Here is a 57,671-nt window from a genome sequence, read left to right as displayed (position 1 = left end):
AAGATAATAATACTGACATCAACAGCCGTGAAGGGGTGAAGGTGGCACATGCCCAGAAAAACCATGCGAGACCTATTCATCGATAGGAGGGTAGCGGTAGACCCCGTCCCTCTCGCCAGCAAGAAGAAAGGGACGATAATGTACAGGGGTCTGCTCTCATCGTCAGGTGCCGATTCCGTCTACTTGTACTGTGGGTACGGCGACAACTGGGAGAACGCGCGCTTCACTCCGATGACCAGACTCGACGACTTGACATGGTCAGCGGATGTGACGATTGACGGAGACAAGACCTTCAATTTCTGTTTCAAGGACGGCGCCGACCACTGGGACAATAATTCCGGCCTCAACTGGGGTGTTGAGATCGTGTGATCCCGCGGCGCGTGATAGTCTCGGTCTGCCAGACTCAGGCTTGGAAGTGGGCCCTATCCGGCGCGGAAGGGCCCGCCGTGCATTCTCACTGATCCCCGCCAGACCCCGCAGGACCGCCGCGAACCGCGCCGAACCTCTGCGAACGCAGCCGGTTCGCTCCCGCAGCGGTGACCCCCGAAGAGGCGCATGACGACCGCCCCAAGCGAGCGCATATCAGGTATAGTATAATGGATATGATCGCCTCAGCCATTGGTCGGCGCTTTCCTCACGTGTGCCGCGGCGAGTTGGCCGGCGGCAGGAACGGCGCCCGGCACCGGTGGCGAGCGCCAAGACGATAGATCGGGGGATGAGCCTGTGTTCGGTTTGCTTCCCTTGTTGTTGCTCTTCATCCTATTTCTACCGGCTCTCGTGTTCTTGTTCTACTTCAACGTCGCGGCCATATCATTCACCAAACTGGGTCTATCGCCCGAGGGCGCCATCCTGCTCTTCGGGCTTTCGCTGCTCGGAAGCGTCGTCAACATCCCCCTGGCAAGACAGCGCACTGTGGTGGAGGATCCACTCTGGCCTTTCTCCTCGTTCTTCTTCTATTACCCTCCGCGCGTACGCCAGCAGGTCATAGCCGTCAACTTCGGGGGGGCGGTGGTGCCCACTGTGTTCGCCCTCTATCTACTGCAGCGGACGCCCCTTTTCCCAGCGGTCGTCGCCTCGGCGGTGGTGGCCTGGGCAGCCAAGTCCATTGCACGAGTGGTGCCCGGTGTGGGGATCGCCCTGCCAGCGTTCATCCCGCCGCTCGTCGCAGCGGGAGCAGCGTTGCTGTTGGCGGGGGAGTATGCCGCGCCGGTGGCGTACATAGCTGGCTCCATAGGCACTCTGGTCGGTGCGGACCTGCTCAACTTGCGGAAGATCCGCAGCCTCGGACCGCAACTGGTCAGCATCGGCGGGGCAGGCGTGTACGACGGAATCTTTCTTGTCGGAGTGGTGGCCGCGTTTCTTGCGTGAAGGTCTTGCGTGAACGCGTGATCGCGTGAGCGAATGAGGACTGGTCCTGGGCGAAGGCGAACCGCGCGGCCCAAAAGTCGCGTCGCCCATGGCCCAGCCTGTGCGTTCTCCCTTCTCGGCTTCTGGCTCCAGGTGGAACAGTCAAGAGCTCGGTTTCGGTCTCAGCGTAAGGCACGGCGCGAGTCGATGCGGACGCTATGCGACGCCGTACGGGGACATCCGAAAACCATGGAGCGGGGAAAGTACAAAAAGTGGTGGCCCCGACGGAATTCGAATCCGTGTCACCGCCTTGAGAGGGCGGTGTCCTGGGCCGCTAGACGACGGGGCCACACAACCGAAAACCTATTTGGCTGGGGAGGGAGGATTCGAACCCCCGCAAACAGATCCAGAGTCTGTCGTCCTACCACTAGACGACTCCCCAGCTTGAGTTCTTTCTTGGATGAACCGCACGAAGATAAACCGCACGAAGCTGTCGCCGGTCATCCCCACACGTGAATTCTAGCACAGCTCAGGGTGGCGCGTCAACCCCTGTTGTCAGCCATACTGTTGTCAGCCATACACGAGTTCCGTGTTACCCCCAATGTCAGTGCCGCTCCCCTGCCTCTAACCGCCATCGCCCGCCGACCGCCTGAGCGTCTAGATAGATGCTTCGCGCCTGGGCCCTTAAGCTCCGGCTGACAGCCTGGCAATGGCCGACTCCAGGCGGGAGCACGTCACGTCCTTGCCGAGCAGCTCGAGAACCTCAAACAACCCCGGACTCGCCGCGCGCCCCGTCACCGCGACGCGCACAGGATGGATCACGTCGCCGGCTTTCCGGCCCACCTCCGCCGCGTAACCTCTCAGCACCCTCTCGACCTCAGCAGCCGTGAACTCCCCGAGCGATCCCAACCTTTGTCGCACCTCGCTCAGAGTCTCGGGAACGTAGTCCTTTGCGAGAAACTTCTCGAAAGCTTCGGCCTCATAAGAGACTCCCTCAGTGAAAAAGAAGGATCCAAGAGCGACGACATCCCTCAACGTGTGCATTCTCTCCCTTAGGAGACCAACTATCCGCTCGACGCGCGCCATTTCGCGCTCGTCGGGGTCCGCGGGAATGAGCCCCGCCCTAGCTAGGTACTCCACGGCGAGTTTCGCAAGGGTCCCCACGTCGGTCGCCCTCAAGTAGTAGCCGTTCATCCACAGCAGCTTGTCAGGGTCGAAAACCGCGGGGTTCTTTGAGACCTTATCAAGGGAGAACTTCTCCACTAGCTCTTCCCTGCTGAAGATCTGCTGGGTGGCATCGTAGGCCCAGCCGAGCAGGACCAGATAGTTCACGAGCGCGTCAGGCAGGTAACCGTCCTCGCGGTACTGCTCGATGGACGTGGCGCCGTGCCTCTTGCTGAGCTTGGTCCTGTCAGGTCCGAGAATCATCGAAACGTGCGCGAACTCCGGAGGATCGAACCCAAGCGCCCTGTACATCATCAGCTGTTTCGGAGTGTTCGGAAGGTGCTCGTCACCCCGGATGACGTGGGATATCTCCATGAGAGTGTCGTCCACGACCGCAGCGAAGTTGTACGTCGGGTAGCCGTCGGACTTCATGATGACGAAGTCATCGATGAACTTGTTCTCGAACCGGACCTCCCCCCTGATGAGGTCCCTCACCACGGTGTCGCCCTCGTCCACCCTGAACCTGAGAGCTGGTTTGCGGCCCTTGGCCTCCAACGCGCGGCGCTCCTCCGGCGACAGGTTTCTGCATCGTCCGGAGTACCCCACGGACTCGCCTCTGTCCAGCATTGCCTTGCGAGCTTCCTCGAGTTCCTCGGCAGTGCAATAGCAAGGATATGCAAGTCCCTTGGAGAGCAGCTTCGCCGCGTGCTCGCGGTACGTCTCCAGCCTTTCCGACTGAAAGTAAGGCCCGTACCTGCCGCCGACGATCGGCCCTTCGTCCCAGTCCAGGCCAAGCCACTTTATGCTGTCTATGATCGCTTCCACCGACGCCTCCGTGGACCTTTCAACATCAGTATCCTCGATTCTCAGCACAAAGGTGCCCCCGTGGTGACGTGCGAAAAGCCAATTGAACAGCACCGTGCGCGCTCCTCCGACGTGCAGGTGCCCTGTGGGAGATGGAGCAAACCTCACCCTGACCCGCGCCATGACACGACCCCTCTCAGCAGCCTTTACAAGCCTTCATGCCTTGCATTATACCCCACGAGGCCAGGGTCTTCAAGGCACGGAGGAGGCGGTTGTGCACGGACCGGGCGGGGCGGGGCAAACGCGCGTGTTCGGTTGATGGGCTGGCAGGCGAAGACGCGGGCGAAACCCGCGTCTGACTCGCCCGAGAGACGAGCGGTCGCGAGGACCGAACCGCGCGAGGGTCGAACCGAAGTGGCGGGGGCAGGAGGAGAGCTTCCGCTGTGCCCGTGGCTACGTGACGAGTTCGCCGTTGTGTATCTCGTAGCTCCAGTCGCGTCCGTTGTTGTTGTCCCAGTTGCCCGCGTTGTCCCTAAAACAAAAGTGGAACCTCGAAGTCTCCTCGAGAGGCAGATCCACCCGGGCTTCGAATGTTCCGGGTTCCACCTTCGTCATGGGGACGTCCACCACGGAGTTCCACGTGCCAACGCCGTAACCCATGTGCAAGTACACCTGCTCAGCCCCTGCCTTCGCGAGCAGACCGCTATACTTGACGGACACGGATTCCCCAGCGGTGATCGGGGTGGGACTTACGTACACTCCGTCGTCGACGTGCGCTGGAGCCGTGCCTGCCGCGGAGTGGACACCCCGGCCGCTCCCAACTCCCTGGTCTCCCTGACGTGGGGTCCCCGGTCGTGCCCGCCCGGACGAACGTCGACCTGCCTGGGCTATTTCAGACGCGACTTCGACGTCCGTCCTGTTCAGTCTCTTCGTAACCCAGTCGATGATGCCCGCCATGAGCCTGCAAACCTCCTCCAAGCGGTGAATGCGGGACTTCCGCATTCATAGTCTACCTGGGCCGAGGCGCAGCTATAGATGCAAATCCCCCCTGCGAAGGCGTCGCGAGGAAAGCCAGATAGGCGCTTGGCGCGACGTCTTCGCGCGCGCACCCGCGCGCTGCCGCTGCGTCCTCGATCCACGGACCGATCGCCCGCCTAGCTCCGCTCCCGATTCTCCGCGCCCAGTCCGACGTCATCGGCCCTCTCGCAAGCACCCGTCCCGCCCCTCCCGTGGACGCCGTGATCCCGGTCAGGGTCGTCGTCTTCGCGTCCACCCTCTCTCTCACGAGGTCTGGGCCTCCTTCGCATGCCAAGGACGCTGGCGAACTCGACGTTGGCCAACCTGCGAAGCCTTCGGCGCACCCCGTCTAGGCTTCCCTCGTTGAGGAGCAAGAACGCGGCCCCGCCGACCAGCACTATGATTCCGGCCCACGCAAGGGTCGATATTGCGCGGCTGTGCTCCCCGGCCGCCCTGCGCTCCGCCTCGGTACCCGCAGTCGCTCCCTCGGGCGTTATTCCGTACAAAACAGCCGGGATGGACAGGATGAAGTTCACCATGACGCGTTCGGCTGCTTGCTGACTGTTCTCGTGCGACCCCATCTCAAAGAGCAGGGCACGAGGAGAGAGATCTTGATTGAAGGTGCCTTCCCCGTAGAAGATCCCCCTGACGAATCCCGGGAAGTTCTTGTCGGCGAAACTCTTCACTGCGAACGCGAACTGCTCGTTCGCCTTGAGGTTCGGGTTCTGCCTGCCGAGCACGATCATGACCTTGGCTCCCGGCTTGCCCGCGACAGTGGTAGCATACGCCTCGAGTGGAGCGGCGTCCCTGTGGAGGTCGAAGAGGGCGTCGGGGTTGCTGCGAAGAAGCGTCGCAGCCGTTCGCCTGGACCGTGCGTAGGCAGAGCCGTCGTGGGGCAGGTGAGACGCCCAAGATTGAACCGCTCGGAGACCGACAGTGCGTCGCAGACGGTCTCTGATCACCGCACCCACGTTGTAGACGTCCCCGTGAGGAGCCACCGAAGCGGTCCCGCTCGTCGGGATGTACGATTCATCGCTGTGCGTGTGGTATATGGCCACCACGCGCCCTGCCGGAGCTTGAGCAAGCAAGCGCGGGGTCGCAAGCGACGTCATGGAGAGCTCGCGAATCCAGGCCGCCCGAAACGCGGCCGCAGCCGCGTCCAAGTCGACCCGCTCCACGAGTCTTGCCCGAGCGATGTGGTCTTCCACGCTCACGACCCTGTACCGGCGGTTCTGGGGGTCGACGAACTCGTCGCCCACCACCACCACATGGCAGGTTTGAAGCACAACCTTCCCTGTATCTTCGTCGATCACCGTATACCAGTGCTCCGTGTCCTCTTCGCACCCCTGCGCCCGCGCGACCGATGCCGCACAAAGAACGCACGCGAACGCCAGGAGCGCAGCACAAAGCCGCCTCGGCACCATTGGCAAGCACCCCTTGAGATCGTGATTGACAACATGTTGAGATACGTAGACCACATCGAACGATGCTGCTCAGGCTACACCATGGTTAGTATGGAAGAACGAGACCAAAAAGATGAGCCCGCGGCGTCCATACGTCGCCGCAGGCCGCAGGGCGTTGCAGGCGGTACCGTCTGATGAGCGTGGGGTGCCTTTGTTCGATCGTGACCCCCGGTTTACATGGACCTAAGCCTGGCTATCCGTTCCTGGATGGGAGGGTGAGTGCTGTAGAGATAGCTCGCCCTCCCCCGGGAGTCCTTCAGAGGGTTCACTATGTACAGGTGCGCCGTCGCGCGGTTGGCTGCCTCGAGAGGCTCGGTGTCCGCGGCTATCTTCTCGAGCGCGTCGGCGAGCCCGGGCGGATACCTCGTGAGCAGCGCCCCGTCGGCGTCTGCGAGAAACTCACGCTTTCGTGAAATGGCGAATCTGATGAGCTGCGCGGCCAAGGGCGCGAGAATTGCGAGCACCAAGGCGATGACGACGATCACCGCACCGGCCTGGCCGCGTCCGCTGCGCTCGCGGCGCCTCCGGGATCCTCCCCACAAAAACGATCTCATCATCCAATCTGATAGCAATGCGGCGACTCCCACGAGAACCACGGTCACGCTGGCGAGGAGTATATCGCGGTTCCTAATGTGGGACATCTCATGCGCGACGACGCCTTCCAGTTCCTGACGGTTGAGCTTCGAGAGCAGTCCGGTGGTGACCGCAATGGCGGCATGCTCCGGGTCGCGCCCCGTCGCGAACGCGTTCATAGCCGTGTCGTCGATGACATACGTCTTCGGCGCAGGTATGCCTGCGGCTATGGCGAGCCCTTCCACAGTGTTCCAAAGGTACGGGTATTCCTCCTTCGTCACAGGTCTAGCCCCGCTCATTGCGAGCACGATCCGGTCGCTGTAGTAGTAGCTCGTGAAGCTCATGACCGTCGAGACGATGAGCGCGAAGACAAGTCCGCTCCAACCCGCGCCTGACGCTTCGCCGAACGCGTACCCCAGGACCGCGACGAGAGCGACGAAGAGACCCATCAAGAGCCGGGTCTTGTTGATATTGCTTGCTATCTGCTCGTACATGGCACCTTAGGGCTTCACCTCTCGCCTGATTAGAACTTCACCCTGACAGGCTCCCGGGCAGCCTCCTCGATCTCGAAGAAGTCCTCTGGAGAGAAACCGAACAAGCCAGCTATGAGGTTTGTTGGAAACACTTGAAGACTGTTGTTGTACCTCATCACGGTATCGTTATAGAACTGCCGTGCGTACGCGATCTTGCTCTCCGTGCCTGATAGCTCCTCCTGAAGCATCAGGAAGTTCTGGTTCGCCTTGAGCTCGGGATACGCCTCCGCGACAGCGAAGAGCGACCTCAGAGCTCCCGTGATCGCGTTCTGGGCTTCGGCCTGCTCGCCCACGGTCTTGGCGCTTGCCATTTGGGCGCGAGCTTTCGTAACCATCTCGAAAGTCTCTTTCTCGTGGGCGGCGTACCCCTTGACCGTCTCCACCAAGTTAGGAATGAGGTCGTAACGCCTGCGAAGTTGCACGTCTATCTGAGACCAAGCGTTCCGGATCCTGTTCCGAAGCACGACGAGCCTGTTGTACGAGGTTATGAAGAAGAGAACGACGACGCCGAGAATCACGAGTGCCACAAGCGCGAACACCACGTCTCACCCCCATGTGTCTTCTTGTTGCGCGACTCCTTGATTCCGTCGACGTGAACGAGTGCCGCCGCCGACATCCTTTCGGTCGTCCCATCGGGTCGCACACCGTTCCACGTCAGGCCTCCGACACTCGGTTGCATATCTCTGGACTCCATCATACGCACACCAGGGCCCGCGCCCTCTCCTCAGCTCGTGCCAAGACTTCCTTCTCATCCACGTGGGTGAGCACCCCGTCCTCCATCACCACGTTCCCGTCAATGATCACCGTACGAACGTCTGAGGACCGCGCGGAGTACACGATATGCGAGACAATGTCGTGATGAGGATGCATGTGGGGCCCGGTCGCATCCATCAAGACTATATCAGCCTTCTTGCCTGCCTCCAGAGTTCCGATGCGCGCCTCGAGCCCAATCGCCCGAGCGCTTCCGAGCGTCGCCAGGCACAACGCCTCGGGTGCGGCGAGGACCGTGGGGTCGTTCGAAGCGAGCTTGTGGAGGAACGCCGCGATCCTCGTCTCTTCGAGGAGGTCCAGGTTGTTGTTGCTCGCCGCCCCGTCCGTGCCAAGACCTACCTTGACACCGGCCTGGAGCATCCTAGGCACGGGAGCGATGCCCGACGCTATTTTCATATTGCAGCCTGGGTTGTGTGCAACGCCAACGCCTTTCTCGCTCAGAATCTCGATGTCCCGCTCGGACACGTGTACGCAGTGCGCTGCAAGCACCGGAAATTCGAACAGACCGTAGCTGTCCATGAGCTCTACTGGGGACAACCCCCCGTGCAGGGCCTTGCACTCCCGCACCTCGCCCTCGGTCTCAGACAGATGGATATGCATGCCCACCCTGAGTTCAGAAGAGGCCTCCATGACTCTCTCCAGGAAATCCTTTGGACACGTGTACGGAGCGTGGGGTCCGAGCATGGTGGTGATCCTGCCGCCGCAGGCTCCGTTCCATCGTTCGCACAGTTCTCTACCCTCGGCGAGGGCCTTGTCGGCGCCTGGAGCGCTTCCGATGAGGCCTCGAGAAAGAGACGCCCTCATCCCCGTCTTCTCCACGGCCTTCGCCGTCTCATCCATGAAGAAGTACATGTCCGCGAAGGTCGTCACGCCGGCGCGGATCATCTCGACGCACGCAAGCATGGTCCCCCAGTACACGTCCTTTGCTTCCAATCTCGCCTCCGCCGGCCATATCTTCCGGGTGAGCCACTCCATGAGCGGCATGTCGTCGGCGAACCCGCGAAACACCGTCATTGCGGCGTGCGTGTGCGCGTTTACGAGCCCGGGCAGGGCGACAAGTCCTGAGCCGTCGATGACTCTCCTCGCCCGACCGAATCCCTCGGGAGCGGGAGACGGACCGGCGTATGCGATCTCCGACCCCACCACTGCGACATCGCCTTTGGGCACCACCAGCGGGCGGCCATCACCTGGCGAGACTATCTGCACTCCGCGCACGAGGATGTCGATGCCCACGTTCGCTCCGTCAGCACTTCCTCCGTCTGCACTTTCCTCACGCCACACCCTAGGCACAGAGCATACCCCCAATTCCGCGACCGTCCGTGCGCCGCCACTTCGACCAAACCCGGCGGCGCCGTCCTCCTCGCCTGTCATCCGGCCTCGCATGTCATCCGGCGCCCTCACTTGAGCGTCGACAGCTCTCGCACCGCGCGCCCAGCTTGCGCAAGTTCCAAGACCGACAAGAGGTACCAGCCTTTCTCCTTGTATGCCAGACCGAGCAGCAGATGCGTGTACTCATTCGCCGGATCCAACGAAAGCGCAGCCCTCAGAACCTCGATGGCCCTGTCTAGCTCTCCTGTCTTGGACAGGCTCACCGCGAAATAGTGACGAGTCCACACGTTACGCGGGTCGAGCCGAACAATCTTCTCCAGGCACGCGGCGGATCTCTCGAAGTCGGAGAAGGCATAATACGCGAAGCCAACGAGGTTCAAATTGACCACGTCTTCGGGATCCCTTTCCAGTGCCTGCTCCGCCTTGGCTATGACTTCTTTGCCGAACGTCTCATATCCGGCGGTCTCAATCGCTCGGAACTCGCGCGCCGCTTCCTTGATCATCCCCTGGTTCGCGTACGCGACGGCGCGGTACAGCCGAGCCTCGAGATCGTCCGGAGGACGCTTCACGTTGGCTTCCACAATCGCGTTCCAATCGACGACGGATTCGCCCCTCGACGACGAGGACGCTGCCCCTACGCCCTCCGCTGCGCCTCCCGGACATGCGATCATCGCCAGCAGCGCTAGACGCAGCAGCGTCAAGGCCGCCCTCGACACAGGGGATCGGCTGCGGCCCATCCCATTTCGGTCTCGTCCCCTGGTCCCCATACGCTCGGCTCGCGAATCCCCCATGCCTGGTCGCTCAGCGCGCTCGGGCGAGAGCTTCCTCCATCCTATCAAGGCCTTCCGCGATCCGCTCCATTGAAGTTGCGTAAGACAGGCGTACGCAGCCATCGTTTCCGAACGCTACGCCGGGCACGACCGCCACGTGGGCGTGGCGAAGGAGCGCTTCGGCAAACGAAGTGGAGTCCGTAATCTCCACACCGCCGAGCTTGCTCCCGAAGTAGTGGGACACATCGGGGAACGCATAGAACGCTCCTTCAGGGACCGGGCACACTACACCCTGCATCCCGTTCAGCCTTCGCACCATGTAGTCCCGCCTCTTCGCGAACTCGTCGCGCATGTTCTCCACCGGGCCCTTGTCGCCCGTAAGCCCTGCAATGGCCGCCTTTTGCGAGATCGATGTGGGGTTGGAGGTCACGTGTCCCTGAATCGTCTCCATGGCGCGTATCAGCTCTCTCGGTCCGGCCGCGTACCCGATCCGCCAGCCCGTCATCGCATGAGTCTTCGACACTCCGTTCACGACTATTGTGAGGTCCTTGATCTGGGAGCCAAGCGAGGCTATGCTGACATGCTCTGCCTCGCCGTACGTGAGCCTCTCATATATCTCATCGGATATAACGGCCACACCGTGTGCCACCGCCACGTCGGCGATCTCGCCAAGCTCCTCGCGGGAGTATACCGACCCCGTGGGGTTGCAGGGGCTGTTCAGGATGATGGCACGCGTCCTTGACCCTATGGCGCGCTCTATCGCGGACGCGCTCACTTTGAACCCGCGCTCCATGTCGCCCTCGACGAAGACCGGGTCGCCGCCTGCAAGGTACACCATCTCAGGATATGAGACCCAGTACGGGCTCGGGACTATGACCTCATCGCCCTCATCGCACAGCGCAAACACCGCGTTGAATATGGAGTGCTTCGCCCCGCACGAAACGAGCACTTCTTGGGGACCGTAATCGAGCCCGTTCTCGGCCCGCAGCTTTTCGCAGATGGCCGAGCGCAGCTCAAGGATGCCGGCGGTCGGCGTGTACTTGGTGAATCCGGCCTTGATCGCTTCCACGGCTGCGTCCTTGATGTGGCCGGGCGTGTCGAAGTCAGGCTCTCCAAGGCTGAAGTTGACGATGTCCGCCCCTTGGCTGCGCATCTCACGGACGAGGGCATCCACGCCGAATGTCTTCGAAGGGCTCACTCTGGTCGTTCTACGGGCCAGCTTCACCCATGATGCCACCACGCACCCACGCCGCCTGCGCGGCGCCCCGTGGTGACGCCCCTCCTCTCTCGCTTCCGAATTCCCGTCTTTACACCTTCCTCGAAGAGCCTTCTTCCCTGCCGCCCTCCACAGCGTACCCATACCGCCCTACCCAATCCCCCAGGCGGTAGTAGTCAGGGCTAACGTACGCGAAAGGCTTCATCGCCGACACGTCGATGCGTCCCTCGGGCGTGAGCACCCCTTCGATGGCATGGACAGCTACGACCTCGCCCACGAACAGCTCGTGTGATCCGAGCACGACTTGGTGACGCACGGCACACTCCATGCTTATCGGGCACTCCGCGATGTAGTGGCACGCCACCTCCTCGCCCGCCACCGCCGTAAGACCAAGCGCGGCGAACTTGTCAACGTCACGCCCGGACACGTTCCCACAATAGTCCGTGGCACGAAGCAAGTCTTCGCCCGGGACGTTCACGCAGAAGGCACCGGTCTCCTTGATTATCCCATGAGAGTACCTGGAGAGGTTCACCGCTATGGACACCATGGGAGGAGTCCCGCAAGCGACGCCCGTCCAGGCCAAGGTGATTATGTTCGGCCGCCCGGACCGACTCGTGCAGCTCACCATGACTGCTGGTATAGGGTACAGGTAATTCCTCAACTTGGCCCGCGTCTTGCGCATGGCTTGGCATTCACCTCTTTCGACTCATGCCGATCTCACTTGTCGCACCAGAGCTTGCCTGCTTGAGCATAGTTCTCCTTCTTCATGTCCCGAAGGATGATGCTCACAGCACTCTCAGGACAGCCCACAGCCTCCACTATCGCCTTTGTAACCTTCTCTGCCAACGCCCTTTTCTGTTCGACGGTTCTCCCCTCAATCAGCTCGATCTGAACGATAGGCATGTGTGAAACCCCCTTCCTATTCATCGCGCTCCAATCAGCGCTCATCACTTTGCAGTCTGCGGTTCACGAACCTCAGAATCGGCACGCCCACGGCCAGCACCGAGATCGCCTCAGAAGCCCCGATACTGAGGACGAGCATCCAATATGGGACTTTCGTCAGAACGGTGAGATAGGCGCTTACGAGAACCGCGTTCAACACCACGGGAGCGAGGTACGCGATGGGACTATGACGGAACGCCCGTGTGATTGCCGCTGCTACAAGGGTGATGAGGCTCCCGAACACTATGTCGGGTAGACCATAAGGCCCGATGAGGTTGGTGACGAGGCATCCCACGAACAGCCCGGCAACAGCCTCGGGAAAGGCGATCGGCAGGAGCGCGAGCGCCTCTGCCAGCCTGAACTGGAGCGGTCCGAAGCTGATGGGCGCCAGCGCATACGAAACCGCTACATATGCTGCGGCAACCAAGGCGCCGCGCACGATCCCTCTGATCACCCGCGATCGCCCCTGCTGGACGTGCTGTCTCACTTCACATCGCCCCTCAGAACCCACAGCCAGGCACACAAGCGTGCCCCGTCGGGCGCGCGTCCCGTCGCGCGATGGTGGTATTATTCTCCCCCAAGAAGCCAAAGTCCTCTGCCCGTGTCGAAAAACCCTAGTAACGGGGGAAACGCGAGCCACGAAAGTCCCGACACCCTGGGAACCCGGAATCGTTGAACGACCCTCATGGAATGCGCTATCATGAGTGGGGGAGGCACTCGGTCATTTCGTGGCGCATCAGAAGAGGGGTGAGTCTCGCGGAAAGCACTCCATCTCGACGCAACGGTCTGGCGCAGAACGTTCTCCACAAGTTGGGTGCGGGAGTGGGTGTACTGCTATTAAGCACGGCGTGCGGCCGCACAATCACAGCCGCCACGTGCGTCGGAACACAAGAGCGTTGCGTCGCGCAGGAACTCGCGCGCGGCGGCAGCGTTCTAGGCACTTCCATTGACAGCATCCTTTACGCTTCCATAGAGGACCGCCTGGCCAGCCCAACGGCTGAGAGCAGTGTCAAGATGGCCTCCCCAGGCACGTTCGACGGCTCCGCGGGCGACCATGCGGGCGACATGGTCGAGGATGCATGGCACTACCTAGAGTTCCAGACACGCCTGGGTCCGAGGAACCCCGGGTCGACGGGCCACCGAGAGCTCGTAGACTTCCTCGTGTCCGAACTCGTCAAGTCCGCAGACGATGTCCAGGTCCAGCCCTTCGAAGTAGCGCACGAAGGCGCGAAGTATTCCATGACGAACGTCTCCGCGCTCTTCAAGGCGTCGGACGGCAGGGAGAGACCCTTCATCCTCCTCGGGGCGCACTTCGATACTCGACCTCGCGCGGAATGCGACCCGGTGCCAGAACTAAGATCAAGCCCGATACTGGGGGCGAACGACGGAGCCTCCGGAGTGGCCGTGCTTCTCGAGATCGCCCGTATGCTCGCATATAGAAGGCCACCCGTTCCGGTCATGTTGGCGTTCTTCGACGGCGAGGACTTCGGCGCATCGACGGATTGGATGTTTCTGGGGTCGAGGCGGTATGCCGAAACAACAAACCCGTCTGACGTGATGTGCGTGTTGCTCCTTGACATGATCGGAGACGAGGACCTCGACATCTATGTCGAGAGGTATTCGCTCTTGAGCTCACCAGATCTGGTGGACACGGTGTGGTCGGCGGCGGAACGCTTGGGACACGGGCAGACCTTCCACAGGGAGCTTGGCCTCTACATCCTCGACGACCACATCCCTTTCATTGAGAGAGGAATCCCCTCCATCGACATCATCGACTTCGACTACCCGTACTGGCATACGACCCTCGATACGGCAGACAAGTGCAGTCCCCATAGCCTGCGAATCGTGAGGGATGTTGTCCTCGAAGTCATCCTAAGGGGTGAATTCGCTGGTCCTTCCCTGCACAAGCCCGAGGGGTTCTGAGGGGAAACTAAAGCCTCATGCAAAGCTCAGGAATCCCCAATCGCTGCCAGAGCTGTTTCCAGTCCAAAGGCTCCAAAACTGGCACTATTGGGCGCTAGACAACGTTTTCGGCCGGGTATAGACTCAACTACTGAAAACACAGGCGCCCTGGGGACGCGCGCCGCGGAGGTGGTCATGGGGCCTGGGAGGCGACGCAAGGAGCCAAACAGGGTGGTAGAAAGCCCTGGTCTACCGGAGGCGGGTTGTGACCCGCTTGCGCGAAAAAGCCTGATATTGCCGACTTAAGAAATGCCGTCAAGTAGTGGGGGATGACCATGGGATTTGTGGTAGGTCTTGCCTACAACCTCAAGAAGGATTGTCCCAGGTCCGAGATATTGGTCGAAGACGCTGACGCCGAGTTTGAGGAACAGGCAACGGTAGACCGAATAGCAAAGGCCCTTCGGGCCGCGGGGCACCGCGTCGTGATGATGCCGTACGGTCCGGGGCTTCTTTCCAAGTTGCAGCGTGACCATGTCGACATCGTCTTCAACATCGCCGAAGGATGGGATGGCAGGTGTCGTGAAGCCATCGTCCCGGCGATACTGGAATCGCTCGGAATTCCGTATACCGGATCAGACCCGCTCACGCTCGCGGTGTGCCTCGACAAGGCCGTGACAAAGGCCATCGTTTCATCTTACGGAGTTCCGACGCCCAAGGCGGTCAAGATCGAATCAGCCGCGGATCTGCCCGAATACGTCGACGAGGAATTCCCTCTCTTCGTGAAACCGGCCTACGAAGGTTCCAGCAAAGGCGTGAGGCACTCGTCCAAGGTCAACACCAGAGAAGAGCTTGTGGACATGGTGAACTGGATAACCGGAACCTACCGGCAACCAGCTCTCGTGGAAGAGTTCCTTCCAGGGCGCGAGTTCACCGTGGGCATACTGGGCAATCGTCAACTCGAGACGTTCCCCATCATGGAAGTGAGACCTTCTTTGGAGATCGAACCCGAGTCGTTCGTGTACTGCTATGACACGAAGCACAACAACCTCGAGAAGTTCCTGTGTCCCGCGCCCATCTCCGACGAATTGGCGGGCAGGATCCTCGATGTGGCCATAAGGTCTTTCCGGGTGCTGGAATGCAGAGATCTCGCACGCGTCGACGTGCGACTGGATGGCGCAGGCAACCCGCACTTCCTGGAGATCAATCCGCTGCCAGGCCTTTCGACGGTGAGCCTCTTCCCGATAGTCGCGATGGCGGGCGGGGTATCCTTTGAGGACCTGGTGAGAAGGATCCTCGAGACCGCGGCGACGAGGGTGAATCTCCGGGCGCGCAAGGCGGCGCAGGAGGCCGTCACGCGGCGTTCCCGCTCCGCTCTGGCCCGGTCCTGAGAAGGCCGGCTCGAGGGTCGCCAAAGCAATGGCGGCACATCGGACGAGGACTGTCTGAGGTCCGGCGCCATCCACCGCGCCGGACCTCAGTTCCTGTCTCGGGTCGTCATAGTGCATGGCCACGAATGCACCCCGACTCCAGCAAAGCCCTGGTGCAAAGCCCTGGTGCGGTTTCCGTGCGCCTGCGCTTCGAGCCCGGACTACCTGACTACACCTCGAGGACTACACCTCGAGGAGTATCCTGTCGTCAAGCAGTCTCTCGCCACGGGTGGCGTGGAACCGCTCCAGAAGGTCGGCCACGGTCATGACCGACCTCTCCGGCCCGCCTACGTCGAGCACTATCTCGCCTTCGTGCATCATGATGGTGCGATTCCCATACGCCAGCGCGTGGCGGAGGTTGTGCGTGACCATCATCACCGTGAGCCCGTGGCGCCTCACGAGCCGGTCTGTGAGGGCAAGGATGTCCTGGGCCGTTCTCGGATCCAGGGCTGCGGCATGCTCATCGAGGAGCAAGAGCTTCGGCTCCCTTATCGTGGCCATCAAGAGGGCAAGGGCTTGGCGCTGGCCGCCTGAGAGCAACCTCACAGGATCGGAAAGCCTGTTCTCCAATCCCAGGCCAAGGAGGGAGAGATACTCCTTGAAGGATTCGCGATCCTTCTGCGTGACCCCCCTCCGAAGGCGCCTCCGCTCGCCCCTTTTCGCGGCCATCGAGAGGTTCTCCTCGATGGACATTGAGCCTGCCGTCCCCTGCATCGGATCCTGGAAGACTCGCCCTATGATGGGAGCACGTTCGTGTTCCGGAAGAACCGTGACATCCTGGCCGTCTATGACGATGGTGCCCTCGTCCACTGGGAAGACTCCCGCCACCGCGTTCAGCAGCGTGGACTTCCCCGCTCCGTTGCTGCCTATTATGGTAACGAAGTCTCCGGGGGCAAGCTCCAGAGATACGTCGCGAAGCGCCATCCTGCCGTTAGTCGTTCCTGGCAGGAACGTTTTGCGAAGGTGCGTCAACTTTACCATGAGTCAGAGCCCGCCTCCTTTCCATACCTAGGCTCGACCTGATAGCGGGCGCGGACAGAGCTATCACGACGAGGACGGCTGTCACGATCTTCAGGTCGGTCGGGGCGAAACCCATCCGGAGGGCCACGAACACGGCGAACCTGTACACCACCGACCCTGCCACCACGCTGAACGTGGCGAGGCCGATGGTCGCGGGGGCAATGACAGCCCCACCGACGATTACGGACGCAAGCCCCGCGACCACCATTCCGATTCCCATGCCGATATCAGCGAAGCCCTGGTACTGAGCGACCATAGCCCCTGAAAGTGCAACTAGCGCGTTGGACAGGCCCAGGCCTATGATCTTCATGGAGTCGGTGTTCACTCCGAGGCTACGAATCATGACCTCGTTGTCCCCGGTCGCACGCAGAGCGAGGCCGAATTCGGTACGAAGAAAGACATCCAGCACCACCTTGACCACTACCGCCGCTACCAGGAAGAGGAGCAGCGCTGCGACGGAGCCGGGAACTCCGAGGCCGTGCAAGGTCGTCAGCACGGTGGCACTGCGCAAGAGCGGGATGTTCGCTCTCCCCATTATGCGCAGATTCACCGAGTAAAGAGCGGTCATGGTGAGTATTCCGGCAAGAAGCCCAGAGATCCTCAGCTTCGTGTTGAGAACCCCTGTCGTCGTTCCCGCAACGAAGCCGAGGACCGGGGCCACCGCGGTCGCGAGGACCGGGTCGACCCCGGTGGATATCAACTTCGCAGCAACAGCCGCACCCAGCGGGAAACTCCCGTCAACGGTGAGGTCTGGGAAGTTGAGGACCCGAAACGTTATGTATACCCCAAGAGCCATCACCGCGTATACCAATCCCTGTTCCAGGGCTCCACTGAGTGCGCCAAGGGACAACACTACCGTATCACCTCATAAGCCTGTTGTATCAGAGTCTCGGGAACCGTGACGCCCATCTTCTCGGCGGCCTTGAGGTTCACGACCAGCCGCACGTCTTCCTGGTACTCGATGGGCATCTCAGAGGGTTTGGCCCCCTCTTTGAGAACTTTCACCGCCATCTTCGCGGTCTGCTTCCCTAGCGCGTAGTAGTCTATGCCGACCGTCGCAAGGGCGCCCCGCCTCACGCCGTCTTCCTCTCCCACGATGAGCGGTATCGCTCGCTCCTCCGCAACTTTGATCACGGACTCCAGCGCCGATACGACCGTGTTGTCGGTCGGCACGTAGATGGCGTCAACCCTGCCAACAAGAGACTGAGCCGCCTCATATACTCCGCTCGTTGAGCTCGCAGTCGCCTCCACGATCTCGATCCCCAGACTCGACGCAGCTTGTTTCGCCAAGTCCACCTGAACCACTGAGTTCGTCTCGCCGGCGTTGTAGACGATGCCCACCCTCTGGGCGGCCGGCACCAGCTGCTTCAGCAACTCCAGTTGCTTCGCAACCGGCGTGAGGTCCGAGGTGCCCGTGACGTTCGTGCCCGGACGGTCGATGGCCTCCACGAGCTCGGCAGCGACAGGATCCGTCACTGCGGTGATGAGTATGGGAATCTCCGTCGTCGCCTTGGCCGCGGCCTGGGCAGTCGGCGTAGCGATCGCCAAGATCATGTCCACTTTCTCGCTCACGAATTTCTGCGCTATGGATTGTGCGGTTGCCATGTCGCCCTGGGCGCTCTGGGATTCGAACTTGAGATCGTCGCCCTCCACGAGACCCTCCTCCGCAAGGCCGTCAATGAACCCTTTCTTGGCCGCGTCGAGGGCGGGATGCTCTATGATCTGCATGATTCCGATAGTCGTCACACTGGACCTCTTCTGAATGATGTTCACGACCAATAGCACGGCTGCAAGTACCACGATGACCCCAACGAGCAGGACCACTCGCGATGTGTTCGATCTCCTGGAAGCCATGTCTATCCCTCCTGTCAATCTTCTCGTCAGTATCTAGTCAATGCTAGTGCGAAGGAACGTCATCCCGAGGCCGCCACGTCGGATAGTCCGTCTCGTCCATGGCTTCCACCCTCCTCCTCGATGCCGGTCCACCCGTTCCACGCCGAGCTTTCCTTGCACACTTTGAGAACCAGCGAGGTCTGTGACCCCGATATGCCCGGCACTCTTCGCAGCTTGTGCGTGAGGAAAGCGTAAAGTTCGTTATTGGACTTGAGCACGACCTCCACCATGATGTCGTACGCGCCAGTGCAGATCGCAACGTACCTCACCTCAGGCAACTTCACGAGCTCAGCGACCACGCGTTCCGGGGAGTCGCCCTCCACGCTTATTCCGACCATGGCAACGAAGTTCATTCCCAGGCGGAACGGGTCTACCACACCCGTGATCCGGGCCACCCCCTCCTCGAGAAGGCGCGCGACGCGTTTCCTCACCGTGCCCTCCGCCACATTCAGCTTCTCGGCTATGGCCGTGAAAGGCATGCGACCGTCCCGCTGGATGCACGACAGGATCTCCTTGTCGAGCTTATCCAGCACGACAACATCGTTCACGAAAACCACCCCAATCGGCCATAATTACTACGATAATCGTGAACTTCTCCCTGCATTCACGCGCACATCATGGTTATGCCATAGCCTATTCGACGAATTATGCAATTGTCCTTCTCGTGCCGGGGAAATTCTTCGTGGGTCTACTCTTGGGCGAAGTCCGTTCGGAGCCTCACTGAGTGCTCCCGGAAAACGCGGCACGCCCTGGCGAGATCGCGCTCGGTGGGTTCAGGCACTCCATCAAGGGCGCAATCGAGGCCGAGCTGTTTCCACTTGGATACGCCCATGCGGTCGTAGGGAAGGATGTCCGCCTCCACCCTGTCGCCCAGCGACGCCACGAGCTTCGCTACGTCGCAAAGGTCGCGTTCCGAGTCGTTGACGGTCGGGATCAGGACGTACCTCACCACGATGTTCGTCCCACGCTCCGCTGCAAGGCGGAGGTTCGCGAGGATCACGTCGTTTTTAACCCCCGTGAGCCTCACGTGCTTCTCTTGATCCACCACCTTGACCGAAAAGAGCAGGAGATCTGTGCAGTCGAGCACTGACTCGAAGCATCCATGTTTGCAGTAGCCCGCCGTGTCGAGGGCGCGGTGAAGACCGTGGGCGCCGCACTGCTCGAACAAAGCCCTCACGAACCTGTGCTGCAGAAGCGGCTCGCCCCCGGAGACAGTGACCCCGCCGCCCGACGCCTCGAAGAAAGGCTTGTAATCGAGGATCTCCCTCATGACGTCGTCCACCGTCACTTCGCGGCCGAGACGCAGCCAGGTGTCGGGATTGTGGCAGAACACGCACCTCATGGCACAGCCCTGCATGAACAGGACGAACCGTATCCCGCCATCGTCCACGGTGCCCATGGTCTCGACGGAGTGGACGTACCCGGTAACGGCTCGTGCGTCCTCTCGTCCCCGCTCCTCGCGCTCGGTCATCTCTCGAAAATGGTCCTTGCCAGGACTTCCTCCTGCTGCTCGCGAGTAAGCTTGACGAAGTTCACGGCGTACCCCGACACCCTTATGGTCAGCTGCGGGTATTTCTCAGGGTGCTCCATGGCGTCCACGAGGGTCTCTCGTCGGAACACGTTCACGTTCATGTGATGCCCACCCTTGGCGAAATACCCGTCTATGAGGCCAGCTAGGTTCGAGATGGCTTCCCGGGGTGTCTTCCCGAGGGCTTTGGGCGTGATCGAAAACGTGTACGAGATGCCGTCCATGGCATGTTCGTAAGGGATCTTGGCGACCGACGCCAGGGAGGCGACGGCGCCGTGAGTGTCTCGCCCGTGCATGGGGTTGGCGCCAGGTGCGAAGGGCTCTCCTCGCTTCCTTCCGTCTGGCGTGGATCCTGTCATCTTCCCGTACACCACGTTGCTGGTGATCGTGAGGACGGAGAGGGTATGCTTGGCGTCCCTGTACGCGGGACGCTCCCTGAGCTTCTCATGGAAGAGCACGACCGAGTCCCGGGCGAGGGAATCGACCCGGTCGTCGTTGTTGCCGAACTTAGGGAAGTCGCCTTCTACGTCGAACTCCGTAGCGATCCCCCGGGAGTCGAGCCGAGGCGTCACCCGCGCGTACCGGATCGCGGAGAGCGAGTCCGCGAGCACAGACAGGCCCGCGACTCCAAAGGCCATGAACCTCCCCACGTGCGTGTCATGAAGCGCCATCTCAAGGCTCTCGTATGCGTACTTATCGTGCATGTAGTGAATGACGTTCATCGTGTCAACGTACTTTCCGGCGAGCCACCCCAGCATCCTCGTGAAGGCATCCCACACGGGTCCGAACTCGAGAGGCTCCTCTCGCGCCCGGTAGAGCTCGGGAGCGACTCTCTCTCCGGAGATCTCGTCCAGGCCGCCGTTCAGGGTGAGGAGAAGCGCCTTCGGGAGATTGGACCTCGCCCCGAAGAACTGCATCTCCTTCCCGACCCTCATCGCTGAGACGCAGCAAGCGATGGCGTAGTCGTCTCCGAAGAGAGGCCGCATGAGATCGTCGTTCTCGTACTGAATGGAACTCGTGTCGTACGATGCCCTACAGACGAACTCCTTGAAAGGCCTGGGAAGGTCCTTTGACCAGAGGATCGTGAGGTTGGGCTCTGGAGCAGGCCCGAGGTTATACAGGGTCTGCAACATCCGAAAGCTGGTCTTCGTGACGAGAGGCCGGCCGTCCAGCGTCATTCCACCTATGGATTCCGTAACCCACAGGGGGTCTCCCGCGAAGAGCTCGTCGTACGATCGCGTGCGAAGCTGCCTAGCCATGCGGAGCTTGATCACGAAGTCGTCAACCAGCTCTTGAGCCTCATCCTCCGTGAGCGCACCCCGACGCAGATCGCGCTCGAGGTAGATGTCCAGGAAAGTGCTGACTCTCCCGAGGGACATCGCGGCGCCGTTTTGCTGCTTGATTGCGCCAAGGTAGGCGAAGTAAAGCCACTGGAACGCCTCGCGGGCGGAGTTGGCGGGTCTCGAGACGTCGTAACCGTAGGAGCGCGCCATCTCCTTCAGCTCTTCGAGGGCGAGGATCTGGTCGTGAACCTCCTCGCGCAGCCTGATGGTGTCTACGGTGATAGTCGTCAGCTGCGGGCTTCGTAGGTCGCCGACCTTCTCTTGGATGAGGCGATCAACTCCGTACAGCGCGACCCTTCGATAGTCGCCGATGATTCGTCCGCGACCGTACGCGTCAGGCAAGCCCGTTATGACGCCACACCGCCTGAGAGCGCGCATTTCATCGGTGTACACTGCGAACACGCCTTCGTTGTGGGTCCTCCGGTACTTGTGGAACGTCTCACATACCCTGGGTTCGAGGTCGGCCCCGTACTCGTTGCAGGCCATTTCCACCATGCGGATGCCGCCCCACGGATTGATGGCTCTCTTGAGAGGCTCGTCGGTCTGAAGCCCCACGATTATCTCGAGGTCGCGGTGAATGTAGCCGGGCGGATGGCTCGTTATTCCAGCGACGGTCCTGGCGTCCACCGAGTACACCCCGCCGCGGCGCCTTTCCTCCTCGAGAAGGGAGAGACACCGCTCCCAAAGCGCCCTCGTACGGCGCGTCGGACCCACGAGGAACGTGCCGTCTCCCTCGTAAGGCTCGTAGTTGCAAATGATGAAGTCCCGCACGTCGATGTGCTGACGCCAACGTGTACCGACAAAGCCCGAGTAACAGTCCTCCAGCCTTCCTCGCCTCCCAAGACGCTGATCGCGGCCCACCTCCGCTATCGTTACAGGGGTGACGACTTGCGTTCAGGCCGCGGCGTGACGGCGACGGCGGCGGCGCGCCGATCTTGCTTGGTCACGCAGGCACGGGAACCGCCTCCAGCTTGTTCCTGGCTATCCCATAGAGCCCCATGTACTCCGCTGCCGACCTGTTCCACGAGAAGTCGTGACGCATCACATTCTCGACGAGCGCGGCCCACCTGCGCTTGTCGTTGTACACTTCTATGGCGCGCCCCACTGCGTCCAACAGAGCCCCGGGCGAGTACTCGGCGAACGTGAATCCGTTGCCGGCCTGCCTCTCCGGCTCGTAGTTCGTGACGGTGTCCGCGAGTCCACCCGTGCCCCTCACTATCGGGACAGTCCCGTAACGCATCGCTATGAGTTGACCGAGTCCGCCTGGCTCGAACCTGGACGGCATGAGGAACATGTCGCACCCAGCGTAGATCCGTTGGGCGAGCACGACGTTGAACCCTATCTCCACCGCCATGTTGTCAGGGTGCCTCTGCCTCAGGGAGCGGAAGAGATTCTCGTAGTACGGATCCCCGGTGCCGAGCAACACGAACTGGAGATCCATCCTCATCATCTCATCCATGGCATCGGCGATCAGGTCGAGCCCCTTCTGGTCGACGAGGCGAGACACCACCCCCAGAAGCGGAGAGGTTGACGCTGGGAGGTTCATGTCGCGCTGCAGCGCGTACTTGTTCTCCTTCTTGTCCTCGATGTTCCCCACACCGTAGTTTCTGTAGATTCGCGCGTCGGTCTCGGGATTGAACTCGTGGTAGTTGAGGCCGTTCAGTATACCGTGCAGGTCTCTTGCGCGCGTTCGAAGGACCCCGTCCATCCTCTGCCCGAACTCAGGGGTCTGGATCTCCTTGGCATACGTCTTGCTCACAGTGTTGATCACGTCCGCGTACAGGATCCCTGCTTTCATGAAGCTTACGTCTCCGTAGAACTCGATCCGCTCAGGGGTGAAGTACTCATCGCCGAGGCCCAGGAGGTGCAGCGTGTCCTTGGGATAGTTCCCCTGGTACTGCAGGTTGTGTATGGTGAAGACGGTCGCGATCCCCTGATAGAACGGGTCACGGGAATACTGCTCTCGGAGGAGGAGCGGCACCGGCCCCGTCTGCCAGTCGTTGCAGTGAATGATATGTGGCGCCCAACCTAGATAGCGGATCATCTCCAGTATCGCCCTGGAGAAGAACGAGAACCTCTCGGCCTCGTCGAAGTACATGTACATGTTGTCCCTGTCGAAGTAGTGATAGTTGTCGATGAAGTACACAGGGACCAGCCTCTCGGCGCCGTTGAGCCGTGCTCTGATCACTCCTTCGCGCAAGATTGCGGTAGCCTTGCGCCAGCCTACCCAGACCGGGAAATCGCAGATGGTTCTGACATCAGTGATTCCCCTGTAACGGGGCATGACGACTCTCACGTCGTTTCCCATGACCGCTAGGGCTTTCGGGAGCGACCCCGCCACGTCCGCAAGCCCTCCGGTCTTCGCAAATGGCGCGACCTCAGGGGAGGCCACGAGAATCCTGTAGGTTTCGTCCAGTTCCTGTAACATCACTTCTGCAGTGCCCCTTCCTCCACGCTCGTTGGGGCCGGCCCCAACGCCCGATCCTCTCCGGATGGGCTTTCGACATTCACCTGGTCCCCGGCCCTCTCCACTGTACCGGGCTCGTGTTCACGCAGGGATGCCGCTGCGGCCTCAGGAGCCGTGGGATTGATGTAGTACCCCGTGCCAAGCTCGAAGCCTGCTATGATGGCGAGGCGCGGAACGAGCTCGAGGTGCCAATGATAGTATGCTCCAAAATCGCCCGTCCACGGACTCGTATGCCAGAGGAGATTGTACGGAAGGGCCTCAAACGCAAGCTCGAACCGTCTAAGAGTGCGACGCAGGACCCCGGCGAGGTCGGAAAGCTCTTCCCCGCTCATCTCCTCGAACCTGGCGCTGTGCGCGGTGGGCGCAATCCAAGTCTCGAAGGGAAGCCTCGCAGCGTAGGGACAGAACGCCATGAAGTGAGAGGACCTCTCGACTACCCGCGTCTGAGTGGCGGCCTCCGCCTTGATGATGTCACAGTACACGCATTCCCCGGTCTTATCATAGTGCTCGCGCGCGACCTCGAGTTCCTCTTCGATCACGTTGGGCACAATAGGTGTGGCGATGAGCTGGCAGTGGGTATGCTCGAGCGAGGCGCCCCCAACACGGCCCCAGTTCTTGAAGATCTGGAGATAACTCAGCCTATTGTCGCGGGAAAGCGCCCTGGCTCTCGCCACCATCGCCTCGAGCACGTCTTCCATCTGGCTTTGAGAGTGAGTGCCGAAGGTCGAGTCGTGGTCCGGCGACTCCACGAGCACTTCGTGGACTCCTACCGCGGGGATACCCTGGTACAACCCGCTGGGGCCATCCGGCGAGCCGTCGTCGGCCAGCGTCTCGCCCCCCGGGGCACCAGCCTCAAACGTGAGGGCGGGAAATTTGTTTGGCACGACCCGCACGGACCAGCCCTCTGTGTTGGGGGCGCCGTTGCGCCGGCCGAGCGCCAGCACTTCCGGCGGGGTCATGTGCTCATTACCGTAGCAGAACGGGCACGCCCCGCCCTTCCTCTCGTCCCGGGGCACCCGGAAATCCGAAGGGCGGCGACTTCTCTCTGTGGCAATCACCACCCACGTACGCGAAGCGGGATCCCGTCTCAGCTCTGGCATCGCATGTCCCCTCCTGGCAACAGCGGCGCCCAGGCGGCCGCGTCGCTACGTCTTAGCGTTCCTTGACCCCGCGAGGAAGATACATGCGAGTCTCGAGCGAGTTTCGAGGTCCCGCTTCATGTGATCGCCCGCGACACTTCATCAGCCGCGATCGAAGTAGATGCTCTTGCCCGTCGCCGAGAGCGGAATGCCCGCCGCGACATCCGCGTCTATGAGACCAGTTCGCCTCGCGACCGCCCCGACCCGATACATGATCCTGTTGTCGACGTTGTGAATGGAAGCGGTCTTTGCCGCGGATCCCAGGGCGATCCCAAGATCCATGAGCCTCCAGGCGCAAAAAGGACCGGCGAACTCGGGGCCCTCGGATAGCTGGGCAAGACCTGAGCACTTGTCGTTCCCGCAGGCTCCGCAGTTCAGCCCCACCACCTGAGCTCCCTTCAACCCGATCAGCACGCACGCATCGCTAGCTGCGACGTTCGCTCCGTCGCGATCGAAGTTCTTCCTCCCCGACTCCCTGCCATAGTCCACCATCGCCTGCGCGAGTCGCGTTAGCGCCTCGCCCTCCACGACGGCGGTCACGATGAAGTCCTTTCCAACCGCTTTCGGAGCGGTCGTGGCCGATAGACACATCAGGTCCGCGACAACCCTCACTGCATGGTTCACTCTCGCCACCTCCTCCGAAGGTATTCCACGTCTCCCTGGGAATTCCTTGCGGAGAGGTGTGCCTTTGTGTCGGGGTTGGAATCACGCTTCGGGGGGCGTGCCATCCTATGTCATGAGACAGCAGGCTGCCCGGGGCAGTTTCGGAAGCGTAGACCGGAGACACCGAGGTCTGAGGCCTCCAGCTGCGGGCGGGTGGCCCAGGTACAGGTGGAGGTGATAGCGGTGACCGTTGGCCAGAAGGTCCATCAGTGTCTTGCGCAGCTCGAAAGCGTGGCAGCGGACTTTCGAAGCTTTGCCCTGGACACACAGGATCAGAACGCGCAAAAGCTATACGCGCAGCTTTCCGAGACGCTGCAGAACCAAGTGATAAACCCGCTCAAGGCGCGGGTGAATTACATCGAAGCACAGGAGCCTCAGTACAAGGTCTATCAGCAAGCCATGCAACAAGGTCAGCAGCCTGAGCCGAAGCAGCCCGAGCAACAACACTGAACCAGGCGTCGAGGCCCAGACTCGCCCACGCGCTGGCCACCGGCCGCCGGCGGCGCGACCGTCGGCGGCCCGCATCTGGCGAGACGCTCCGGTTGTCGCCTGCGTCGGCGCTGTCGCTGCCCGTGAGCGCCCGGCAGTCATTGGCATACAGCATCCTGCACGGGCCAATCCGTCGCCGTCATTGGAACTCCAGATAGTGACGATAATGCTCATACGCCGCTGTCTGGGCGAATAGTTAGATATAGTCGGCAGACAGGGTCGAGTCGTCACCAACGTCACGGCAGCGCCTGGTGAAGGCGTGCGAGAGGGACACGAAGGTGGCCGTCCGGGCACAGCTCCTGCGAACGGTCATAAGGGGCTATCTGGGGGTCGGATGCGTCGCTCTTTGCTTCGGCCTGGCCATGATCTCGCTCATTCGCTTGGTAAGCCGCCCCTCCACCACAGAGCCGGATCACGCGTATGGAGTCGCCGTGTGGCACAACGACGGAGCGCTCATGGCAGCCGGAACGGTGACTGTCACCGCGCCCTCCCGTGAGGCCGTCCACACGGTGGTGAACCACGGCCTAGGCCAAGTTCCCGTGGCGATCGTGCTGGGAATCGATCTGCAGGAGTTCGAGTACTACGAGTCCATTGACAGTCGCGCCGAGTCGGGGGGCCCTCCCACGGAAGTGCCGGTCCATCTGTCGGCCATGGTGCGAAAGCCATACAACGGCACGTTCACCATACGTCTCAAGCATTTCGCGGGAAGTCGCAGGACCTTCTCCGTCAGGTGGCTCGCCATAGCGCTCGAGCGTCCGCCGGCCCCATCGGCCGCAGCACAAGGCAGCACTGCAGGCCATCTCCGAGGCCAGAGTCAAGATGCCCCACCCGACCCGTTTCCTTGACGGCTCCTTGACGGCTCTGAGGCCCTCAGGCTTGTATCTTGGGGTCCAGTATGTCCCTGAACGCGTCGCCAATGAGGTTCCACGCCAGCACGAACAGAACGATGGCCATTCCGGGATAGAGCACGGTATACCAGTACTTCAGCGGTTCCCCAGGTGCGCCGAGGAGCCAGTTTCGCGAGAAACTTATCATCTGGCCCCAGTCAGCGTACCCCTCCGGGGCACCAAGACCGAGGAAACTCAAGCCGGCCGCGGTCACGACCACCGACCCGAGGTCCATCGATGCGCTGATCAGCACCGGAAAGATGGTATTGGGCAGTAGGTGCCTCATGATGATCTTCGCGTGGCTCACGCCCGCGGCTCTCGCGGCCAGTACGTATTCCTCCTCCTTCACCTGGAGAATGCTGCCTCTCAGGAGCCTTGCGTACCCCATCCACCAGAAGCATATCATGGCGATCATCACTTTATCGAGCCCCTTGCCCAACACGCACGTGATGACCACCGCAGCGATGAGGAACGGGAAGCTGAGGAATATGTCCACAACCCTCATGATGATCTCGTCCGTCCGCCCTCCTATGTACGCCGACACAGCGCCCACCACGATGCCTACGGCGCAGCTCGCACCCACCACGATGATGCCGACGCGGAACGCGGTCCTAGTACCCCAGACCACCCCGTAGAAGATGTCGTACTGACCTTGGGTCAGCCCCATGGGATGTTCCTTTGATGGAGGCGTGGGTGTGGACCCCCAGCCGTACCTCGGAATCCGGTACGGCTCGTCTCTATATCGCTCCGGCGTAGGCGCGATCCACGGCGCCGCCACCGCGACGACGACGAAACCGGTCAGCAGCATAAGCCCCAGCATTGACAGGGGGTTTCGCACGAGCTTCTTGACCATGACGACGAGGTCACTCCAATCTCACTCTCGGGTCTATGATGGCGTACATGATGTCCACTACAAGGTTGATCACCACGAGTATGAGCCCGTAAAAGAGGGTCGTTCCCACCACGCAGGTGTAATCCAGCTGCTGCGCAGCGGTAGCGGTGAGGAGCCCGAGGCCCTTGTAGTCGAAAACCGTCTCAGTTATGGTGAGTCCGCCGAGCATTCCGAGGACCATGAGGCCCGCGACCGTCGCCACGGGAATCAGAGCGTTCCGCCGAACGTGCCGCCTGATGACGAGGTTCTCCGCGAGACCCTTCGCCCGCGCCGTCCGCACATAGTCCTTGTTGAACACGTCGAGCATGCTCGATCTGGTGATCCTCAGGATGAACGCCCACCACAGATACGACAGGCTGATGGTGGGAGCCACGAGGTGCCTTACCGCGTCCCAGAATACACGCCACTCACCGTTGAGGATCGCGTCCACGGTGTTCATACCCGTGTACCTTACAAAAGAGCTGCTGAGGACTATCTGGTCGGCCCATGTGGAGAGCCGGCCTGGCGGGAACCATCCGAGCACTCCATAGAAGTACATTAACAACACGATGCCGAACACGAAAGACGGCAAGGACCAACCAATGATGGCGAAAACGCGCGTCACGTGATCGATGGGTTTGTTGTGGTGCATCGCCGCAAGAGAACCCAGCCAGATTCCCCCAAGCACCACCGGAATGATGGCGAAAAGCGTGAGCTCAAGGGTCGCCGGGAACCTGGCTTTTATGGCTTCCGCAACGTACATGTTCGCGGAGCGCGAGTAACCCAGGTTGCCTCGCAGGACGTTGCCAAGCCACCGAAAGTACTTCACGTAGGCGGGATCGTCCAGCCTGTACTTCTTGACGAGGTCGTCAAGGCTTTGGTTCTTGAGTTCCTCCGGAGACTTGATGTACGAGCTCACCAGCTGGTACGGGGACAGGAACGACATCGCGACGAATATGAAAACCGTGACCCCCAAGAGAACCAGCGGAAGGAACAAGAGCCTTCTGGCTATGTACGTCAGCATGAGCGTATGCCCCTTAACCCGAAATTGCCCGATTCGCGGGCGTCAGCACGTCCCACGCCGCTCGGCGCCTGAGAGAAGACCTCTCCCCGCGCACCTGCCTGCGGCCTTTGGATCACGAGACCGGCTCCGCCCCGCTCCCAGGCGCGCGTCTGCCCTGGGCACGCGCCCGGGAGCGGGAAGCCTCCAGGGTCTCCCGCTCCCGGGCCCAGCTTTCGTCCTCTCTTCGTGACGCCCGCTGAGCGCCGCCGACGTTTGGCGGACCTCAGGCGACCCCTACTTGACTTCCTTCCAGACTTCGTAGAAGTCGTAGTTCGCGCTGTACGCCGGGTTGAACACGTAGCCTTTCACCCAGTCTCTGTATACCCTTTGGTCCTGGGCGTCGACGTAGAACAGCGCGATCGCCTGGGCGTACGCCTTCTTCTGCAGCGCCTCGTACACCTTGGCCCGCGCGGCGGGATCCGTGGTGCTTATGCCCTTGGCGATGAGGTCGTCGAACTCCTGCTTCGCCAGCTTGATCATGTCCGCACCGCAGTACCCGGCAAACGCCCCAGCAGAATGCATGTAAGGGAACACGAAGTTGTGGGCGTCAGGGAAGTCCATGTGCCAGCCCATGAAGAACACAGGCAGGGCAGATGCGCGCAGCTTGTCGAGGTAGGTGGCCCACTGCACGCCCTGTACCTCTATCTTGAACTTCGGGTTTATCCTCTCGATATTGGCCTCGAGTATCTCCGCTGCGGTCTTACGGTTGTCGTTGCCCGTGTTGTAAAGGATGGAGAGCTGGAAGCCTTTCTTCCAGAGCTCGCCTCCGAAAGCTGCCTTGAACTCGTCGGCAGCCTTCTTCAGGTCGTGACCGTACCACTCCTGGGACTTGTCGCAATAGGGAAGGATCGCGGGGATGGGCCCGTGAGGCTTGGAGCCCTGACCCAACGCCACTTCATTGATGTACGCGTCATAGTCGAACGCGTAGTTGAAGGCGCGCCTTACGTGGACGTCGTTGAAGAAATTGGACGGAACGCCCTTGCCGTCCAGCTTGCCGCTGCCCACGATGTCCTCGTTCCCCTTCACGGGTATCGTGTAGTTGAAGAGGAGCGCCGTGTTGGTGATGGCGGGAAGATGCTCCTGAACCACAGCGCCAGGGATGGCCTTCACCTGGTCCAGGTACATAGGCGATATCATGATGGCGTCCGCTTCACCCGTCTGAAGCATCAGCTTCCTCGTGTTGTACTCGTCGATGTACTTGATGAACGCCGTTTTCAGCTTGGCGGGACCGCGCCAGTAGCCATCGAACCGCTCGAAGATGATCTGACCGCCGCTCTTGTCCCACTTCGTCAGCTTGAACGGGCCGGTGCCCATGGCCACGTCGTACAGGGCCATTTCTTCCTTGGGGGGATCATACCACTTGATCCAGGTGTCGGGCTTTCCGTCCCACGCACCATGGGTGGTCATCCACTTCTTGCTCAGGATCGCTCCCCAGCTCGCGCCCTTGGCGAGTATCTGCAGGAATGGCGGGTACGAGGAGGCGAGGTGGAAGACCACGTTGCCTCCCTCGACTTCGACGGACTTGTCGACCGCGTCGTACACCTTGCGGAGGACAGCCGGGTCGAGCTTGGTCATGTCGTCGATCTTGTCCAGTCCGGCCACCTTGCACGCGAGGTCTTTCAGCGTCTGCACGCCGAAAAGGGGCTCAAAGAACATCCATACGGGGCCACCGGCGGGATCGGAAAGCATCGCCCGCTCGAAGGTGTACTCCACGTCCTCCGGGGTCAACACGGAGCCGTCGTGGAATTTCACGCCAGTCCGGATGGGGAACTTGACCGTCCGCCCGTCCTTTGAGATGAGTCCGTTTGCCACGGTCGGGACCTTGGTCGCGAGCGCGGGCACCATCCTCTCGACGCTGCCCTTCTCGTACGCCACCAAGTTGTCGTAGCACTGGTGAATGACCTCGCCGCTCGCCGTGTCGTACGCGTACGCCGGATCGAGCGAGTCCGGCTCGCCGAACGCGACGAACACGAAAGTATCGGGGTTCGTCGTCTGCGCGAACCCGGCGGGCCCGAGCGCGAGCACCATCACCGCCGCAATGATCGCAACGAGATGCCTGCCTTTCATACTCCTCTTTTTGCCTCCTTCTTCGTCCTTTAGGACCTACTCGCCAAACCCGGCGCGGCACCGCAAGGCCGCCCCTTCACCAAGCGGAATGCCCGCCAGGTCGAGCTCGCTAGCGAAATGGCAGGCGACCAGATGGTCGCCGGACACCGATTCGAGGGACGGCTCCTCCCTGGAGCATACGTCCCTTCTGAAACGGCACCTTGGGTGAAAGCGACACCCTGACGGCGGATTCGCGGGGCTTGGCACGTCCCCCTCGAGAATCACCTGCTCGTACCGGAAATCGGGATCGGGCACGGGTATCGCCGAGAAAAGAGCCTCTGTGTACGGGTGCTTCGGGTTTTGGAATAGCTCGCAGACGTCGGCGGTTTCCACGATCTTTCCGAGGTACATCACCGCCACCCTGTCGCTTATGTGCTGGACCACCGAAAGATCGTGCGCTATGAACAGGTACGTCAGCCCGAATCTCTCCTGCAGCTCTTCCAGGAGGTTCAACACCTGGGCCTGGATCGACACATCCAGGGCTGAGACCGGTTCGTCGCATATGACGAGGGACGGATTGAGAGCCAGGGCTCGGGCTATGCCTATCCTCTGTCTCTGTCCGCCGCTGAACTCGTGAGGAAACCTCTTCATGTGATGGGACCCCAACCCCACCGCGGCCAGAAGAGTCTCGACGCGGTCGTACCTCTCGGACCTGCTCCGTACCCCCTGGGCTTCCAGGGGTTCGGCTATTATGTCCGCTATCCTCATCTTTGGACTCAAAGACGAGTATGGGTCCTGGAATATCACCTGCATTTCCCTTCTGAGGCTGCGAATGGTCTTGCGGTTGACGGGCACCCACGCGTCGCCCCTCTTGAACCTTATCTCCCCGGCGGTGGGCTCTTCCAAGTGGAGAACGCACTTTCCCGTGGTTGTCTTTCCGCATCCCGATTCGCCCACTAGGCCCAGCGTCTCGCCTCTCCTTATGAAGAAGTCGACGCCGTCCACGGCCTTTACCCAGCCCACGGGCTTCCGGACCACCCCGCCGAGGATGGGGAAGTGTTTCTTGAGGCCTTTGACTTCCAGAAGGAGCCCCGCGTCGCCGGTCTTGGAGGGATCGCTCGGTGCGGCTGCCGCCTCCGTATTAGGCTTGTCCATTCCTCTCCCCGCGTTCTCCGACGCATTCTGGCACGCGTCAAGCATAGAGCCAGCACCTCACCTCATGCCCCTCGGCGACCTCGACGATGGGCGGATCTCCCTTACACACCCCTCGGAACCTCGGGCATCGAGGCCCAAAGCTACACCCCTCCGGCAAAGCGAACGGGTCCGGCACAGCGCCCTCGATCGGCACCAGTCTCTGACCGCGTTGGCCCATCTTGGGTATGGAGTTCAAGAGCCCGACCGTGTATGGGTGCGCTGGCTCGTGGAAAAGCGTACGCGTCTTGGCTCGCTCCACGATCCTGCCCATATACATGACAGCGACCTCATCGCAGATCTTGCTCACAACGCCGAGGTTGTGCGTGATCATTATGATCGCCATCTCGAATTGCTCCTGAAGCCTCGTCATCAAGTCGAGGATCTGGGCCTGAATGGTCACGTCGAGAGCGGTGGTAGGCTCGTCTGCGATGAGCAGAGTCGGGTTGCATGAGAGAGCCACGGCGATCATGGCCCTCTGCCTCATCCCGCCGCTCATCTGGTGGGGGTACTCGCGCACCCTCTGGGCAGGGCTCGGAATTCCCACCTTCGCCAGCAGGTCCTCTGCCATGCTCCACGCTTGTTTTCTGGGGACACGCTTGTGAAGGGTGATGGCCTCCACGATCTGAAACCCGATCGTGTATACCGGGTTGAGAGATGTCATGGGTTCCTGGAATATCATGGCTATCTCGTTTCCACGTATGGACCTCATCACCGGCCCCCGCGGATCCTGACGGGCGATGTCCAACGTCTCGCCACCCGAGCACCGGTTGTAAAGGATGCTTCCGGAATGAATCCTGCCCTTGGGAGGTGGGACGAGCTGCATTATGGACAGAGCCGTGATGCTCTTTCCGCAGCCGCTTTCGCCCACGAGGCCCAGCACCTTCTTGCGCTTGACCTCAAAAGACACCCCGTCTACCGCACGCACGACTCCCTCATCGAACGTGAAGTAAGTACGAAGGTTGTCTACTTTCAAGAGGACATCGGGGGACACCCGGATCCCTCCTTCGCCGGACTTGAACCTCGCGTCCCTCGCTTCGCGGGCACAGCCGAATCACGGCAAAACAAAAGTGAGTGGGCATACGTTTCCGCCAGCGCCGCCTGGGGCGGTACGCACGTGGCTCATGATCGTGACTGCCTACTCACTACTCAACCGTTGTCGCAAGGCAGCGAAAACCGACCAGCTCCGAAAACCGACCGACCCCGCCAACCCCCTCCTTTCGCTCCGCGCGCCGGGACGAATCTCCTCGGTCGGCACCGGCTACGGCGCAGCGCGACGTCCTGGAAGCGAGTTGGTCATAGAGACGCAACTGATTGCTTCGTCACAAACTAGCAGAATCCTTCTTGCGCTGCACGGTTTTTCTCGAATTGCGTCAGGTAACCCGCGTTGGCCGACAAGATCTCTGCAAGCAACGCCCGTGCAGTCGAAGCGCTCGGCACCAAGGGATGCGCGAGGAGAGCTAGGAAAGCCATCCCCACATCGCCTTTCACAGCTGCCTCCACAGTCAGCCTCTCGTAAGCCTTGACGTGCTGGACTAGTCCCCGAACCGCGTAGGGCAAGGGACCCTGGGCAAGGGGCCGAGCTCCCATCCCGTTCACGAGGCAGTTGACTTCGACCACTGCGTCCTCGGGCAAGTCGGGGATCGCCCCCTGGGACGGCACGTTCAGCACGTGCACTTCGTCCTTGTCATTGTAGATGGCGGAGACGCACGCGAGAGCCGCCTCCGAATACCAGGCGCCCCCACGCTGTGAGAGCTCAGCCGGCTTCTCATGGAGATTGGGATCCGCGAATCTCTTGAAGAGCTCCCTCTCGATGGCCATGACTTGGTCGGCTCGCGTGCCGCATCCCTTCCTCAGTTGCTCCATCTCGTCTTCGACGATTACGTCGTGGAAATAGTAGTAGCGCAGGTAATACGAAGGGATCATCCCGAGCGAATCGATCAGCCCGGGAGCATGCCCCGCCTCCTCAGAAACCGTCCGGTCACGGTCCCTCCGGTCTTCCCATCCCCCACTTGCCAAGGGGGCTTGGGTTATGTCTCCCCCCGGCCTGGCCAGACCCGGCATGCGTTCCAGATCGAACGTCTTCCTCACGAGATCGTGTGAGAGCACCGCCCGCGTTACGTCCCTACCGTTGACGACCACCCTCCGCGCCCAACTGAGATGGTTCAGGCCCACGAATTCCACTTTGACGCTACGAGGATCCACTCCGAGACACGCCGCGATCGTCTTCTGCATGTTGATGGGGACGTTGCACAACCCGATGCACCGGATGTTGCAGTGGCGGGTCAGAGCCTCCGTCACGATGCCGGAAGGATTGGTGAAATTGATGAGCCACGCGTCAGGAGCGAGACGCTCCATTGCACGCGCAACGTTCAGGGCCACCGGGATTGTGCGAAGGGCTTTGGCGAACCCTCCCGGGCCCGTGGTTTCTTGGCCGACTATCCCGTACTTCAGCGGAATGCGTTCATCCTGCGCACGCGCCGCAAGGCCGCCGACGCGGAACTGTGTAATGACGAAGCTGGCCCCGGATATGGCGCTCTCGATATCGAAGCCCGCCGTCACCTCGATGTCGAGCCCTGCCCGCTTGATCATCCTCCTCGCGAGGCCAGCGACGACCTCGAGCTTCTCTCCGCCCTCAGGGATGTCCACGAGCGCGAGGTGTCTTACGGGAAGCTCAGCAGCCCTCCCAATCAGCCCGTCCACGAGTTCAGGCGTGTAGCTGGAACCTCCGCCGATGACCGCTATCTTGAGGACGTCCGAGCGGGCGGGCCCCTCAGGCATCAGTATCCCTCCGTGTCCACGTTGAAGTGCAAGAGGAGCGTTGGGACCACCTTGAAGGCCTCGGCCCTGGCGAACCCACGCCCTCGAGCCAGTTCTCGCGCTTTCATATCCAGGTACATACAGAAGGTCATCCACCCATCGGAGAACTGGCTTTCGTGCATGTTCATGGCTTCCATCTTCTTGACCCACGTCCTGTCCACGTTTATCCAGGTATTGGGCTTTGGCGTGCAGTAGAACCCGACCGCCGGCACTTCATGAGGGGGTGCGGGTGGCTCTGACGTCGCGTGGGGAAGGCCTGAAAACATGCAGGCTGACGCGGTGGCCATCCCCGTCAAGCGGTGGTCTCTGTGGGCCTCGTACGCGAGCCATGGATCCGGCGCGAGGACGACGTCCGGCCTCACTGACCGAATGACGCCGAGTATCGCCGTTGTCAGCTCCCGCTCCTCCGGCACGTCCGCGTCGTGATATCCAAGCCAGACTAGCCTGGATACGCCCAGATGACGCGCGGACCGCTCGGCTTCAGCCCGACGTCTCTCAGCCAGCGCCTCCGGGTCGACGCCCGGGTCTTGCGTGCCAATGCACCCATCGGTGACCGTGAGGTACACGACCTCGACCCCGAGGTCGGTCAGCCAAGCTATGGTGCCCCCCGCTCCGATCTCGTTGTCGTCAGGATGCGGCTGGACGCACAACACTCGTTTCGCGCTGTCCAGTCTGGGGACGCGCACGAAATCCTTGAGATCCATCGAATCACCCCCACTGACGCTGAGAACTCCGTTCCCGCCCGACGCCGCAAGCTCCAATGGCGTCAGAGTGTCCGCCTAGTCGCCCGTGAAGTGCCTGAACAACTCGAGCGAGATCCTCCTGATGGCCTCCTCTCCATCCCGGGGTCGTGGAAGGCCCTTCGTGAGAATTGTGACTACATAGTCGCGTCCGGGAACGTACACTATCCCGGCATCGTGGCGCACCCCCGAGACAGACCCCGTCTTGTGCGCCACTTCGACGCGGGGCATCTCCCCAGCGAGGAGTTCGTCTTCTTCCCCGGGTACAGGCAGCAGCGCGGGAATGAGGTCGTTGTACTGCTGTTGCTTCATGATGCGAACCATCTCGCAGCAGGCCCAGGCTGATACCACCTCGCACCTGGCTATCATCTCGAGAAGGCTCGTCACGTCCCGCGCCGTCACGGAGTTCGGAACGGGTTTGGCCACAGGCACGGTCATGAACCTTCGTCTGAGGACTATCCCCGAAAGACCCAGTCCGCGCATGGTGTCGTTCACACGATCCATTCCCACGACATCTAACAGGAGGTTTGACGCAGTGTTGTCGCTCACCACTATCATGAGGCGAACGAGGTCTATGATCGGAAGCTCCACGCCCGAGGACAGGAGCTGGAGGATCCCCGACCCGCCAACTTTGTCGGTGTCCGACAGTCTGACAGTCATGTCAAGGTCGAGCAGGCCTTCCTCGGCTTGCTTGAACACCTCGACCATGATGGCCACCTTAATTATGCTAGCTGCGTTGAAAGGCTCATCCTCATTGATGAGCACCTCATCGCCCGCGTGGAGGCTCCTCGCTGCGACGCCGAAGACGCCTCCGGCCCCCGCGGCGATCTCAGAGACGATAGCCCGCACGTCCGCCATCGACGTCATCGCTCATCCCCCACTCTCGCGCTCACCCCTCAGCTCACACGTGGAGCTCCACTATGTCCTTGTCTCGAAGGACATAGTCACGGGGAACCGACTGGCCTTCGAATCGTGCGGAACCCCATATCCTCGCGTTTTTCAGGCGGGAGGGGAAGTCACGGTGGACCGCTGCGGCCATGTCCACGACGGTGCTTCCCTTCTTCAGCACGAATGGCTGACCCATGTCGGGCGGCCCGCCGGGCACCTTGGTGTAGATGCGGATTATCCCAAGGAGATCGAATATCCGACGCCGAAGGACCTCGAGGTTCTCTCCCTCGGTCACCGAGACGGGAACGATGTCGAGCCCGGGGGGCAAGCACTCTTGGAGGATCTCGAGGTTCCCGCGAGCTCGGGGCGCGTCCAGTTTCGTCGCAACCACCATGCAGTCCGCGAGAGCATGTCCCAGCGCACCCGCCTCGAGATCGGTCGCGTCACGAAGGATACGCTTCTCTCTCAGGAGGGTCAGTGCCCCTTCCAGTTGGTCCAGGCAGTCATCGGATGAGGCGTCCACGACTATCAGCACAGCGTCGGCATTGCGTAGCGCGCCACCCATGCCCGCTGGCATCTCTTCAGCGGTGACGGGCGGCATGTCAACTAGTTGAATCCAGATGTCTTCGAACGGCATCATCCCCGCTATGGGTAGCACCGTGGAAAACGGGTAGTCTGCCACGACGACCTTCGCCCTGGTCAGGGCGCCGACAAGGGCCGACTTCCCCGAGTTCGGGAACCCGACCAGGGCAACCTGACCGGCACCGTGCTTCTCCACGAGGAAAGGGTCCTGACGGCCGGCCTTCGCTCTTCTCTCGCCTTCCTCCCTCAGCTTCGACAGGCGCCTCTTTATGTCTGCCTGCAACTTCTCGGTGCCCTTATGCTTTGGGATGACCGCGAGCATCTCCTCGAGCGCAGCGATCTTCTCGGCTGTGGTCTTTGCTTCCTTGAAGGCCTGTTCGGCCTCGAGGTACTGCGGTGTGAGGTTCGCAGGCATCGGTTCTCACTCGTCCTCGTATTCGTGCGTTGGTCGCCTTCGAGCCCCCAGCCCATGGCTCGCAAAGGTCGCGGCGGGGGCACTCAGGCACGCAAGGCTTCTTGGCCCATATCATTCTACCATGCGGTCCTCGTCCCTGCCACCGTTTTCAGCCTGCGGCGCGTCGAGCAAGCGCCGAGACCTCCGCCTTGCCGAAAGGAGCGAGGGCCGGTCGTGTGTTGTTGGATGGCGCGGAGATGTCAAAACATGGATTGCGTAGCTATGTCAGCTTGTTGCCCTGCAGGATGTCTTGCGCTATAATCGGGCACGTGGGAAGGAGACCGGCGCAAGAGCCGCGTCTTTCAGAGGTTCGGCAAGAACGCGAAGGCAGCCGTCGGCTTCACGGCTCCCGGCTCGCTCATAGGATAGGATGGGGAGCCTCGTCGGGGTCGGGCTCCCGTCGGGCTCGCTAAGACCGCCGGAAGCGGATGGCACCAGACGCGCTGGGGGGAGAGGTATGTACGCGGATAGCGCGACGCGGCCGCCAAGGGTGGCCTATTTCTGCATGGAGTTCGGCCTCCACGAGGAGCTCCGCATCTATGCAGGAGGGCTCGGGATACTCGCGGGAGACTATCTGAAATCAGCCTGCGACCTCAGCCTGCCTGTGGTGGGCGTTGGCATACTTTGGAGGCAGGGCTACACAAAACAAGTGATAGGCGAGGACGGGAGGCCGTTTGACGCTTATCCTTGCTATTCGTACGACTTTCTCAAGGACACGCGCAAGACGGTGACCGTGAGAATTCGCGGACGCGAAGTCGTCTGCAAGGTATGGATGGTCGACAGGTACGGAAACGCTCCTCTTTACCTGCTCGACACGAACGTCCCGGAAAACGAGGACAAGTGGATTACAGGGCAGCTGTACGGGTGGTTCGGCGAGGAGCGTATAGCACAGGAGATGGTCCTCGGGATCGGCGGAGTCAGGGCACTTAGGGCTCTCGGCATCGATGTCGACGTGTACCACTTCAACGATGGGCACCCCGTGCTGGCGGGCATCGAGCTAATCAGGGAGAAGATGGCCGCGGGGATGAGCTTCGACCAGGCACTCGCTTCAACGCGCCGGGAGGTCGTTTTCACAACCCACACGCCGGTAAGGGAGGGCAACGAGTCCCACAGGCACGAGCTCCTGCGCTACATGGGCGCGTACGACGGCCTCTCGCGGGAGCAGATGGTCAGGATAGGCGGCGACCCGTTCAACATGACCGTGGCAGGCCTGCGCCTCGCGCGGATCTCCAACGCTGTAGCCGAACTTCACTGCGCCACCGCCAATAAGATGTGGCAGGATGTAGATGAGAGGTCGCCCATCATCGCCGTGACGAACGGCGTGCATCCCGGAACCTGGCAAGACGAGGGCGTGCGGGCGGCGTACGAGTCGGGCGAAGACCTTTGGGCCGCTCACATGAGAGCCAAGGAGGCGCTGCTCGCCGAGATCGAAGCGAGATGCGGCATCGCCCTCAGGCGAGACAACATCCTCGTGGGCTTCGCGAGGCGCGCTGCGCCGTACAAGCGCAGCGACCTCATATTCAGACGGCCCGATGTGATCGAGCCGTATCTGAGAAGCGGAGGGCTTCAACTGGTGTTCTCGGGAAAGGGCCATCCCCTCGATGACACGGGAAAGGACATCGTCGCGAACCTCGTGAGGATGGCAAAGCGCTACCCGGAGAGCGTCGTGTTCGTGCCGGACTACGACATGAAGGTGGGGCGTCTCTTGACGCGCGGGTGCGACGTGTGGCTCAACAACCCCATCCGGCCCCTCGAGGCCAGCGGGACATCGGGAATGAAGGCGGCCATGAACGGCGTGCCCAACCTGAGCGTGCTCGATGGATGGTGGCCTGAAGCGTGCCGCCACGGACAGAACGGCTGGCAGTTCGGCGATGGATACGAGGGACCCGGGCAGGACGACCACGACCTTGAGGGGCTTTACAGGGTCTTGCTGGGCGAGGTACTCCCAACTTACTATGAGAACCGCGCGAGATGGATCGAGATAATGCGCGAGAGCATATCCTCGACGGTCCGGAGGTTCTCATCCCACCGGATGATCGAGGAGTATTACAGCCGCCTCTACATCCCGGTCGCGGCGTCCAAACAAGTGGCTGCCGCCTCGGCGGGATGCTAGCGCTGCGCGCTTGGGCCTGGCCTTGAGCCCGGCGGAGGGCCCGGCCCGCCACGCGTCCGGCGTTCAGACTTTGAAGGGACGAAGGTGAAGGCCGCGTCTGGGAGCTGGCGACCATCGGATGGTCGGTCATTCTAGTCGGCGGTTCCAGGCGCGGCAGGTTTGGCCCTCCGTCCCCGAGCAAGCCCCAGGAATTTCCCTACTTCCACGATGATGAGCAGCGCCACGGCAAGACCGAAAACCATGAGCCATTCACCGGCTGAGAGCGGCACGATCCCGAGGACGTTGCGAATGGCTGGAACGGCTACCGCGCCCACAGCCAGCAAGAAGCCGCCGGCTACCGACGCGAGTAGCGGCCTATTCGCCAGGAGGTGGCCGGTATGGAAGATGCTCCTTCTCATGCTACGGTAGGCGAAGACGTACACCAACGAGATGACTGCAAGCGTAGCGAACGATAGGGTGCGTGCGAGCCTCAAGTCGTGATGGACGAGCCAATAGTGGCCGAACATCGCGAGGCATCCCGCCGCGGCGGTGATGCTGATGGCGGCTATTAGTCCGATGCCGAGCCTCCCCAGGATCGGCTCCGAACGAGGCTTCGGTTTCTCGCGCATTATGCCTTCCTCGGCGGGCTCGAAACCGAGCACGATATCGACCGGGCCGTCGCAAATGAGATGTATCCACAGGATCTGCGCGACCACGAGAGGCGCGGCCCACCCCATGATCATGGCGCCGAAGATCAGGAGTATCTCGGCGAACGAATTGGACAGCGTGTACGAGACGACCTTCTTTATGTTCTCGAATACCACGCGCCCCTCTTCGACCGCAGCTACTATGGTCTTGAAGTTGCTGTCCAGGAGTATGAGATCCGCGATCTCCTTTGCGACGTCCGTAGCACCACCGACGACCACGCCAATGTCTGACCTCTTGAGAGCGGGCGCATCGTTCACACCGTCCCCCACCATCGCGACTACCTCTCCGGTCCCCTGAAGCGCCGCCACTATCCTGAGTTTCTGACGCGGAGATATCCGAGCGAACACCGCGATTTCGCGGACCCGCGACGCAAGCTCCGCGTCGCTCATGGCCTCGAGTTCCTGGCCATCCACGGCACCGCCGGGCGGAACCTCGAGGCCCAACCTCCTCGCCACGTGGATCGCCGTGCGCTCGTAATCGCCTGTGACGATCTTGATCTGGATTCCCGCGTCGCGGCATGTTCTGACCGCATCCGCCACCTCCTCGCGGATCGGATCCTCGATCCCCACCAGACCCGCCCACGAATAGCCTCCGCCGGACGTTTCGAGCGCGTCGTCGTCTCCTTCCTTGACAGCGAGGCCCAGCACCTTCAGTCCTTCGTCCGCCCACGATTCCACTACCTGGGATATCTCGTCCCTATGTGCAGCTGGAAGGCCGCACATGGCGGCCACGACCTCTGGGGCGCCCTTGACGAACGCGACACGCCTGCCCTCCACCAGGTTCACGGTGCGCATGTACTTCGTCTCGCTCGAGAAGGGCTCCTCGTCGACGCGGGGCGCCAGCCGGACGATCGTCTCCATATCGGAGGCGCCGTTTGCGCGAGCAAACTCCCAGAGCGCGACCTCGAGCGAGTCCTCAAGGTTGTTACACAAGACGAGGGTCTGGATGGCGCGCTCCGGCAGGCGGAAGTCGGTGCGCGTCACAGCCATTAGGCCCTTCGTGAGGGTGCCTGTCTTGTCCGTGCAGATCGTCGTGACCGATCCGAGGGTCTCCACGGCGAGAAGCCTTTTCACCAGGCCTTCTCTCTTGAGGATACGGCGCATGCCTATGACCAGGATGACCGTCACCGCGATCAACAGGCCTTCCGGAATGGCCGCAATGGCCAGAATGATCGCCACGCGCACCATTTCCAGGGCGGGCTTTCCGGCAGCCACGCCGATGAGGAAGAGCGCCGCGGTGACTCCGATGACGATCCGCGTGAGAGTGCGGCTGAACGCGGCCAGCCTTGCCTGGAGCGGCGTCACCCTCTCCTCGCTCTCGGAGAGGCTTGCTGCGATCTTGCCGAGCTCGGTGTCCTTTCCGGTCCGGGTCACCTTCATGATTCCCCGACCCGACAGGACCGACGTGCCCATATACAGCTGATTCCTTCCCGGATCCTCCCCTTTGAAAACCGGCTCGCTCTCGCCCGTCAGTATGGCCTCGTTCACAGACATCTTCACGCTTTCAAGGACCGTGCCGTCGGCGGGCACCCTGTCGCCCGCTGCGAGGATGACCACGTCCCCGGGCACGATCTCGCGAACCTCGACGTCCCTCCTCACTCCCGCCCTTACGACGGTCGCGGTAGGCTTGACCAGCTTGCGAAGGCCTTCGTATGTCTGCTTCGCCTGCTGCTCTTGGATGAACCCCAGCATGGCGTCGAAGACCACTACGGCCATTATGATGAAGAAATCGCCGTACTCCTTCAGAATGAGGGACACGATGCCCGCCCCGAGGATCACGTATACAAGCGGGCTTGCGAACTGAGACAAGAAGATGGCAAGCCGGGATGGCTCTTTCCGCGACGGAAGGACGTTCAGCCCGTACTCTCTCTGGCGTTCTTGCACCTCTTCATCGGACAGTCCTTGGAAATGGCCGAAGTACGCCTCGATGTTCTGCACCGCCATGGTCTTCTCTCCTTACCCGCTGAGCAGCGCCTCATTCTCCGAAGATCGCCTCGCGTTCTTCGGGACTCAGCGCCGCCCAAAAGTCCTTTCCTAGCCTCTCCGACGCGCGCTGGGTGAACATCTCCTGCCAGATGTACTGCCTGGCTATGAACACGAGGTGCGGATTGCCGGTCCACACAGCCGTGTCATCGGCGTCCGTGCCGCCGACCAATGCCTGTGAGCCATCGGCCACCACGACTATGCTCTTGCCCAACTGCTGGAAGGCGCTCTCTGCTTGGGGGTGGTGCACGATCGTGCCGAAGTCGCATTCCGCGTCGCCGGAGAGCAGCACCCTCACTCGCACACCCCTTTCGTGTGCCTCACGGAGCGAGGGCATGAGGTCCACGAGGTTTCTGTCACCCACCGCGAGCAGTAGCTCGCCTTTCGCACCACCTATCATGTCCCGCGCCTTGCCCAGGATTGCATCCCGTCCCTCTATGTTCCAGGCCTGATCGAGCGGGATGAGTGTCTCGTATCGTGCCAGGCTTTCATGAGCAGCGTCTATGGCCTCCTCGTACCTGTGACGCATGTTGTCCAGCAGTGCGTTCACAGGAATGGGCGCATATCTCGTGACGTCACCGTGCTGCAGCGTGAGCACGGCTCCTTTGTTCACGAGTCTGCCCAAAGCCTCGTACACCATTGAGCGGGGGATTCCCGCTTCTTTGCTGATTTGGTACCCGGTAGCGGGACTGGCCCTCAATAGCGCTACATACGTCTTCGCCTCGTATTCGGTGAACCCCAGGGATGCCAGAGCCGCGAGGGCATCCACCGCATTCCACCTCCTTGCCCGCATAGTATTTCTACTTACAACTACGTTGTTCGTATGTGAAACACTATCCTCAGTCTACAGAGCGAGCGCAGCGTTGTCAACACCGAAAGTCCGGCGAAATGCGATGGGCGGCGACGGCGGGGGCTGGCAGCGTCCAAAGCCGCTTCGTCACGAAGAGCGGCACGAGCGGGTGCACCATTCCCGTTCGCCATGTCATCGTTCTCCGCGCTACGGGTGACACTATGCTTTGTTCGAACAGCATCGCGAGAGGACGGGAAGTGGCAAATGAGAGGTCCTGCGAATCCCCGCCGGCCTCCGATGCGCCGAAGCGTGCGCACGTGGGTCCTGATCGCCTCAGCGCTCGCCTTGGCGGCCGCGCTAGGGGCAAGGCTCTCGTCCCGGGGCCCGTGGTCGTGGCTGATCGACCCGCAGCGCCGACCCGCGGCGCGAGCGGTCGTATCTGCCCTAAGAGAACTATTCGACGCGCGCGCGGCCGCGCTGGTGCGGGGCGACCTCGCGGTGATCGAGCCGTACTATGACGTTGCCGGTCCAACGGACGCGCGCAGGTATCTTGAGCACGAGGCCCGAAAGCTGCGGTACGTGCAGGCTTGGGCTGCGAAGCGGGGCGTCTTGATCACTGCTGCGCGGGCTCATCTCCAGGTGAAATCCATCGCGCTCGGTCGGCAAACGGCGAGCGCCGCTGTGTGGCAAAGTCTTGCCGTCCGATACAGGCCTTCTTCACGACCTAGCGCAGCGGACCACGTCTTCAGCATTCGCACTCGCCATGAGATCACCCTGGTTCGTCGAGGCGAGAAGTGGCTCGTCCGCTCGGACGAGTACACGGATCCCCTCGGGGAGGACACGCTCTCGCCCGAGGTTGCGCCGGCGACATCCGTCGAGCCTGCTGATCCCGTCGACTTCGTTCACTCCATTCCAACATCGATCGGCGGCGGGCACATCGGGTCGTCCGCACAGTCCGCTGCCTCTCCTGGGACAAAACGCGGCCTGTACGACCGCGAAAAGGCCGTAGCCTACGCGGACAGGTACTGTGGGGTCATGATCTCGCCGCGGATGGAGTTCGGGTACAATCCTCGGTACCGTGATCACACAGAGACCGGGGGAGACTGCACCAACTTCGTGTCTCAGGTCCTCGGTGACAGCGAAGCGGGTGGCATCCCGCATGACTCGACTTGGCATTACGACTACGCTTCCGGACGTGGGAGCGAGGCGTGGGTGCAGACGGACGCCCTCGCCGCCCACCTCACGGAGAGCGGCACGGCGCGACTCCTGGCCCGGGGCTCATTCCGTGAGGTCCAGGAGCCGAGTCCGCGCTTCCCCAAGGGCGCCTTGGGCGAGCTCGAGCCGGGTGACGTCATCGGGTATGAGGAAGAAGGAGAGATACAACACTTCGCCGTGGTTACGGCGAAGGACCCATCCGGCTACCTACTGGTGAACACTCACACCGCGGACCGCTACCGCGTGCCCTGGGACCTCGGATGGGACAAGGACACCGTCTTCTGGATCTTCAAGATAGTGCGCTGAGATGGCTCGGCCGCGCCGCGTCCCGGTCCCGCCACCGCCGCGCTCCTGCCGAGCTTCGCCTCGTGCTGCGTCAGCTCTCCCGTCACGCCGCCCATCGGCCTAATTGCCCTGCACAAGCCCGAGTTCAAGGGCTGCTCGCACTTCCCGGGACACCGCGGTCTTGATCTCCTCGAGCGCCTCAGGACTTTCAGCTTCGAACCTCAGTACCACGGCGGGCTGGGTGTTGGAAGCACGCACTAGACCCCATCCCTGCGGAAATCGGATCCTCGCCCCATCGATGCGGTCGACCTCGTACATCCTCTCGAACGCCTTCGCCACGCAGTCCACGACCACCCGCTTGACGTTCTCGGGGCAGTCCATTCGGACCTCCGGCGTATTGTACCTCTTCGGTAAGGTTCCCACCAGATCTGCAAGGGTTCGTGACGATCGTGACAGGAGGTCCAGGAGCCGCGCCCCCGCGTACACGGCGTCGTCGAAGCCGTAGTACGTGTCAGCGAAGAATAGGTGGCCGCTCATCTCCCCCGCGAGGAGCGCTCCCTCCTCTTTGAGCTTCGCCTTTATCAGCGAGTGTCCCACCTTCCACATGATCGGCACGCCTCCAGCCTTCCTTACCTCATCGAACAGCGCCTCCGAGCACTTCACTTCGCCTATGATTTTCTCCCCCGGGCGCGTCGAGAGGATGTCCCTCGCAAACAAGATCAGAAGCTGGTCCCCCCACAGAATGGTCCCGTCCGCCGCGACCACGCCTATCCGGTCGGCATCGCCGTCGAAAGCTATCCCGAGCTCCGCACCTGTCCTCTTGACCTCCTCGACGAGCGCCTTGAGATTATCGGGAACGGTGGGATCGGGATGATGGTTCGGAAACCTCCCGTCGGGCTCTGAGTAGATCCCCGTGACATCGTGGCCCAAGGACCTGTATAGATCCAGCGCGACCGTGTTTCCCGTGCCGTTTCCCGCATCCACCACCGCTTTCACCCGTCTTCTCGCGCCGCCGCCACACCCGAGGCTGTTCGCGATGGTTCTCACGTACCCTTCGTTGACCGACAGAGACCGACGGGTCCCTGTGCCCGCGGCGAAGTCGTGGCGAACCATGATCGCCTTGACTTCCTGGATGGCCTCGCCGTATATGGTCGTCTTTCCGAGACATACTTTGAACCCGTTCTCGTCAGGCGGGTTGTGGCTCCCCGTGATCATGACCCCCCCGGCGACATCGAGGTGGAAGAGGGAGAAGTATAGAACCGGCGTGGGCACGAGCCCGATGTCAATGACGTGCACACCGCAGTCGGTGAGCCCCGCTGCCATTGCTTCCTTGAATGCTGGGGAGCTCAAGCGGGCGTCGCACCCAAGCGCGGCCACCGTGACGCCCTCTCGTCTGTACAGCGTGCCGATCGCCCGTCCTAGGGAATAGACGAAGGCATCTGAAAGGTCGCGCCCTACCACGCCACGGACGTCGTACTCTCGGAACACGTGGTCCGGTACTTCTACTGCGGGCGACCGTGACCCAGGCCCTTCACGCTTCTGATATGTTCCTTGTGCCACCGTAAACCACCACATCCTTTCCCGCACGACATCAGGGCCAGCCCACCTGGGACGCCCTCCGGTGGGAGAGCGCCTCCTCGAAAGACCCTCTTCAGCGCAGACGAACAAGACACGTTGACCGGGACACACGACCGATAGTCCGTGCGGACTGCGCATGCCGTATTGTCCTTTGACGCAAGTGCCAGTTGTCCTTCTATGCCGACAGGAAGCGCGTCGCATGCCCTGCTAGCCTGCATCGAACCTAGCGTGCAGCCTTGAGACCGGACCCAGCGTGCAGCCTTGAGAGGATCTTGACACGCGGCTCAAGACGCGTCCCACAGCTTCCGCGCACCACGAAGCTGCGATCTTCTCGAAAGGAGGTGACAGAATGTGTCCCAGTCAAGCATACGCATCATGATCGTTGGAGGTACACTCGTCGTCACGCCAGCGCTTGCGAGTGTCGCTGGCGGGGTCCTCGCCCAACAGGCCAGCGCTCCCCTGCCGCCGTGAGGCCCGCGCTCGCCGTTCTGCTTGCGGCGCGAGTCGCAGACAGGCTCGTCATGAGCGCAAAAGAGCTCGCAGCTGCAAGGCGGACAGGCAAGTCCTTCGCCGATGTTGCAAGAGAAGAGGGTCGGTCTTGCCATCATCAAAGGCATCGTGGAGGCACACGGGGGCCACATATGGGTGGAAAGCGAGCCCGGTCAAGGCGCGACCCTCACTTTCGCCCCTCCGGTAGCGCCTTGACCGGGCGTGTCTTCCGCTGCCGAACGTACCGTAAGCGCAGCCTGCCTCTCGTCGGTGCCGGCGGCGCGCGACCCTTGGCGCGGTCCTCCGCCTCCAGCCCACCTCTTCAGCTTCCTTGCCTGGGATCCGAAGGCTCGGTTCGTTCCTCCGCGGGATGCGGCGGAGCGACGTATTCGGCGGGCTGAGCCGGCTGGGTCGGTGCCGGCGCTCCCCCGACAGGCGGCATCGGGCCCCCGCTCTGCGGTGAAGGCGAGCTCCCATGCTGTTGCGCCTGCCGAGGCCCGAACCACGGTCTGTTGGTTCCGAATCTCGTGTCGAGCACTGCACCCAGACCGATGACGGCCACCAGCACGAACACGACGGCGTTGATACCGGGCACCAGGCCCAGCGCCGCGAGGACGAGCACCCCTATGATCACTCTGACCAGTATCGTCATGTTCGCCCTCGCAAGCCGTCCGACCCTGTCTCCGACGACCACTGCCACGGCTGCGTGGCCCAATGTCGCAGCGGCCACATAGAACAATACCCAAATCGGTATCAGCGGTATCCCCACGATAGTGATGGCAAGGAGTATCATGCCGGGCACGAACAGCAGCCAAGCCACGAGCCCCACGAGCACAGCGCGCCCCAGCCTCGTCTCGACGGCAGCTCCGACGGCCGCCGTATGGTCGGGCCACAGAGCGACCACCACTAGCGCTAGCACCAGCGCGCCGACAAGACGCGCGAGCCACCCGAACGCAAGGTACGCGCCTGACATTCGCCAAGGCCTCAACAACCTCGGCCAATTCATGCCCCGGAAGTTGAATCTGAACGGAGCCGCTCCGCTCGTGGTGCTACCACCGACGACTGCGCCGGGCGATCTCCGCACCGACCCTCCGACGCTGCTCACGTCCCCGCCCACTCTCGCATTCTCCCCGAGGATCACGGACGAGCCTATCGACACCGCATCTCCTTCCACTACCCCGTTGACCTCGACCACAGACCCGACGGAAACGGCGTCTCCGGTCACGCGTCCGTCCACCGTGACCCTATTGCCGAGGGACACAACGTCCCCCTCGACGACCTCGTCTGCGGCCACGTGAATGGGGCCGCCGAACACGACCTGTGTTCCGTCTCGCCTTTCCTGCGCAAGCGCTGGTCCGGCCATACTCAAGAGGGCTTGCGCCACGGCCAAGACAACGGCGGCCGCGATTGCCCCAAAGCGGCTCGCCGCCCTCGGCCCCGACGTGTTGCGCTGGGTCCTTACGTCCATCTTCCACACCCCTCATCCACTCAATAGTGTTCTCCAGATTCCCGCGCGACTCTCGTGCTTCTCGCTTGTCTCACGACACGCCTCGCCGCCCGCCCTTTCGCGAGCGCTTCACCCCTTCACGGCTGGTTCCAAGCAACTTCGCCAGACCGCTGCAGCCGTCGCGGGATCGGCCCGGCTCCGAAGGTCAGCTTACCATTGTTTGACCTCACCGTCCAGCTTTTTCATGAATAGTCTACGAAAAGGACGGGCGAGCGATGACGAAAAGGCCCGGACGACCGAACGGTGCGCAGGGTGGCACTGCCCGGGTGTCCGCGGCCGTACGAAAAACGCCGCGCCAAGGAGGGATGTCTGAAAGTCTGGAGAAGATGACTTGCAGGCTTCCTCCGGGGGTGATCATATGCCGAGCGGATCCATTTGGGACAGCGCCCTTACCGTTCTCAGAACGCTGACTGTTCCCGGCTCCGCTGTCGGAGCGGGTCTTGCCGCGATAGCCCTGGCGTTCTTCCTTAGTATGAGGAAGCACAAACTCTCCAAACAGCAGGTCGCCGGAGGCGCTCTCGGGTTCGCGCTCGGTGCGGCGTTGTTCGCGCCGTCCATAGCTGAGGTTCAAGTGCCGTTGCAGTCTCTCGCGACACGCTGGGCCATGGCCAACCTGGCCACCGCCAACACCGTGGTCCTATACACCCCCGCCATCCTCCTCACTGGAATCGTCCAGGAGCCGGCCAAACTCCTTGCCGCCGGTCTCGGGGTGTGGGCGGTCAGGAGCGGAAAGCGTGCAGCCGCTCCCATGTTGGGCGCTATCGCGGGCGCCGGGTACGGTGGAATGGAGGCCGCGGTCATCCTGTCGTATGCTCTGGCGGTCGCGCCGTCCGGATCGTTCCCGTGGCTGGCCGCGGTGGAACGGGCCAGCGCGGTGGTGTTCCACTTGAGCCTGCCCGGCATAGTCATGTTCTGGTGGACGCGAGGCGCAGCACGCGGGCTTGTCAGCCTGCTCGGAGCGGTGCTCGCGCACATCGCTCTCGATTTTCTGCCCGTGCTGTTCGCGGCGGGCATGGTCGGATTGGCGTTTGTCGAAACCGTGGTAGGGATGATCTCGCTGGCGCTCTTGGCGTACCTGGTATGTTTGGTGAGGGGGGCTGGACACGATGAACGGAAGGTCTGAGCGACGGACGAAGCCGGCGATGGCTGTGGGTCTTGGACTGACAGTGGCTGTTGCGCTTCTGGCTGCCGTCTCCGTCGGATGCAAAGCGGGGCAGGGTCTCGAGCTCGTTCCCCCATGGGAGATCGGAGAGGTCAGCCGGCTGGAGGTTCGCAGAGGGGGGAATCTCGTGGTCCAATGGGAGCTTCGCGTGGAAGCCGAGGACTCCCAGGTCGTGCTCGTGTCGGAGCAGAAAACCGAGGGGTATCGCGAGCGCTGCTCGGTCTCGGCCGATCCAAGGTCGCTAGTTCCGACCAGGACGCGGTTCGAGCTGGACACGGCTCAGGGGAGGGTCACTTACACAGCCGTGTACGCGGACAAGGACGTGGTCATAAGCGCCGAGGCGCCCAGTGGTCCGCAGGAAGTGAAGGTGAAGCTGCCCGCGCGACCTTACTACGATAACGAGGAGTTCATCATGGTGCTGCGCGCTCTGCCGCTCGCAGCGGGCTTCAAGGCCACTCTCAACGATGTCGTAACCCGGACAGCATCGAAGGCCGCCGTCACTGTGCAGGTGGTCAGAAAGGAGAACGTGACGGTGCCCGCAGGCACGTACGAGGCGTGGGTCGTCGAGCTCAAGGGCACGTCCCAGTTCGCGTGGATCTCAACGTCAGCCCCGCACGAGCTGGTCAGGTACGAAAACAAGCAAGCGGGGACCGTGAGCGAGCTCGTGGAGTACAAGCGGCACTGAGGAGACTCAGTGTGTCCTCAAGATCCGGATCGTTGACGTCTCATGCACGTCTGGCAACGAGCTCCGACTCCCTATCTACCGGTCGGAGGCGCAGTTCTGATCCTCCCGCTCCACCCTTAGGTCTGAGTCCTGCGTGGCTTGCGCGGCGCTTGGGTGCTTGCGTGGGAACTCCACTTCGGACACGAGCATGCCCGCTAGGATGAGAGCGGCGCCTGTCTGCTGGGCCGGCGCTAGCCGCTCCCCCAGGAGCAGCCACCCGAACAGCCCCGCGAACACGGGCTCCGTCGCGAACACGATGGCCACGTGTGTCGGACTGGTGAAGCGCTGGGCGACGTTCTGGACGAAGAACGCCGCCGTCGTTCCGAACAACGCAAGAAACACGGTGCCTCCCAGGTCTCGCGCAGACACCGGCATCTCCACGTGCTGGCCGAGCGCGAGCGACCGCAGGCCTACGACAGCGAAGGCGGAGGCTGCCACCGTCGCGAGTTGCACCATGACCAGAAGCGGCACGTCGAACATCGGGGCGAACTTTCCCACCGCCACGATGTGAAGGCCGAACGCCACGGCTCCCACGAGAACGAGGAGATCCCCGATCTCAAAGAGAGGGCCGCCGCCCGGCCGGAGAGTGAGAAGCGCGAGGCCAACCGTGGCACATGCCACACCTACGACCGCTGAGCGCTCGGGCGGCCTCCTCAGGATGACCGTGGACAGGACCGGCACGAGCACCACGGAGAGCCCGGTGATGAACCCTGCCTTCGAAGCGCTCGTATGCTCGAGGCCGAGCGTTTGAAAAGCGTATCCTACGAACAGCGCGAGGCCCACGAGGACGCCGGCTCTCACGAGCCTCAGTGTGATACGCTTGAGCCTGGGTGCGACCGCCGCCGCCATGAGCGCGGTCGCCATGAGAAACCTCACAGCCACCAGAGCGTCCGCGTCGACCCTGGCGACAATGTCCTTCACCACCACGAAAGTGGCGCCCCAGATGAGCGTCGTCACAATGAGAGATCCATCGGCGACCCACTGCCGATGGACCGGGTTGGCCCAAAACCGCCTGAGAGTGGGATGGTCACGAGATTCTTCCCGCACGTCGCGTCCTCCTGGTTCCTGTTCACTCTGTCGCTCCACGCCGCCCGTCTCGTTGTTGCGAAGCCTTGTGGTCTCGGCTCAGCCCGGAAGGAGCCTCTCTCGGAGCAGCCTGTTCACGGCCTGGGGATTGGCCCGGCCGTGCGTCTTCTTCATCACCTGGCCGACCAGAAAGCCGATCGCCCGGTCATTGCCTGCCCTCACTCCGTCGGCAGCGTCCCGGTTCTCGGCCACTACCTCGTCGACTATCCTCGCGAGCTCGTCTTCGTCGGCAATTTGCACAAGCCCTCTCTCCGTGACGATCCGCTCCGGCTCCTTGCCTGTGCAGAACATCTCCTCGAAGACAGTCTTCGCTATCTTGCCGCTGATCGTTCCGTCATCCATCATCCTCAACATGGCCGCAAGCGCGCAAGGCGCCACACGCACCCGCCGTATTTCGGTATCGGTCGCGTTCATGAGCCTGGCGAGCTCCCCCATCACCCAATTGCTCACGGTTTTCGCGTCTTTGCCGTACGCCTCGACGGCGGCCTCGAAATAGTCCGCGAGGTCCTTCGACTCCGTGAGGATGGCCGCGTCGTACTCCGGTATCCCGTATTCCCTCGCGAACCTCTCGCGCCGATCGCCAGGAAGCTCGGGAAGGGTGCCTCTCACCGCCTCCACCCACTCCTCGTCGATCTGGAGAGGAACGAGGTCCGGGTCCGGGAAGTACCTATAGTCGTCCGCCTCCTCCTTTCGCCTCATAACCACCGTCACCTGACGGGACTCGTCCCAGTGCCTGGTCTCGCGCTCGATGCGCTCTCCGCGCGCTAGGGCTTCCGCCTGTCGCCTGTACTCGTACGCCAGGGCCTTCTCAACCGCTCTGAAGGAGTTGAGGTTCTTGAGCTCTACGGGGGTCCCAAGGACGCAAGACCCTTTCGGCCTCACCGAGATGTTGGCGTCGCACCGGAGAGAGCCTTCCTCCATCTTGCAGTCGGATACGTCCAAGTAGCGGAGGATGCTCTTCAGCGTGGAGAGGTACGCGTACGCCTCGGAGGGTGAAGTGATGTCCGGCTCGCTCACGATCTCGAGGAGCGGCACTCCCGTACGGTTGTAGTCCTCCAGCGAGAACCTGGACCCGGTTATCGTTCCGCTCTCATGCACGGACTTGCCCGCGTCCTCCTCGACATGGACGCGCTTGATTCGCACTCTGCGTCTCAGGCCGTCCGCGCAGACTTCTACGTGCCCACAGGTGGCAAGGGGCAGGTCGTACTGGGATATCTGGTAGTTCTTCGGCAAGTCCGGATAGAAGTAGTTCTTCCTGTCGAACTTCGAGAAGCCCGCCACTTGGCAATTCAACGCGAGCGCCGTCCTAATGCCGAACTCCACGGCTGTTCGGTTGAGGACGGGCAACACGCCCGGCAGCCCCAGGCATACAGGGCATGTTTGGCTGTTTGGGGGAGCGTTGAACGCCGTCGAGCACCCGCAGAACAGCTTGGACTTGGTGGAGAGCTCCACGTGGACCTCAAGGCCGATCACAGGCTCGAATTGGGGAGCGTCAGCTCCAGTCTTCTCAGGCACCTTGGGCATCCTCCTCACGTCCGGACGATCTCCGGGGACGGCCTTCCCTGGAACCTCCGGAGCCAGCCTCTCCATGAGACCCGCCCCGTGCGCCCGCTTCATCCGCACATGCGCACCCTCCTCGGGACTCCCGAAAGGTGGGCTTTGGCTTGTGAAACCCCGCGGCCTGCTCGAAGGCGTACGCCACACGCAGCACAGTGCCCTCTCCATAGTGCTTCCCGAGGATCTGAAGACCGACAGGCATCCCGTCCTCGCCGAACCCACACGGGATCGACACCGCAGGTATGCCCACTAGGTTCGCGGTGACGGTGTACACGTCCGATAGATACATGGCGAGCGGGTCCTCGGTCCTTTCCCCGAACCTGAACGCCACCGTCGGCGAGGTGGGCGAAACCAGGCAGTCGCACTCCTCGAAAGCGCGATCGAAGTCGCGGGTGATCAGGGTCCTCACCTTTAGCGCCTTGAGGTAGTATGCCTCATAGTACCCCGCGCTCAGCGTGTAGGTGCCCAGCATGATCCTGCGCTTCACCTCAGCTCCGAATCCCTCGCTCCTCGTCCTGACCATCATGGACACGCAATCGGAGGACTCTCGGGACCGGTAGCCGTATCTCACGCCGTCGTAGCGTGCAAGGTTCGAGCTGGCCTCGGCAGGAGCCACTATGTAGTACGTGGCGAGGGCGTACTCTGAGTGCGGGAGAGACACGTCCGCCAAGATCGCCCCCATGTCCTGGAAGGTCTTGAGCGCCGCTCCGACGGCCGCCCTAACCGCCGGCGACATACCGTCCCCAAAGTATTCCCTAGGGACACCTATCCTCAACCCGCGGACATCCGGCACAAGAGCCTTCAGATAGTCGCAAGGCTCACGGGGAACGGATGTCGAGTCCCTCGGATCGTGGCCCGCTATGACACTCAGCACGAGAGCGCAGTCGCGCACGTCTTTCGTCAAAGGCCCTATCTGGTCGAGTGACGAGGCGAACGCGATGAGACCGTACCTCGAAACCAAACCGTAAGTGGGCTTGAGGCCAACCACGCCGCAAAACGACGCGGGCTGGCGCACGGAACCCCCTGTATCCGACCCCAGCGCAGCGACGGCCTCATCCGCCGCGACCGCGGCCGCACTGCCGCCGCTCGACCCGCCGGGCACTCGTCCTAGATCCCAGGGGTTCCTGGTCGGAAAGAACCCAGAGTTCTCAGTGGACGATCCCATGGCGAACTCATCCATGTTGGTCTTTCCAATTATCACGGCTCCGGCGCTCTCGAGGAGACCTACCACCGTCGCATCGTACGGCGGCACGAAGCCTCTGAGGATCTTCGAGGAACACGTGGTTTCGATCCCCTTCGTGCACATGTTGTCCTTGAGGGCAATCGGGATTCCCTCGAGGGGTCTTGCCGGCTCCCCCCGTGCGAGCCTCTCGTCCGCAAGTCGCGCTTTCGCCAGCGCGCGCTCCCTCGCGACCGTCACGTAAGCGCAGACGGACTCATCGACCTCGGCTATCCTGTCAAGAGAGGATCTGACCACTTCCTCTACGCTCGCCTCGCGCCGCCGGACCACGTCTCTAAGCTCATGCGCAGTGAGTTCACATGCCCTCAACGAAGACCATCCGCCTTTCCAACACGCAAGACCGTCGTTCCGTCCGAAGCCTCGTCCGGGTCCGCTCAATCTGCTTCCAGCACCCTCGGCACCCTGAAGAAGCCGCCTTCGCGGTCAGGCGCGTTCAATAGCGCATCCTCCCGGTCGAGAGGCGGGCTGACCTCATCGTCTCTCAGCACGTTGCGAAGAGGAACCGCATGGGCCGTCGGGCTTACGTCCTCCGTGTCAAGCTCATTCAACTTCTCGACGTACTCGACTATCCGTGACAGCTGCCTCGCCATGTCGGCCTTCTCGCTCGGGTCGAAATCGAGCCTCGCCAGCATCGCCACGTGGTCCACAGTAGCCATAGTGATCTTCAAGCATCATCCCCCTCCGACATCCCGCTGCGGGACCGGTCGTCATTCCAAGTCTGCCCAGGGAGCCCACGGTCATCCCTCTCCGAGAAGCGCTTCGAACCCGCGCTCGTCCAGGACGGTCACGCCGAGCTCGCGGGCCTTGTCGTACTTGGAGCCAGGGTCCTTGCCGACCACAACGTAATCCGTCTTTCTGCTCACACTGCTCGACACGCGGCCGCCTCGAGCCAATATCGCTTCCTCCGCCTCCTTGCGCGTGAAGCGCTCGAGCGTGCCCGTGAGAACCACCGTTTTCCCCGTGAACGCGCTTGCGCGCTGCGACACAGACCTCTCCGTTTCTTCCTTCATGTTTACGCCTGCTTCGGCGAGTCTTCGCAGAGTTTCTCTGTTCCGGGCTTCCCTGAAGAAGGACAGCACGCTTTCTGCGACCTTCGGCCCTATGTCAGGCACTCCCGTCAATTCCTCGTACGTGGCGGCAGCAAGTCTGTTCATCGTTCCGAAGCGCTCGGCGAGGTCACGCGCAGACCGCTCTCCCACGTGACGGATCCCCAGGGCGAACACGAGGCGGTGCAGCGGGCGGCTCTTGGACCTCTCTATGGCTCCCATCAGGTTCTCCGCGGATTTCCTCCCCATTCTCTCGAGGCGCGCGACGTCTTCCAGTCTGAGATGGTAGATATCAGCCACCGTCTTGACGAGGCCGGACTCTAGGAGCTGAGCGACCAGTGAAGGCCCCATCCCCTCAATGTCCATGGCGTCTCTCGAGGCGAAATGCAGGATGCTCTCACGTACCTGAGCCGGGCAGCCCATTCCGCCGACACACCGCGACGCGGCTTCGCCGTCCAGTCTTATCACGTCCGCGCCGCATTCAGGACACTTGGTGGGCATGCGGAACGCTCGCTCCCCTCCGGTCCGGCGCTGGGTAACCACCTTGACGACCTCGGGGATCACGTCGCCGCCCTTTTCCACGACGACCACGTCACCAATACGGATGTCCTTGGCCGCAATGATGTCCTCGTTGTGCAGAGTGGCGCGGCTCACGGTTGACCCCGCAAGCTCCACGGGCTCCAACAAGGCGACGGGCGTCAAGGCTCCCGTCCGGCCGACTTGCACGATTATGTCGCGCACGACCGTGGTGGCCTGGCGGGCGGGGAACTTGTACGCCACCGCCCAGCGCGGGCTTCGTGCGGTCGCCCCCAAGCTGGCCTGCTGAGCCAGGGAGTTCACCTTGATTACGACTCCATCGATCTCGTAGTCGAGAGCATCCCGCTGCTCGCCCCAAAATGCGCAATACTCCACGACTTCATCGACGCTGAGACACAGCTTGGTGTTGGGGTTCGTGCGGAACCCCGCTTCCCTGAGGAGGCTCAAGGCATCGAGATGCGTGCGAGGCGCGTCCTCCCCCGCGCCGCTCAAGTGCCCGATGCCGTACACGAAAATGTCCAGCGGCCGGGCGGACGTCACCTTGGGGTCGAGCTGACGCAACGATCCCGCGGCGGCGTTGCGTGGGTTTGCGAAGAGCTGCTCACCGGCAGCCCGCCGCTCCTCGTTCAGCTTGTGAAACTCGCGGCGGACCATGTATACCTCCCCGCGCACGTCAATGCTGAGCGGACGATCGAGGCGAAGCCGCATCGGGATCGACCTGATCGTCTTGAGGTTGTGCGTAACGTCCTCGCCGGTGGTGCCGTCACCGCGCGTGGCTCCGCGAACGAACCTGCCATCCTCGTAGGTGAGGGACACCGCAAGGCCGTCGATCTTGAGCTCCGCCACGTACTCGACACGCTCTCCCCCGAGAGCCTTCCTTACCCTGGCATCGAACGCCCGGATTTCCTCGAAAGAGTATACGTTGCCCAAGCTCATCATGGGAGCTCTGTGAACGACCGGCGAGAAAGCCGCGGCCGGCGCTGCGCCCACTCGCTGAGTGGGCGAGTCGGGCGTGACCAAATCAGGATACGCCGCTTCGAGCTCGGCCAGCTCACGCATGAGGCGGTCGTATTCAGCGTCTGAGATGACCGGATCGTCCAGGACGTAATACCGGTAGTTGTGGAACTCTATTTCATCGCGCAGCTTGCGAAGCCTGCCCTCTATGTCCAGCAACCCACCCGCCTCGTTCACGCCAGTCCGCCTCCTTGTTCCTTCCCCTTTCCGCCTTCCGCCCTTCCCTCTTTCATTCTCTTCCTGCACTTCGTCGCATGGGTTCCAAAGCCGGGCTCCGCCCACCCGCCACCTTCTCGTCGTCAGTCAGCTCTCCAAAGAGGTCGCCCGCCGGCCCTCGCCAAGGTCCCGACGCCGAGGTTCCGCCGGTCTGCAGAGAAGCCCATACCGAAAAGACCCACGAAAGCACGCCTCATCGCTCAGGCTCAATGGGCGCGTAGGCCACCGCCAGCCTCTTGACCCCGAGTGACTCGAATTCTACGGTGATTATGGCGGACCTGCCTTCGCCTTCCGCAGTCAAGACGGTGCCAACCCCCCACTCCCGGTGCTTCACCCTGTCTCCAGGGTTATATGAGTGCGCGGGCACAGGTTCGCCCGGCGAGGGTCGTCCCATCGCAGCTGCGTCAACGCCCTCGTTTGACTGGTGGCCAAGGTCCCTCGAGCGCCGCGGATCGCAACCGTCGCTCTTCTCGTTCCAGGTAGATAGAGTGATAGTCCTCCTCACCAGTCCCCAGCCCACGCCCGGCCTCGTTAGCACCTCGCGGCACAGGTGTTCGGGAACGTCTTCGAGGAAGCGGGATGGGTCGTTCACCACGATCTCCCCGTAAAGCAGGCGTTGTCTTGCCCTGGTGAAGTACAGACCCTCCTTTGCCCGCGTTATCCCCACGTAGCAGAGTCGACGCTCTTCCTCCAGTTCGTCCTCGTCGTCAAGGGTTCGGGCGTGAGGAAACAACCCTTCCTCCATGCCTACGAGGAACACCACGGGGAACTCCAAACCCTTTGCCGAGTGGAGCGTCATTAGAGTGACGCCCTCTTGCTCCTCGCTCAGCAGATCGACGTCTGTCGCGAGCGTGATCTCTTCAATGAACCCTGCAAGCCCCCTGTGCTCGCTGTCCCTCGAGTCGAACTCGCGCGTCACCGAGAGGAGCTCCTTGATGTTCTCAGCTCTCGTGTCGGCTTCGACCGTGCGCTCTTGCCGGAGAGCCTCGATATACCCAGACCCGTCGATGATCCTCTTAGCGATCTCAAAGACCGGTAGGGTATCCGCGACCTCAGCCAGGCCCCGGATGAGGGACGCGAGTTCCGAAAGGGCTGTCCGCG

At 61.9% G+C, this 57,671-nt stretch carries 50 protein-coding genes and 2 tRNA genes (1 of these 52 only partly in view); 11 read left to right on the top strand and 41 right to left on the bottom strand.

The genetic code is table 11. The features are described from left to right. The first annotated feature begins 48 nt into the window (after positions 1–48). Both NUW12_01445 and NUW12_01440 read left to right on the top strand, forming a co-directional pair. Positions 49–369 carry a carbohydrate-binding protein gene (locus NUW12_01445; protein ID MCR4401435.1) on the top strand — a complete coding sequence of 107 codons (321 nt, stop codon included), beginning with the start codon at positions 49–51 and terminating at the stop codon, positions 367–369. A 354-nt stretch (positions 370–723) separates the two neighbouring features. Next, positions 724–1,368, top strand: coding sequence for a DUF1614 domain-containing protein (locus NUW12_01440; GenBank protein ID MCR4401434.1), 645 nt, complete (start codon positions 724–726; stop codon positions 1,366–1,368). A gap of 252 nt (positions 1,369–1,620) precedes the next feature. On the opposite strand, the gene NUW12_01435 is transcribed toward NUW12_01440, so the two are convergent. From NUW12_01435 to NUW12_01375, 13 genes are all read right to left on the bottom strand, one after another. Continuing rightward, a tRNA-Glu gene (locus tag NUW12_01435) sits at positions 1,621–1,696 on the bottom strand. A 19-nt stretch (positions 1,697–1,715) separates the two neighbouring features. After that, positions 1,716–1,789: transfer RNA gene (locus tag NUW12_01430), tRNA-Gln, on the bottom strand. Between the two features lie 242 nt (positions 1,790–2,031). Beyond that, positions 2,032–3,498 carry a glutamate--tRNA ligase gene (gene gltX / locus NUW12_01425; protein MCR4401433.1) on the bottom strand — a complete coding sequence of 489 codons (1,467 nt, stop codon included), beginning with the start codon at positions 3,496–3,498 and terminating at the stop codon, positions 2,032–2,034. A gap of 270 nt (positions 3,499–3,768) precedes the next feature. Beyond that, a complete protein-coding gene (locus NUW12_01420; protein ID MCR4401432.1) occupies positions 3,769–4,272 on the bottom strand; it encodes a carbohydrate-binding protein in 504 nt (167 codons plus the stop codon). A gap of 197 nt (positions 4,273–4,469) precedes the next feature. Continuing rightward, positions 4,470–5,756, bottom strand: a complete 1,287-nt coding sequence (locus tag NUW12_01415; protein MCR4401431.1) for a stage II sporulation protein P — start codon at positions 5,754–5,756, stop codon at positions 4,470–4,472. 212 nt (positions 5,757–5,968) lie between these two features. After that, positions 5,969–6,862 carry a zinc metalloprotease HtpX gene (htpX, locus tag NUW12_01410; GenBank protein ID MCR4401430.1) on the bottom strand — a complete coding sequence of 298 codons (894 nt, stop codon included), beginning with the start codon at positions 6,860–6,862 and terminating at the stop codon, positions 5,969–5,971. Positions 6,863–6,891: 29 nt separating this feature from the next. Then, on the bottom strand, positions 6,892–7,443 hold the full coding sequence (locus NUW12_01405; GenBank protein ID MCR4401429.1) for a LemA family protein: 552 nt from the start codon (positions 7,441–7,443) through the stop codon (positions 6,892–6,894). Between the two features lie 151 nt (positions 7,444–7,594). Next, on the bottom strand, positions 7,595–8,953 hold the full coding sequence (locus tag NUW12_01400) for an amidohydrolase (GenBank protein MCR4401428.1): 1,359 nt from the start codon (positions 8,951–8,953) through the stop codon (positions 7,595–7,597). A 116-nt stretch (positions 8,954–9,069) separates the two neighbouring features. After that, positions 9,070–9,738 carry a tetratricopeptide repeat protein gene (locus tag NUW12_01395; protein ID MCR4401427.1) on the bottom strand — a complete coding sequence of 223 codons (669 nt, stop codon included), beginning with the start codon at positions 9,736–9,738 and terminating at the stop codon, positions 9,070–9,072. Between the two features lie 64 nt (positions 9,739–9,802). Beyond that, positions 9,803–10,996, bottom strand: a complete 1,194-nt coding sequence (locus NUW12_01390; GenBank protein ID MCR4401426.1) for a pyridoxal phosphate-dependent aminotransferase — start codon at positions 10,994–10,996, stop codon at positions 9,803–9,805. 82 nt (positions 10,997–11,078) lie between these two features. Continuing rightward, entirely contained in the window at positions 11,079–11,669 is a 591-nt protein-coding gene (locus NUW12_01385) for a flavin reductase family protein (GenBank protein ID MCR4401425.1), read from the bottom strand. A gap of 35 nt (positions 11,670–11,704) precedes the next feature. After that, complete coding sequence (locus NUW12_01380) at positions 11,705–11,890, bottom strand: 4-oxalocrotonate tautomerase (protein MCR4401424.1); 186 nt, start codon at positions 11,888–11,890, stop codon at positions 11,705–11,707. Positions 11,891–11,924: 34 nt separating this feature from the next. Then, the gene (locus tag NUW12_01375) at positions 11,925–12,383 is read right to left on the bottom strand and encodes a QueT transporter family protein (protein MCR4401423.1); all 459 of its coding nucleotides are present in this window, start codon (positions 12,381–12,383) and stop codon (positions 11,925–11,927) included. Positions 12,384–12,676: 293 nt separating this feature from the next. Here NUW12_01375 and NUW12_01370 point away from each other — a divergent pair, with 293 nt between their 5' ends. Both NUW12_01370 and NUW12_01365 read left to right on the top strand, forming a co-directional pair. Continuing rightward, positions 12,677–13,852: a M28 family peptidase gene (locus NUW12_01370; GenBank protein ID MCR4401422.1), complete on the top strand. Its 1,176-nt coding sequence runs from the start codon at positions 12,677–12,679 to the stop codon at positions 13,850–13,852. 314 nt (positions 13,853–14,166) lie between these two features. After that, positions 14,167–15,219: an ATP-grasp domain-containing protein gene (locus tag NUW12_01365; protein MCR4401421.1), complete on the top strand. Its 1,053-nt coding sequence runs from the start codon at positions 14,167–14,169 to the stop codon at positions 15,217–15,219. Between the two features lie 222 nt (positions 15,220–15,441). On the opposite strand, the gene NUW12_01360 is transcribed toward NUW12_01365, so the two are convergent. From NUW12_01360 to NUW12_01320, 9 genes are all read right to left on the bottom strand, one after another. Then, positions 15,442–16,239 (bottom strand): ATP-binding cassette domain-containing protein, encoded by a 798-nt coding sequence (locus NUW12_01360; protein ID MCR4401420.1) that lies wholly within the window; start codon positions 16,237–16,239, stop codon positions 15,442–15,444. Continuing rightward, complete coding sequence (locus NUW12_01355; protein MCR4401419.1) at positions 16,190–17,128, bottom strand: ABC transporter permease; 939 nt, start codon at positions 17,126–17,128, stop codon at positions 16,190–16,192. Before NUW12_01355 ends, NUW12_01360 begins: the two co-directional genes overlap by 50 nt. Before the next feature lie 2 nt (positions 17,129–17,130). Beyond that, positions 17,131–18,132 (bottom strand): ABC transporter substrate-binding protein, encoded by a 1,002-nt coding sequence (locus tag NUW12_01350; protein ID MCR4401418.1) that lies wholly within the window; start codon positions 18,130–18,132, stop codon positions 17,131–17,133. 59 nt (positions 18,133–18,191) lie between these two features. Next, a complete protein-coding gene (locus tag NUW12_01345; protein ID MCR4401417.1) occupies positions 18,192–18,719 on the bottom strand; it encodes an Lrp/AsnC family transcriptional regulator in 528 nt (175 codons plus the stop codon). Between the two features lie 140 nt (positions 18,720–18,859). After that, complete coding sequence (pflA, locus tag NUW12_01340; GenBank protein MCR4401416.1) at positions 18,860–19,642, bottom strand: pyruvate formate-lyase-activating protein; 783 nt, start codon at positions 19,640–19,642, stop codon at positions 18,860–18,862. Next, on the bottom strand, positions 19,639–21,867 hold the full coding sequence (gene pflB, locus NUW12_01335; protein ID MCR4401415.1) for a formate C-acetyltransferase: 2,229 nt from the start codon (positions 21,865–21,867) through the stop codon (positions 19,639–19,641). Before pflB ends, pflA begins: the two co-directional genes overlap by 4 nt. Positions 21,868–21,985: 118 nt before the next feature. Then, positions 21,986–23,470, bottom strand: coding sequence for a glycogen synthase GlgA (glgA, locus tag NUW12_01330; GenBank protein MCR4401414.1), 1,485 nt, complete (start codon positions 23,468–23,470; stop codon positions 21,986–21,988). Beyond that, positions 23,470–24,609 (bottom strand): galactose-1-phosphate uridylyltransferase, encoded by a 1,140-nt coding sequence (gene galT / locus NUW12_01325; GenBank protein ID MCR4401413.1) that lies wholly within the window; start codon positions 24,607–24,609, stop codon positions 23,470–23,472. The genes glgA and galT overlap by 1 nt, the downstream gene beginning before the upstream one ends. 141 nt (positions 24,610–24,750) lie before the next feature. Continuing rightward, entirely contained in the window at positions 24,751–25,239 is a 489-nt protein-coding gene (locus NUW12_01320) for a DUF2148 domain-containing protein (protein MCR4401412.1), read from the bottom strand. A gap of 240 nt (positions 25,240–25,479) precedes the next feature. On the opposite strand from NUW12_01320, the gene NUW12_01315 reads away from it, so the two are divergent. Together NUW12_01315 and NUW12_01310 are read left to right on the top strand one after the other, a co-directional pair. After that, positions 25,480–25,761 carry a DUF1657 domain-containing protein gene (locus tag NUW12_01315; GenBank protein MCR4401411.1) on the top strand — a complete coding sequence of 94 codons (282 nt, stop codon included), beginning with the start codon at positions 25,480–25,482 and terminating at the stop codon, positions 25,759–25,761. A 317-nt stretch (positions 25,762–26,078) separates the two neighbouring features. After that, positions 26,079–26,645, top strand: a complete 567-nt coding sequence (locus tag NUW12_01310; protein MCR4401410.1) for a hypothetical protein — start codon at positions 26,079–26,081, stop codon at positions 26,643–26,645. Between the two features lie 25 nt (positions 26,646–26,670). Here the strand turns inward: NUW12_01310 and NUW12_01305 are convergent, their stop codons facing one another. The 9 genes from NUW12_01305 to NUW12_01265 all read right to left on the bottom strand — a co-directional run bounded on the left by NUW12_01305 (position 26,671) and on the right by NUW12_01265 (position 37,303). Further along, entirely contained in the window at positions 26,671–27,540 is an 870-nt protein-coding gene (locus NUW12_01305; protein ID MCR4401409.1) for an ABC transporter permease, read from the bottom strand. Between the two features lie 10 nt (positions 27,541–27,550). After that, positions 27,551–28,582, bottom strand: a complete 1,032-nt coding sequence (locus NUW12_01300; GenBank protein ID MCR4401408.1) for an ABC transporter permease — start codon at positions 28,580–28,582, stop codon at positions 27,551–27,553. Between the two features lie 273 nt (positions 28,583–28,855). Then, positions 28,856–30,688: an ABC transporter substrate-binding protein gene (locus tag NUW12_01295; GenBank protein MCR4401407.1), complete on the bottom strand. Its 1,833-nt coding sequence runs from the start codon at positions 30,686–30,688 to the stop codon at positions 28,856–28,858. A 36-nt stretch (positions 30,689–30,724) separates the two neighbouring features. Beyond that, entirely contained in the window at positions 30,725–31,867 is a 1,143-nt protein-coding gene (locus NUW12_01290) for an ABC transporter ATP-binding protein (protein ID MCR4401406.1), read from the bottom strand. After that, the gene (locus NUW12_01285; protein ID MCR4401405.1) at positions 31,860–32,852 is read right to left on the bottom strand and encodes an ABC transporter ATP-binding protein; all 993 of its coding nucleotides are present in this window, start codon (positions 32,850–32,852) and stop codon (positions 31,860–31,862) included. Before NUW12_01285 ends, NUW12_01290 begins: the two co-directional genes overlap by 8 nt. 335 nt (positions 32,853–33,187) lie before the next feature. Then, complete coding sequence (locus NUW12_01280) at positions 33,188–34,639, bottom strand: 6-phospho-beta-glucosidase (protein MCR4401404.1); 1,452 nt, start codon at positions 34,637–34,639, stop codon at positions 33,188–33,190. Beyond that, the gene (locus NUW12_01275; GenBank protein ID MCR4401403.1) at positions 34,639–35,382 is read right to left on the bottom strand and encodes a PIG-L family deacetylase; all 744 of its coding nucleotides are present in this window, start codon (positions 35,380–35,382) and stop codon (positions 34,639–34,641) included. The genes NUW12_01280 and NUW12_01275 overlap by 1 nt, the downstream gene beginning before the upstream one ends. 75 nt (positions 35,383–35,457) lie before the next feature. Further along, entirely contained in the window at positions 35,458–36,285 is an 828-nt protein-coding gene (locus NUW12_01270) for a class A beta-lactamase-related serine hydrolase (GenBank protein MCR4401402.1), read from the bottom strand. Positions 36,286–36,319: 34 nt separating this feature from the next. Then, positions 36,320–37,303 carry a 50S ribosome-binding GTPase gene (locus NUW12_01265; GenBank protein MCR4401401.1) on the bottom strand — a complete coding sequence of 328 codons (984 nt, stop codon included), beginning with the start codon at positions 37,301–37,303 and terminating at the stop codon, positions 36,320–36,322. A gap of 496 nt (positions 37,304–37,799) precedes the next feature. Between NUW12_01265 and glgP the strand changes: the two genes are divergently transcribed. Next, entirely contained in the window at positions 37,800–39,455 is a 1,656-nt protein-coding gene (gene glgP / locus NUW12_01260) for an alpha-glucan family phosphorylase (GenBank protein MCR4401400.1), read from the top strand. Positions 39,456–39,586: 131 nt separating this feature from the next. On the opposite strand, the gene NUW12_01255 is transcribed toward glgP, so the two are convergent. Then, positions 39,587–42,085: an HAD-IC family P-type ATPase gene (locus tag NUW12_01255; GenBank protein ID MCR4401399.1), complete on the bottom strand. Its 2,499-nt coding sequence runs from the start codon at positions 42,083–42,085 to the stop codon at positions 39,587–39,589. A 31-nt stretch (positions 42,086–42,116) separates the two neighbouring features. After that, entirely contained in the window at positions 42,117–42,893 is a 777-nt protein-coding gene (locus NUW12_01250) for a TrmB family transcriptional regulator (protein ID MCR4401398.1), read from the bottom strand. Between the two features lie 285 nt (positions 42,894–43,178). Here NUW12_01250 and NUW12_01245 point away from each other — a divergent pair, with 285 nt between their 5' ends. Next, entirely contained in the window at positions 43,179–44,435 is a 1,257-nt protein-coding gene (locus tag NUW12_01245) for an amidase domain-containing protein (GenBank protein ID MCR4401397.1), read from the top strand. 99 nt (positions 44,436–44,534) lie between these two features. Here the strand turns inward: NUW12_01245 and NUW12_01240 are convergent, their stop codons facing one another. After that, a complete protein-coding gene (locus tag NUW12_01240; protein ID MCR4401396.1) occupies positions 44,535–45,974 on the bottom strand; it encodes a phosphomannomutase/phosphoglucomutase in 1,440 nt (479 codons plus the stop codon). A 591-nt stretch (positions 45,975–46,565) separates the two neighbouring features. Between NUW12_01240 and NUW12_01235 the strand changes: the two genes are divergently transcribed. Beyond that, positions 46,566–46,697 carry a cell wall metabolism sensor histidine kinase WalK gene (locus NUW12_01235; GenBank protein MCR4401395.1) on the top strand — a complete coding sequence of 44 codons (132 nt, stop codon included), beginning with the start codon at positions 46,566–46,568 and terminating at the stop codon, positions 46,695–46,697. 106 nt (positions 46,698–46,803) lie between these two features. Here the strand turns inward: NUW12_01235 and NUW12_01230 are convergent, their stop codons facing one another. Beyond that, complete coding sequence (locus NUW12_01230) at positions 46,804–47,949, bottom strand: hypothetical protein (GenBank protein ID MCR4401394.1); 1,146 nt, start codon at positions 47,947–47,949, stop codon at positions 46,804–46,806. A gap of 397 nt (positions 47,950–48,346) precedes the next feature. On the opposite strand from NUW12_01230, the gene NUW12_01225 reads away from it, so the two are divergent. After that, positions 48,347–49,111, top strand: a complete 765-nt coding sequence (locus tag NUW12_01225) for a hypothetical protein (GenBank protein ID MCR4401393.1) — start codon at positions 48,347–48,349, stop codon at positions 49,109–49,111. After that, positions 49,095–49,835: a DUF3108 domain-containing protein gene (locus tag NUW12_01220; protein ID MCR4401392.1), complete on the top strand. Its 741-nt coding sequence runs from the start codon at positions 49,095–49,097 to the stop codon at positions 49,833–49,835. The genes NUW12_01225 and NUW12_01220 overlap by 17 nt, the downstream gene beginning before the upstream one ends. A gap of 75 nt (positions 49,836–49,910) precedes the next feature. On the opposite strand, the gene NUW12_01215 is transcribed toward NUW12_01220, so the two are convergent. The 6 genes from NUW12_01215 to pcrA form a co-directional block, all read right to left on the bottom strand. Beyond that, complete coding sequence (locus tag NUW12_01215; protein MCR4401391.1) at positions 49,911–50,921, bottom strand: DMT family transporter; 1,011 nt, start codon at positions 50,919–50,921, stop codon at positions 49,911–49,913. Between the two features lie 78 nt (positions 50,922–50,999). Next, on the bottom strand, positions 51,000–52,475 hold the full coding sequence (gene gatB / locus NUW12_01210) for an Asp-tRNA(Asn)/Glu-tRNA(Gln) amidotransferase subunit GatB (protein MCR4401390.1): 1,476 nt from the start codon (positions 52,473–52,475) through the stop codon (positions 51,000–51,002). Next, entirely contained in the window at positions 52,468–54,066 is a 1,599-nt protein-coding gene (gene gatA / locus NUW12_01205) for an Asp-tRNA(Asn)/Glu-tRNA(Gln) amidotransferase subunit GatA (GenBank protein MCR4401389.1), read from the bottom strand. Before gatA ends, gatB begins: the two co-directional genes overlap by 8 nt. Positions 54,067–54,131: 65 nt before the next feature. Further along, entirely contained in the window at positions 54,132–54,425 is a 294-nt protein-coding gene (gene gatC, locus NUW12_01200; GenBank protein ID MCR4401388.1) for an Asp-tRNA(Asn)/Glu-tRNA(Gln) amidotransferase subunit GatC, read from the bottom strand. Positions 54,426–54,494: 69 nt separating this feature from the next. Further along, positions 54,495–56,531, bottom strand: coding sequence for an NAD-dependent DNA ligase LigA (gene ligA / locus NUW12_01195; protein ID MCR4401387.1), 2,037 nt, complete (start codon positions 56,529–56,531; stop codon positions 54,495–54,497). Positions 56,532–56,763: 232 nt separating this feature from the next. Then, on the bottom strand, positions 56,764–57,671 hold the end of the coding sequence (pcrA, locus tag NUW12_01190; GenBank protein MCR4401386.1) for a DNA helicase PcrA. It continues 1,369 nt past the right edge of the window; only the last 908 of its 2,277 coding nucleotides appear in the window; its start codon lies off the right edge, out of view; its stop codon occupies positions 56,764–56,766.

Source organism: Bacillota bacterium (genome assembly GCA_024653485.1).
Classification (GTDB): domain Bacteria; phylum Bacillota; class SHA-98; order UBA4971; family UBA4971; genus UBA6256.
This window is presented reverse-complemented; position numbering and strand designations above follow the sequence as displayed.

Bases quoted from the DNA above. Each gene is read 5' to 3' on its own strand.
- NUW12_01445 (MCR4401435.1), top strand. From the start codon at position 49: ATGCCCAGAAAAACCATGCGAGACCTATTCATCGATAGGAGGGTAGCG.
- gltX (MCR4401433.1), bottom strand. From the start codon at position 3,498: ATGGCGCGGGTCAGGGTGAGGTTTGCTCCATCTCCCACAGGGCACCTG.
- NUW12_01420 (MCR4401432.1), bottom strand. From the start codon at position 4,272: ATGGCGGGCATCATCGACTGGGTTACGAAGAGACTGAACAGGACGGAC.
- NUW12_01415 (MCR4401431.1), bottom strand. From the start codon at position 5,756: ATGGTGCCGAGGCGGCTTTGTGCTGCGCTCCTGGCGTTCGCGTGCGTT.
- htpX (MCR4401430.1), bottom strand. From the start codon at position 6,862: ATGTACGAGCAGATAGCAAGCAATATCAACAAGACCCGGCTCTTGATG.
- NUW12_01395 (MCR4401427.1), bottom strand. From the start codon at position 9,738: ATGGGCCGCAGCCGATCCCCTGTGTCGAGGGCGGCCTTGACGCTGCTG.
- NUW12_01385 (MCR4401425.1), bottom strand. From the start codon at position 11,669: ATGCGCAAGACGCGGGCCAAGTTGAGGAATTACCTGTACCCTATACCA.
- NUW12_01380 (MCR4401424.1), bottom strand. From the start codon at position 11,890: ATGCCTATCGTTCAGATCGAGCTGATTGAGGGGAGAACCGTCGAACAG.
- NUW12_01365 (MCR4401421.1), top strand. From the start codon at position 14,167: ATGGGATTTGTGGTAGGTCTTGCCTACAACCTCAAGAAGGATTGTCCC.
- NUW12_01360 (MCR4401420.1), bottom strand. From the start codon at position 16,239: ATGGTAAAGTTGACGCACCTTCGCAAAACGTTCCTGCCAGGAACGACT.
- NUW12_01350 (MCR4401418.1), bottom strand. From the start codon at position 18,132: ATGGCTTCCAGGAGATCGAACACATCGCGAGTGGTCCTGCTCGTTGGG.
- pflA (MCR4401416.1), bottom strand. From the start codon at position 19,642: ATGACCGAGCGCGAGGAGCGGGGACGAGAGGACGCACGAGCCGTTACC.
- glgA (MCR4401414.1), bottom strand. From the start codon at position 23,470: ATGTTACAGGAACTGGACGAAACCTACAGGATTCTCGTGGCCTCCCCT.
- galT (MCR4401413.1), bottom strand. From the start codon at position 24,609: ATGCCAGAGCTGAGACGGGATCCCGCTTCGCGTACGTGGGTGGTGATT.
- NUW12_01320 (MCR4401412.1), bottom strand. From the start codon at position 25,239: ATGTGTCTATCGGCCACGACCGCTCCGAAAGCGGTTGGAAAGGACTTC.
- NUW12_01305 (MCR4401409.1), bottom strand. From the start codon at position 27,540: ATGGTCAAGAAGCTCGTGCGAAACCCCCTGTCAATGCTGGGGCTTATG.
- NUW12_01300 (MCR4401408.1), bottom strand. From the start codon at position 28,582: ATGCTGACGTACATAGCCAGAAGGCTCTTGTTCCTTCCGCTGGTTCTC.
- NUW12_01295 (MCR4401407.1), bottom strand. From the start codon at position 30,688: ATGAAAGGCAGGCATCTCGTTGCGATCATTGCGGCGGTGATGGTGCTC.
- NUW12_01290 (MCR4401406.1), bottom strand. From the start codon at position 31,867: ATGCTTGACGCGTGCCAGAATGCGTCGGAGAACGCGGGGAGAGGAATG.
- NUW12_01280 (MCR4401404.1), bottom strand. From the start codon at position 34,639: ATGCCTGAGGGGCCCGCCCGCTCGGACGTCCTCAAGATAGCGGTCATC.
- NUW12_01275 (MCR4401403.1), bottom strand. From the start codon at position 35,382: ATGGATCTCAAGGATTTCGTGCGCGTCCCCAGACTGGACAGCGCGAAA.
- NUW12_01270 (MCR4401402.1), bottom strand. From the start codon at position 36,285: ATGACGTCGATGGCGGACGTGCGGGCTATCGTCTCTGAGATCGCCGCG.
- NUW12_01265 (MCR4401401.1), bottom strand. From the start codon at position 37,303: ATGCCTGCGAACCTCACACCGCAGTACCTCGAGGCCGAACAGGCCTTC.
- glgP (MCR4401400.1), top strand. From the start codon at position 37,800: ATGTACGCGGATAGCGCGACGCGGCCGCCAAGGGTGGCCTATTTCTGC.
- NUW12_01255 (MCR4401399.1), bottom strand. From the start codon at position 42,085: ATGGCGGTGCAGAACATCGAGGCGTACTTCGGCCATTTCCAAGGACTG.
- NUW12_01245 (MCR4401397.1), top strand. From the start codon at position 43,179: ATGAGAGGTCCTGCGAATCCCCGCCGGCCTCCGATGCGCCGAAGCGTG.
- NUW12_01235 (MCR4401395.1), top strand. From the start codon at position 46,566: ATGTTGCAAGAGAAGAGGGTCGGTCTTGCCATCATCAAAGGCATCGTG.
- NUW12_01230 (MCR4401394.1), bottom strand. From the start codon at position 47,949: ATGGACGTAAGGACCCAGCGCAACACGTCGGGGCCGAGGGCGGCGAGC.
- NUW12_01225 (MCR4401393.1), top strand. From the start codon at position 48,347: ATGCCGAGCGGATCCATTTGGGACAGCGCCCTTACCGTTCTCAGAACG.
- NUW12_01220 (MCR4401392.1), top strand. From the start codon at position 49,095: ATGAACGGAAGGTCTGAGCGACGGACGAAGCCGGCGATGGCTGTGGGT.